Source organism: Butyrivibrio sp. WCE2006, from assembly GCF_000701985.1.
Classification (GTDB): Bacteria; Bacillota; Clostridia; order Lachnospirales; family Lachnospiraceae; genus Butyrivibrio.
The window spans coordinates 403,700-461,296 of sequence record NZ_JNKH01000001.1; the positions used below are offsets into that span (position 1 = coordinate 403,700).

General features: G+C 38.3%; 47 protein-coding genes and 1 tRNA gene. All 48 read right to left on the reverse strand.

Going from position 1 to position 57,597, the window contains the following annotated elements; genetic code table 11:
- Positions 1-37: 37 nt before the first annotated feature.
- The 48 genes from T501_RS01735 to T501_RS01965 all read right to left on the reverse strand — a co-directional run bounded on the left by T501_RS01735 (position 38) and on the right by T501_RS01965 (position 57,134).
- On the reverse strand, positions 38-934 hold the full coding sequence (locus tag T501_RS01735; RefSeq protein WP_050008058.1) for an alpha/beta hydrolase: 897 nt from the start codon (positions 932-934) through the stop codon (positions 38-40).
- 19 nt (positions 935-953) lie between these two features.
- Positions 954-3,410, reverse strand: a complete 2,457-nt coding sequence (locus T501_RS01740) for an AMP-binding protein (RefSeq protein WP_044912847.1) — start codon at positions 3,408-3,410, stop codon at positions 954-956.
- Between the two features lie 37 nt (positions 3,411-3,447).
- A complete protein-coding gene (locus T501_RS21180) occupies positions 3,448-3,615 on the reverse strand; it encodes a hypothetical protein (protein WP_155994763.1) in 168 nt (55 codons plus the stop codon).
- 21 nt (positions 3,616-3,636) lie between these two features.
- Positions 3,637-3,987: a hypothetical protein gene (locus T501_RS01745; protein ID WP_044912848.1), complete on the reverse strand. Its 351-nt coding sequence runs from the start codon at positions 3,985-3,987 to the stop codon at positions 3,637-3,639.
- 4 nt (positions 3,988-3,991) lie between these two features.
- A complete protein-coding gene (locus tag T501_RS19775) occupies positions 3,992-5,113 on the reverse strand; it encodes an alpha/beta hydrolase (RefSeq protein WP_050008059.1) in 1,122 nt (373 codons plus the stop codon).
- A 397-nt stretch (positions 5,114-5,510) separates the two neighbouring features.
- Positions 5,511-5,888 carry a NusG domain II-containing protein gene (locus T501_RS01755; protein WP_026510411.1) on the reverse strand — a complete coding sequence of 126 codons (378 nt, stop codon included), beginning with the start codon at positions 5,886-5,888 and terminating at the stop codon, positions 5,511-5,513.
- Positions 5,875-7,080, reverse strand: a complete 1,206-nt coding sequence (locus T501_RS01760) for an AI-2E family transporter (protein WP_044912849.1) — start codon at positions 7,078-7,080, stop codon at positions 5,875-5,877. The genes T501_RS01755 and T501_RS01760 overlap by 14 nt, the downstream gene beginning before the upstream one ends.
- A 110-nt stretch (positions 7,081-7,190) precedes the next feature.
- Positions 7,191-8,081 (reverse strand): mechanosensitive ion channel family protein, encoded by an 891-nt coding sequence (locus T501_RS01765; RefSeq protein ID WP_044912851.1) that lies wholly within the window; start codon positions 8,079-8,081, stop codon positions 7,191-7,193.
- 358 nt (positions 8,082-8,439) lie between these two features.
- Complete coding sequence (locus T501_RS01770) at positions 8,440-9,471, reverse strand: branched-chain amino acid aminotransferase (RefSeq protein WP_026510408.1); 1,032 nt, start codon at positions 9,469-9,471, stop codon at positions 8,440-8,442.
- Positions 9,472-9,697: 226 nt separating this feature from the next.
- On the reverse strand, positions 9,698-11,143 hold the full coding sequence (locus T501_RS01775) for an AI-2E family transporter (protein ID WP_044912853.1): 1,446 nt from the start codon (positions 11,141-11,143) through the stop codon (positions 9,698-9,700).
- Positions 11,144-11,264: 121 nt separating this feature from the next.
- Positions 11,265-12,083: an Mrp/NBP35 family ATP-binding protein gene (locus T501_RS01780; RefSeq protein WP_026510406.1), complete on the reverse strand. Its 819-nt coding sequence runs from the start codon at positions 12,081-12,083 to the stop codon at positions 11,265-11,267.
- A gap of 64 nt (positions 12,084-12,147) precedes the next feature.
- Complete coding sequence (locus T501_RS01785; RefSeq protein WP_044912854.1) at positions 12,148-13,143, reverse strand: glycosyltransferase family 2 protein; 996 nt, start codon at positions 13,141-13,143, stop codon at positions 12,148-12,150.
- Positions 13,133-13,621, reverse strand: a complete 489-nt coding sequence (leuD, locus tag T501_RS01790; RefSeq protein WP_044912856.1) for a 3-isopropylmalate dehydratase small subunit — start codon at positions 13,619-13,621, stop codon at positions 13,133-13,135. The genes T501_RS01785 and leuD overlap by 11 nt, the downstream gene beginning before the upstream one ends.
- A gap of 29 nt (positions 13,622-13,650) precedes the next feature.
- The gene (gene leuC, locus T501_RS01795; RefSeq protein ID WP_026510404.1) at positions 13,651-14,916 is read right to left on the reverse strand and encodes a 3-isopropylmalate dehydratase large subunit; all 1,266 of its coding nucleotides are present in this window, start codon (positions 14,914-14,916) and stop codon (positions 13,651-13,653) included.
- A gap of 68 nt (positions 14,917-14,984) precedes the next feature.
- Positions 14,985-17,435, reverse strand: coding sequence for a YfhO family protein (locus T501_RS19780; protein ID WP_050008060.1), 2,451 nt, complete (start codon positions 17,433-17,435; stop codon positions 14,985-14,987).
- 59 nt (positions 17,436-17,494) lie between these two features.
- Entirely contained in the window at positions 17,495-18,523 is a 1,029-nt protein-coding gene (ilvC, locus tag T501_RS01805) for a ketol-acid reductoisomerase (RefSeq protein ID WP_026510403.1), read from the reverse strand.
- A gap of 119 nt (positions 18,524-18,642) precedes the next feature.
- Positions 18,643-19,158: an acetolactate synthase small subunit gene (gene ilvN / locus T501_RS01810; protein ID WP_026510402.1), complete on the reverse strand. Its 516-nt coding sequence runs from the start codon at positions 19,156-19,158 to the stop codon at positions 18,643-18,645.
- A 198-nt stretch (positions 19,159-19,356) separates the two neighbouring features.
- Positions 19,357-19,845, reverse strand: coding sequence for an acetolactate synthase small subunit (gene ilvN / locus T501_RS01815; protein WP_026510401.1), 489 nt, complete (start codon positions 19,843-19,845; stop codon positions 19,357-19,359).
- Positions 19,846-19,862: 17 nt separating this feature from the next.
- Positions 19,863-21,497: a biosynthetic-type acetolactate synthase large subunit gene (gene ilvB, locus T501_RS01820; protein WP_026510400.1), complete on the reverse strand. Its 1,635-nt coding sequence runs from the start codon at positions 21,495-21,497 to the stop codon at positions 19,863-19,865.
- 43 nt (positions 21,498-21,540) lie between these two features.
- Positions 21,541-24,129 carry a homocysteine S-methyltransferase family protein gene (locus tag T501_RS01825; protein WP_044912857.1) on the reverse strand — a complete coding sequence of 863 codons (2,589 nt, stop codon included), beginning with the start codon at positions 24,127-24,129 and terminating at the stop codon, positions 21,541-21,543.
- 77 nt (positions 24,130-24,206) lie between these two features.
- A complete protein-coding gene (locus tag T501_RS01830; protein WP_044912858.1) occupies positions 24,207-25,286 on the reverse strand; it encodes an acyltransferase family protein in 1,080 nt (359 codons plus the stop codon).
- 22 nt (positions 25,287-25,308) lie between these two features.
- Positions 25,309-25,734, reverse strand: coding sequence for an ATP synthase F1 subunit epsilon (gene atpC / locus T501_RS01835; RefSeq protein WP_242832984.1), 426 nt, complete (start codon positions 25,732-25,734; stop codon positions 25,309-25,311).
- A 99-nt stretch (positions 25,735-25,833) separates the two neighbouring features.
- Complete coding sequence (gene atpD, locus T501_RS01840) at positions 25,834-27,237, reverse strand: F0F1 ATP synthase subunit beta (protein ID WP_255347397.1); 1,404 nt, start codon at positions 27,235-27,237, stop codon at positions 25,834-25,836.
- 26 nt (positions 27,238-27,263) lie between these two features.
- A complete protein-coding gene (gene atpG / locus T501_RS01845) occupies positions 27,264-28,199 on the reverse strand; it encodes an ATP synthase F1 subunit gamma (protein ID WP_044912860.1) in 936 nt (311 codons plus the stop codon).
- A gap of 11 nt (positions 28,200-28,210) precedes the next feature.
- Complete coding sequence (gene atpA / locus T501_RS01850; RefSeq protein ID WP_050008061.1) at positions 28,211-30,010, reverse strand: F0F1 ATP synthase subunit alpha; 1,800 nt, start codon at positions 30,008-30,010, stop codon at positions 28,211-28,213.
- A gap of 24 nt (positions 30,011-30,034) precedes the next feature.
- Positions 30,035-30,526 (reverse strand): ATP synthase F0 subunit B, encoded by a 492-nt coding sequence (locus T501_RS01855; RefSeq protein ID WP_081843000.1) that lies wholly within the window; start codon positions 30,524-30,526, stop codon positions 30,035-30,037.
- 22 nt (positions 30,527-30,548) lie between these two features.
- Positions 30,549-30,764, reverse strand: coding sequence for an ATP synthase F0 subunit C (gene atpE, locus T501_RS01860; RefSeq protein ID WP_026510393.1), 216 nt, complete (start codon positions 30,762-30,764; stop codon positions 30,549-30,551).
- A gap of 34 nt (positions 30,765-30,798) precedes the next feature.
- Positions 30,799-31,488: a F0F1 ATP synthase subunit A gene (locus T501_RS01865; RefSeq protein WP_026510392.1), complete on the reverse strand. Its 690-nt coding sequence runs from the start codon at positions 31,486-31,488 to the stop codon at positions 30,799-30,801.
- A gap of 114 nt (positions 31,489-31,602) precedes the next feature.
- Complete coding sequence (locus tag T501_RS01870) at positions 31,603-34,266, reverse strand: InlB B-repeat-containing protein (RefSeq protein ID WP_044912863.1); 2,664 nt, start codon at positions 34,264-34,266, stop codon at positions 31,603-31,605.
- A gap of 171 nt (positions 34,267-34,437) precedes the next feature.
- On the reverse strand, positions 34,438-35,319 hold the full coding sequence (locus T501_RS01875) for an HAD-IIA family hydrolase (RefSeq protein WP_044912865.1): 882 nt from the start codon (positions 35,317-35,319) through the stop codon (positions 34,438-34,440).
- Between the two features lie 283 nt (positions 35,320-35,602).
- On the reverse strand, positions 35,603-35,806 hold the full coding sequence (locus T501_RS01880) for a DUF6465 family protein (protein WP_049945756.1): 204 nt from the start codon (positions 35,804-35,806) through the stop codon (positions 35,603-35,605).
- An 82-nt stretch (positions 35,807-35,888) separates the two neighbouring features.
- Entirely contained in the window at positions 35,889-36,566 is a 678-nt protein-coding gene (locus tag T501_RS01885; protein WP_044912866.1) for an LbetaH domain-containing protein, read from the reverse strand.
- Positions 36,567-36,689: 123 nt separating this feature from the next.
- Entirely contained in the window at positions 36,690-38,765 is a 2,076-nt protein-coding gene (locus tag T501_RS01890; protein ID WP_044912868.1) for a DNA topoisomerase, read from the reverse strand.
- Entirely contained in the window at positions 38,758-40,137 is a 1,380-nt protein-coding gene (locus tag T501_RS01895; protein WP_044912870.1) for an ATP-binding protein, read from the reverse strand. The genes T501_RS01890 and T501_RS01895 overlap by 8 nt, the downstream gene beginning before the upstream one ends.
- A 37-nt stretch (positions 40,138-40,174) precedes the next feature.
- Positions 40,175-41,260 (reverse strand): aspartate-semialdehyde dehydrogenase, encoded by a 1,086-nt coding sequence (gene asd / locus T501_RS01900; RefSeq protein ID WP_026510386.1) that lies wholly within the window; start codon positions 41,258-41,260, stop codon positions 40,175-40,177.
- A gap of 67 nt (positions 41,261-41,327) precedes the next feature.
- Positions 41,328-42,746, reverse strand: a complete 1,419-nt coding sequence (gene argH, locus T501_RS01905) for an argininosuccinate lyase (protein WP_044912872.1) — start codon at positions 42,744-42,746, stop codon at positions 41,328-41,330.
- 150 nt (positions 42,747-42,896) lie between these two features.
- A tRNA-Thr gene (locus T501_RS01910) sits at positions 42,897-42,969 on the reverse strand.
- A gap of 109 nt (positions 42,970-43,078) precedes the next feature.
- A complete protein-coding gene (locus T501_RS01915; protein ID WP_044912874.1) occupies positions 43,079-43,984 on the reverse strand; it encodes a mechanosensitive ion channel family protein in 906 nt (301 codons plus the stop codon).
- A complete protein-coding gene (gene glgB, locus T501_RS01920) occupies positions 43,984-46,533 on the reverse strand; it encodes a 1,4-alpha-glucan branching protein GlgB (protein ID WP_050008062.1) in 2,550 nt (849 codons plus the stop codon). The genes T501_RS01915 and glgB overlap by 1 nt, the downstream gene beginning before the upstream one ends.
- Before the next feature lie 119 nt (positions 46,534-46,652).
- A complete protein-coding gene (gene dut / locus T501_RS01925; protein ID WP_026510384.1) occupies positions 46,653-47,090 on the reverse strand; it encodes a dUTP diphosphatase in 438 nt (145 codons plus the stop codon).
- 36 nt (positions 47,091-47,126) lie between these two features.
- Positions 47,127-47,603 carry a hypothetical protein gene (locus tag T501_RS01930; protein WP_044912876.1) on the reverse strand — a complete coding sequence of 159 codons (477 nt, stop codon included), beginning with the start codon at positions 47,601-47,603 and terminating at the stop codon, positions 47,127-47,129.
- Positions 47,604-47,700: 97 nt separating this feature from the next.
- Positions 47,701-48,660, reverse strand: coding sequence for an ROK family protein (locus tag T501_RS01935; RefSeq protein WP_026510382.1), 960 nt, complete (start codon positions 48,658-48,660; stop codon positions 47,701-47,703).
- A 26-nt stretch (positions 48,661-48,686) separates the two neighbouring features.
- Positions 48,687-51,803: a sensor domain-containing diguanylate cyclase gene (locus T501_RS01940; protein WP_044912878.1), complete on the reverse strand. Its 3,117-nt coding sequence runs from the start codon at positions 51,801-51,803 to the stop codon at positions 48,687-48,689.
- A 168-nt stretch (positions 51,804-51,971) separates the two neighbouring features.
- A complete protein-coding gene (gene fsa, locus T501_RS01945; RefSeq protein ID WP_044912969.1) occupies positions 51,972-52,625 on the reverse strand; it encodes a fructose-6-phosphate aldolase in 654 nt (217 codons plus the stop codon).
- Between the two features lie 126 nt (positions 52,626-52,751).
- A complete protein-coding gene (gene rnhA / locus T501_RS01950; RefSeq protein WP_044912879.1) occupies positions 52,752-53,240 on the reverse strand; it encodes a ribonuclease HI in 489 nt (162 codons plus the stop codon).
- Between the two features lie 11 nt (positions 53,241-53,251).
- Positions 53,252-54,940, reverse strand: a complete 1,689-nt coding sequence (locus tag T501_RS01955) for a MutS-related protein (protein ID WP_044912881.1) — start codon at positions 54,938-54,940, stop codon at positions 53,252-53,254.
- Positions 54,941-54,949: 9 nt separating this feature from the next.
- Complete coding sequence (locus T501_RS01960) at positions 54,950-56,260, reverse strand: amidohydrolase family protein (protein WP_044912883.1); 1,311 nt, start codon at positions 56,258-56,260, stop codon at positions 54,950-54,952.
- A gap of 49 nt (positions 56,261-56,309) precedes the next feature.
- Positions 56,310-57,134: a purine-nucleoside phosphorylase gene (locus T501_RS01965; protein ID WP_026510376.1), complete on the reverse strand. Its 825-nt coding sequence runs from the start codon at positions 57,132-57,134 to the stop codon at positions 56,310-56,312.
- Positions 57,135-57,597 lie beyond the last annotated feature (463 nt).

A 57,597-nucleotide genomic window follows, 5' to 3' on the forward strand; every position in this document is an offset into this window, starting at 1 on the left:
TTTTCATAAATTCTTATATCCATCTTCCCCTCATTCACTACTTTCTCAGATTCAAAGTCCACTTTTTTATTTTTGATAAAGTTTCTGCGCTTTCAGGTAAAAGTGGCAGCATTGAAATAAATGCATGCTTTAAATGATTAGCATTTTTGAAATAAACTAGCTCATGCATATGATTTTCACGTTTTAATTTTTTGGCGAATTTCAAAGAATAACGTTTTAGAAAATCCCCGCTGCTGGTGATAAGAAATATGGGCGGCAGTGCAGACATAATCTCTTCATTATTTGGGTTCATAAGCTTCATAAAGCTCTTATCTTTAACCCTTTTTCCGTATAAATCATCTTTGTACACCATTCCGATGGGATCATTAAGGGTTGTATAGAGCATTCCACTTATGCATATAAGCCCTTTAACCCTGCAGAACCTATCAGGTTTATAAATGATTCCTGAAAAAATATCAGAGTTTGCAACAACACTGGCATACAAAGAAAGGAAAGCTCCCGCGCTTTCACCTATCAAAAATACATTATTAATGTCACCACCAAATTCTTCAGCACAATCAGTAACAAATTTAATAGCTGAGCAGACATCCGATATTTCTCCGATTGCATCAGCTTCATCAATAAGTCGATAATCTATTGAAAAAACCAAATATCCTATTTTCGCTAAAATCTCACAGAATAATCGGTTGAATTTTCTGTTTCCAATAAAAAGTCCCCCACCATGAGCAAAAATAACTATTGGAAGCTCAGATATATACCGCCCTTTAGGGCGGTATATATCTGCAAACAGTTTATTACCATCAATTCCAAGATATTCACGGTCAAAAACTTCTTCAAGGTCGACAGGAATATTTACATTCTCATCAATAACATTCGAAACATGGCTAGAATGACTTCTTGCATTTTTCATCAAATGTGCAAGAACCGGATTCATAAATAAAATACCTCAAATATTAATCTTCATAGTATTTGTTAAAATCAGATGCATTAAATAACTTACTCAGAATATCAGTAATAGAAGGATTATTCATCATGCTTCCGCCATTATATCCACCAGCATTAGGATTTTGCTGATACCCCATATCAGACATCTGGTTATTAGCGCATCCCATGCCTTGCGGCATCATATTATTGGCGCATCCCATACCACCCTGTGGCATCATACTATTAGCACATCCCATACCACCCTGTGGCATCATATTATTGGCGCATCCCATACCACCTTGCGGCATACGATTATTTGTACACCCCGCACAATTACGTGGAATCTGAACACAACCCATATAAGGCTGAACAAATTCTCCTTGCGGCATAAAGTTATAGCCATTTCCTGGTTGTACCAAATTGCCTGATGAATACATTTGGTTAATAATATGCCCTTGCTGGATAGCCATGTTCTGAATAAGCTGTATCAGACGCTGAAGGTCAATTTCTCCCGGAATAAAATCACAAGGCATTCCCATTCCGGATGCACCCATACCGGGCATACCCATTCCCGGATGGTTATTCATGTTACTCATTTTCTTAAAGAACCTTTTAGCAGCCTTGGCATCATTTCTCAGTTCTTCAGGAACAGTATGAATATGTCCGAAACCAAACTCATATGGTCTTATTTTGAAATCAACTACTTTTCCGCCTCGTCTCACAGGCTTAATTACATATTCCTCGCCCTTGATATTATTTTGTATTATCTGATACACATCAACTTTTCCGGCATCATTTAAAGGAACATTGTCACATATTGAAAGAATTCCAGGAATGTTAGTATCCTCTAATAAATTCTTACTAATAAATACATCGATAAGCGCATCTATAATTGTTTCCTTTGCTTTCTCGCCACTATTTCCAGTCTTTACATATAGTACCGGAACTGTATCGTGAAGCAGCTTGTCATATTTAGGGACAAGTCCGCAGGCTTCAATTCCTTTTTCAGCGCTAAAAGCAGTTTCTATTAGTCCTGCATCAAATCTGATACCTTCATTATTAACAAAGAACTTATTCATTCTTCCGATGCAATTTAAACTACCGTCTTCGTTTACTCTTACAAGATCAAAAGTATTTAAATATTTATCACCATCTATCTCTTCAAGCTCAAAAAATTCTATCCCATTTAAAACACCATTACTTACAGATGGTGAGGCCAAATAAAGGACTCCTGTCCTTTGCCCATCTTCAAGGTTATAGAATTTTTCTTCTTTTTCATCAAATATCTTTACCTTTATTCCAGGCAAAGGATATCCCATGGAATCATCATTTCTTTCAGGAGAAGAAAGAATTGCCGCACCACCTATTTCAGTTGCACCATAGCCAATTGAAACTTTTGCGTCAGAACCACATTTCTTTAAAACTGAATTACACTTTTTCCTCTTTTCAGCAGAAAGATATGCGCCTCCAATAAAAACAAACTCAAGAGAAGACAAATCGATCTTAAATGGTAGTTTGTTAAGCAAATCAAACGCCATAGGTGCTGTAAACAGGACATTGATTTCATACTGCTTAATATATGTAAGTAGCTGTGGTCCTCTGGCACCATCAGCAAGCATGACAACACATCCGCCGAAAGAAAATGGTAAATGAACCATATCCATCAATCCATATGCCGCAGTAGGTTCCATCGAAAGAATTGTGGTAATAGGTTTTTTGAATTTTTGAAACCATTCACAGCGAAGAAGTCTTGCGGCAGATTCATTTATTCCTCTGTCAGATAAAGGAACAGGCTTATGTATACCATTAGTTGTTCCCGAAGTATGCATTACAAGCGCATCATCACGTAATGCGTCCTTCCCGTAATGGATAGGCATAGCCTCATATTTTTTTAGAAGATCAGGCATAAAAAGGACACCTTTTACCTGCTTCAGCATCCTGTATTCAATCTTATGCTGTTCTGCCATTTGATTTAGTCCATTTGTCTTCTTTTGGCTGGTATGAAGAACAATAATATTTCTTATTCCTAACCTCTTTTTTGAAGATACGACATCTTCCAACAGCTTTACATCAATCTTCCTGTCACATAATATAAGATCCGTTATGCCTTCTTTTTCAATCATCTTATCAAAGCGACCGGTTTCCAAAAAGTCAAGATAATGAAGCATTGATACTATAGCTCCGGTCATATTAAGAGCATAAAAGGAAAATATCGCTTCTGTAGAAAAGCCGGGCAGAATCCCTACACAGGAATTGTTTTCATCAGTCATGCCCAAAGCAGAAAAAACTTCTGCATACATATCAAAGCGCCTGAACATCTGTCTATATGAATAATTTCTATAATCATTTCTGATAGCCAGAGCATCGAGATGTTCATCATCAAATGAATTTAATTCCTTTATAAAACTCCATGCCTTTTGCTCAATGATCTTAGTACTATCGATTCTCTTTTTTATTTTCTCCGGAAACTTTAATTCATATGCCATTTTCTCTTCTCCATGTTTTTAGCCTAAAAGAGTTAATTTATAAACAACCCCTACCCTGAATAGGTCCCATAAGTGCATGGGGGCGTCTATTATGTCTATGAGGTCCCCCACGTCTTTTTACATGTCCGGCAAAAGGAATAGGCGCACAGCCTCTACCTGCCAGACCTATTGCATGTTTAAGTGCACGGTTTTTTCTTCCAAACATAATTATTTCTCCTTCCAAAAATCAATCATCATCATCGTCATCGTCGTCATCATCATCATTTGCCTGTGGCTGACTTCCAAATGGCATCATACCGCAGCCTCTTCCCTGTGCAGGTGCCTGAGACATGAAATTGCAGCCTCTTTGTTGCTGTGGCATCTGAGGTGGTATTCCACAACCTGCCTGTTGCTGTGGCATTTGAGGCAGCATTCCACAACCTCTCTGCTGCTGTGGCATTTGAGGCGGCATTCCACAACCTCTCTGCTGCATTGGCATCTGTGGCAACATTCCGCATCCTCTCTGCTGCATTGGCATCTGCGGCATCATGTTGCACCCCCTTCCGGGCATAAGTAAACTAAATATTCCTGGAATCATTGTTTTAAGCCTCCTTCTTATTTTTTGACCTATTTACGGTACTTGTTGTTCTCTTTCTTGGTATTCTGGATTTTGTTGCAGCTTTATTTGCCTCTTTCCTTTCGCCAGTCTTTGACTCTTCTTTCTTAGTTTTTTCAGTAATCTTTTGCTTCTTTGCATTTTCAGTCTCTTTTAGTTCATCTATTCTTTCTTTTGCTTTTTGCTCAAACCAATCAAGCATCTTATCGAGTGCATCTTTGCTCTTTTTCGATAATGGCTGCAGCATTACAAAAGCATGTCCCAGCTCTTCATCTCCATAGTAAATAAGCTTTGTTTTCTTGCCGGCTTTTTTTAATTTCTTATGGTACATTAATGTGTAATTATTGAGGAAATCACCCCTGCTGGTTACAAAAAATGCAGGCGGCAGATTATCAACTATTTCACTGTTCTCAGGATCCATATATTTCAAGAATTTCTTATCTGTAATTTTGTCACCATAGAATTGTTCAGATAAGAAAAAGCCTATAGGGTCAGGTCTGTTGGTATAGAACATTCCGGATACAAGTCCCAGTGCAGCAAATCGCATTCTTGTAGGTTCATATCCTATGGCGTCCTGAAGCTTTTTTGATTCTTTCATTGCTGCTACATAAATTGCAAGGTATGCACCTGCACTTTCTGCAGCTAAAAAGACTCTTCCAAAATCAACATCAAAATCAACAAGCTTTCTTCCTATAAGATCCATTCCGGCACAAACATCATCAAGCTGCTGTGCTGAATTTGCCCTTGGTGCCAGGCGATACTCTATAGAAAAAACCAGATAACCGTATCCCGCAAGAACTCTGCCAAAAACTCTGGACATTTTCCTGTCACCCAAAACCAACCCACCGCCATGAATGTAAACAATTACTGGCAGTTCCTGACCATCAGGTACTATAGGTTTAAAAATATCCATAGCTAAAGGAACTTCGCTTCTGTTCATGTAAGGATTATTCAATATCTCTTCAACTTCATATTTAGAATCGATATTCTCCACTTTTTGAGCTTTATCAATTGCTTTTTGCAATTGCCTTCCCTGTATGTTTTCAAGCGCCATTCTCAAAAATTCACGTTTTAAGCAGCCCAAAAAATCATTATTCGTTGTCTGCATAGTTGTATCCTCCAAAAACATATAGAAGCAAATACGATTCCCGTTTTTCTGAGGAAAAACAGGAATCTATGATATATCCTTATTCCACTAAATACATTGTACAAGAATAATTTGGCAAATATACACATTAACCAAATTGTTAATGTATATTTAATGGAATTTAGTAAATTTACATAAATTTTTCGTAATCCAACGGAATTTACTATATGATAAAAAAGCATGTTGCTTGCAAGATGCTCGCGCCTAGCGCGGTTGCATTTATGCAACAATTACCATGCGGGCGAGTGCGCATCCATAGCGGAGCTTTTTTATATATTAGGGAATTCTGAGGAATTTCCTAATATATAAAAAAGCTCCCTGCAATAAAGCAGGAAGCCTTTGGGATTTTTGACGAGTTCTATTTTGAAATTGTATCTACTTTGTTCTCATTTTCATTTATGACAGTTGCAACAACTCTATGTGGCAGGCAAATTATTGATTCTCCCGATTTTGATATCTTACCCTGTTTTATACAGAGCTTATCAGGACAATCAGCTTCATTAACATAGCAAAAACCATCCTGAATAATTATTGTATTTTGCCCACCATCATAACCATTAATTCTAAACGTGGTATTTTTAGAAAGAGGAAGTTTATTTACAACATTTCCGTTTACACTGATTTCCACATAATTGCCATTTTCCGAAGTGAAATAATTAAGTGCCATAACAAATAAAGCAGCAGTCAAAATAATTATCATAAGCAAGTATGTTCTGTGCCCTTTATTTATTTTCATTCCTATGGCCTCTTCGAATTTCGAGATTTTTTAAAAGCTTGTCAAACTGAATCTTTATAAATGCTGCAACAGGTACCGAAACAAGCATACCTATGAATCCGCCAATAGAGCCTCCAAAAAGTAAAGCTACAATGACAAGCACCGGATGGACATTTACGCTATTACTAAGGAGCTTGGGATTGACTATATTTCCATCAATGGTCTGGATAATAAATATTATGACTATACCTATAGCAAGCATTTTGAATTGTCCATTCATAGCACAGCTTACTATTGTCATTCCATAAGCTACAAAAGGCCCAACGTAAGGCACAAGATTACCGATACCGGTAGCAACACCAATCAGAGCTGCATAGGGAACACCTGCGATTCCAAAGGAAATACTAACAACAACGATCATGAATATTGCATCCGCAAGCTGTCCTCTGATGTAACCGGCAAAGCATTTATCCAAATCACCGACTATTTCAGCGCATACACCATAGACCTTTTCACCAAAAATGCTCTTGAAAGCATTTTTCCAGTATCCATAAATCTTGGAGTCATACATAAAGTATATGCTGAAAATAACACCAAAAAAGAAATTCACAACTGTATTCTTGACGATATTAACTGCACCAAGGAGTCCTGATCCAAAGGAAGTGAAATATCCAACACCACTTTTTGAATCAATATTTGAGATATTCTTTTTAGCTGCGTTTACCATGTTTTCAATCGAAGGAATAGCTATGTCAAATCTCGATAAAAGTGCTTTTCTCAGATTCTCATAAAAATTATATGCCTGGACTCCAATGTACTGAATCATTCCTGAAAGTTCATCAATAGTTACAAATTGAATTTTTGAAGTAAAGGTTGAAATGATTAATGATAATAATGCGAAAAGCAGAATAAAAATCATTGCAAAAGTAAGAAAAACTGAAATTCCTCGCCTAAAACCATCTTTCTTTGAAAAGAATTTGATTTTTCCAAGGAGCCTGTCAAAAAAGTCCATGATTGGCATAAGAAGATATGCAAATATCATACCAAGTATCATCGGAGCAATAACATTAAATATCCATACTATTCCTCCAAGCAAGCCTCTAAGGAAATTCCCTGCCTGACCAAGTATAAGTATTGCTACATAGCTAATTGCTATCGTAGCTATAGCAGCAACAGATATTTTGAAATATTTACTTTCCTTAAGATTCTTCATTATTTACTCTAAGACCTCCCAACAACACTAGTCATAAATTAATTCACGTAATTATCATTATAACATCAATTACAAGATATTTTGACGATTATGTAAAAAGTCTCAGCTCACTATTGTTTTAGCAAAACAGTCTCGTGAGGATAAGGCACCTCTATTCCTGCATTTTCGAGTGCTATAAATACTCTGGTGTTTATATCGTCCTTAAGAACTTCTGTCGGTGTGGCGTGGTCATAATATACCGTAACCATCATCATAAGTGCGCTATCTTCTAAAGAAATAAAATATACAGGCGAATATATTTTTTCACCATTCCTATTTCTCTTACCCGGAACTGAATATGAACTCTCTTCTACTGCATCTGCTATTATTTCCTTAGTCTTTTCAATGTCACTGTTATAATCCACCGGAAACTTAAACTGTGCTGATCTTGGAACATAATCATAACTATAATTTTTTAGTGCAGCACTATTCAGTTTGCTATTGGGGATTACAAGTCTGACTGTATCAACGAGTGTAACCACCACATGTCTCATGGTTATTCGCTCGACTATGCCTGATGTTCCGTCCTCAAGTTCAATCCTGTCCCCAAGGTCAAAGGGCTTGTAAATACTGATAAGAAGTCCTGATAGAACGTCCTGGATTATATCCTGTGCAGCAAAACCGACTATGGCCGCAATAACAGCAGCACTTCCGAAAATTGATTTTCGTATCTGATCACCTGCAAGAGGTATTACAATAAAAATAAAAATTATCGCAGCCTTGGTAATGTTCTCAGCAAACTGCAGGTGTATCTTCCTGCCGCGTTTTTTCTGTATAAACGCAAATATCTTTCTACTAATCTGAATGGATACCCATACAAAAAATACATACACAAGAACCATAAGCAAAATGATCAGAAATGTAATCGCTAATGTAATGATAAAACCTCCAAAATCCTTGCGTATCATTTCATCGATAGCATCTATATTTTGATCTAATATATCATCCAGAAGTGCAAGCATAATTCCCCCTCTTTTTACTTAAAATCTACTGAACGCGTTGTATTTATGATAGCACCTTTTAACATTAAACTATCTGATTTGAGAGTCCCACACTCCTTAAATTTTTATAAAATAAGAGTAAGATAAAAAAGCATGTTTCTTGCAACATGCTCGCGCCGAGCGCGGTTGCAGAATGCAACATATTCCTATCGCGCGAGTGCGCATCCACAGCGGAGCGTTTTTATGATATAGGAATTTTGGAGAAATTTCTATATCATAAAAAAGACGGACATACAACCATGTCCGCCTCTTACGTTTTCGAAATATTATATTCACTCCAGAATCTTGTACAAATACTCTGAGTTGTACAAATTATTCCTTATTTAATTACATGTACCCATCCTTCAGGAGCTTCAATTTCACCCATCTGAATTCCTGTCAGAGTGTCATAAAGTTTCTTGATAACAGGACCCATTTCATCCATACCTGATTCGAAGCAAATCTCTTTGCCATGATCGTTGATCTTACCGACAGGACTGATAACAGCAGCTGTTCCGCAAAGACCCATTTCCTTAAAGTTATGAACTTCATCAAGTCTTACAGGTCTCTCATCAACCTCAAGTCCAAGATAATCCTTTGCAACCTGTACGATTGATCTTCTTGTTATTGAAGGAAGGATAGAATCAGTAAATGACTTAGGAACTACAAGATTACCATTCTCATCTACAAATAAAATATTAGCTCCGCCTGTTTCCTCAATATAAGTTCTGCTCTGGGCATCAAGATATACGTTCTCAGCAAAGCCCTCTTCATGTGCGGTTACAATTGCATGAAGGCTCATAGCATAGTTTAAGCCGGCTTTGATATTTCCGGTACCATGCGGTGCTGCTCTGTCAAAATCACTTATTTTAACAACGATCGGTTTTGCGCCGCCCTTGAAGTAAGGTCCTACAGGTGTTACAAAAATTCTAAACTGATATTCATCTGCAGGCTTAACTCCGATAACATTACCGGTAGCAAACATTAAAGGTCTGATGTAAAGTGTTGCTCCGCTTCCAAAAGGAGGAACCCAGTCTTCATTTGCCTTTACAACTTCCTCAACAGCCTTGATAAATCTTTCAGCAGGGAATTCCGGCATCTCAAGACGTCTTGCAGAATCCATCATTCTTGTGGCATTAAGATCAGGTCTGAAACATACGATGTGACCATCCTCAGTCTCATAAGCCTTAAGTCCTTCAAATACCTCCTGCGCATAGTGAAGAACTCCGGCATCCTCACTGAGAACTATCTTTGCATCTGTTGTGATTTCTCCATCATCCCATTTTCCGTCCTTGTAGTTTGATACATAGCGATAATCCGCTACATGATAATTAAATCCAATGCTTGACCAATCCAAATCTTTCTTACTCATAAATTTACTCCTCCTAAAATTATCTTGATCAGTTCAGGGGATGATAGATACTCCTAAGCCGATTTAGTAAGCTAGTTATACTAATTCAACGCTTTAAAGTGCTAGCTTTTTAAAAATAATTATAATTACATTATATCAAGTGTCAAGGTGTGAATTTAAGCATTAAATTCACATGGCATACATTACAAAATTAATCTATTGTCATATTCTAACCAAAAAGAAAGCATCAGATTTCATCGTTTTTATCTTCATCAGAATTATTTTCATCCATCCTGAAATCATCCTGATTTTCACTGTTTATATCATTATTTGGTTTATTCGGCAGTACATGCTCGATATATTTTTTATTCTTTTTATACAGTTTAAAAATACGTCTCCAGGTAGACCCTTCATTATGGACATAATATTTTGTATTGTCCGCCTCTGATAAAGGTACTATTCCGTTCTCATCCATATATGCTGTCTCTATGTAAATTGAGGTATCTCTCGGAAGCCTTTTTGCCCTCAGTCTCTTCATGGTAATATGTCTGCAAAATGTATAAATACATGCAAATACAGGAACACCAATGATCCATCCGATTGGTCCCCATATACCGCCAAACACCATTATTGCAAAAATCACCCAGAATCCGGAAAGTCCGGTGGAATTTCCAAGAATAAGCGGCCCTAAAATATTACCGTCAATCTGCTGGAGAATTACTATTGTAACCAAAAACACCAAAGCCTTAACCGGATTGATCATTATAAGAAGTATAAATCCAAATCCGCCACCGATATATGGTCCGAAAAAAGGGATAAGATTTGTAATTCCCACACCGAATGCAAGTACGATGGGATAAGGTATATTCAGAAAACTGATCACAATAAAACATATAAGACCGACCAAAAGCGAATCCACTACCTTACCGATAAGAAAACTCGTAAAGGTATGATGCGCATACCTGAATGCGCCAATCACTTCATTTGCAAAATCCCTTCGAAGATACGCATAGCAGATTTTCTTACCCTGACCGATGAAATTCTCCTTTGAATTAAGAATATAGACTGCAACAACTATACCTACAATCAGATATAAGAATATCCTTATTATACTCATCATACTTTTGGATAAGGTTGTTATCATGGTTGATATGCTTGGAACAACAAAGTCTTTAAGCATATTATTGATATTTGTAGAGTATTGCTGCAAAACAGAGTCAACTACCCGTCTTACCGCAGGATTATCATTCAGATACTTGTCCATGATCCGTTGTAAATTATTAACATAGAACGGTAAATTACGGATAATATCACGTATACTTCTAATAAGCTGCGGCACCAAAATAAGAACCATAGCGTACACGATTGCCAAAAACAGAATAATGGTAATTGCTACACTAAATTTCCTTACCTGTCGTCTTTTCTTAAAATACTGCCGATCATTTAAATCTATTCCTCTTAGCCTGTAAAAAGAATAAATCCATTTTTTCTCAATAACATTTAAAAGTGGTGTTAAAATATAGCCGATAGCACAGCCTATGATAATAGGCGTAAGAATTGATAGAATGTTGTTGATTGTCCTGGCAAGTCTGGAACCGTTGAAAAGAATATAGTATATCAGCATAATTACAAGGCTGCATAAAATCACAGACACCATTATGCTTAACTGCTTTTTCCCCGGCTTCCATTTCATAGAACACTTCCCCCAAATCATGTCATAAGGAATTCTGAAATTGAACTCCTTATGACCTTTTTTCATATTTCTATTATAGCCTTACCTACAGAAATAGTAAAACACTAACACCTTCCGGTCATCATAAGTTTTCAAGTCTGTAAACAAGAGAATCCATAAAATCGGGTTCGTAGTCTTCTATTTTTCCATTGTCGCATTTTGATGCAAACTCAGGATCAAGCGGAATTCTTGCAAGAACATCAAGTCCGTTTGCAGCAGCATATGAATCAATTTTGCTCTCACCAAATACATAAACAGGCTCTCCGCAATGAGGACAATTCATATAGCTCATGTTCTCAACAAGACCGATAACCGGTACATTCATCATTTTTGCCATGTTGACTGCTTTTTCAACGATCATTGAAACCAGCTCCTGAGGAGTTGACACAACAATGATGCCATCAACAGGCAGAGACTGGAATACTGTGAGCGGCACATCTCCGGTTCCCGGAGGCATATCTACAAACATAAAATCAATATCGCCCCAGCTTACTTCACCCCAGAACTGTTTTACAACACCTGCAATTACAGGTCCTCTCCAAATAACGGGATCTGTATCGTTATCCATTAAAAGATTTATGGAAACAAGCTTAATTCCGTTTTCAGATTCTGAAGGAATCATATTACCATCATCATCTGCGTATTTTATCTGAGATGCTCCGAACATTTTAGGGATTGAAGGTCCGGTGATATCAGCATCAAGAACGGCTGTTTTATATCCTTTTTTATTCATGGCACAGGCTGATAAACCTGTAACAAGACTTTTTCCTACTCCGCCTTTACCACTGACAATGCCGATTACTTTTTTGACACTGCTTCCTTTAGCAAGGTTTACCTTAAAGCTTGCCTCACTCTCTTTTCTAAAATCTTCAGGAGTCTTTTTTTTCTTCTGTTCTGACATTTTAAAACCTCTCTAAAACTTATATTAATAACCGGAAAATGTATCAAATATATTATTCCGGATATTATTTCTTTATTTTGACATCAATAAGATCAACCACATCATCCTTATCACCAAGATATTCACTGATAATGTATCTTGGTCTGTTTTTGGTTTCAAGGTATATCTTACCAATATACTCGCCAATAACACCCAGGGAAATCATGGTAAGTCCGCCGATTGCCCATATGGACAAAACAGTTGTAGTCCATCCCTGAATCGTATTACCTGTAAAATGCCTTATAAGTGTATAAATAAGAATGATTACGCTTACTGAGAAAATAAATACTCCAAGCCCGGATATAAATCTTATGGGCTTAACACTAAGAGATGTAATACCCTCAAAGGCAAATGAAAGCATTTTCATAAGTGGATATTTACTTTCTCCGGCGAATCTTTCTGATCTTTCGTAATATACAATATCTGTTTTTAAGCCAATCATCGGAACTATGCCGCGAAGAAACAGATTGACTTCAGAGTATTCTGATAGCATCTCAAGCGCATCTCTACTCATCAGTCTGAAATCAGCATGATTATAAACTATGTCCGCACCCATTCTGTTCATGAGCTTGTAATAGCCCTGGGCTGTTCCGCGCTTAAAGAAGGTGTCTGTCTGTCTGCTGCTTCTTACTCCATAGACTATTTCAGCTCCCTCTTTATATTTTTGAAGCATCTCATCTATAGCATCAATGTCATCCTGAAGGTCAGCATCCATTGATATTGCCACATCACAAACACTTCTTACAGTCATAAGCCCTGCAAGAAGTGCATTCTGATGTCCTCTGTTCCTGGATAGCTTTACACCCTGAAAAAGAGGATTCTTCTTATGAAGTTCATCTATTAATTGCCAGGTAGTATCCTTTGATCCGTCATCAACAAGTACTACCCTGCTTGTATCTGAAATAACTCCCTTATTGATAAGACTATTTAATTTTGCTTCTAGTCTTTTTGATGTTTCAGGTAATACCTCCTGCTCATTGTAGCAGGGGATTACCATAAATAATCTGATATTACTTTGCATTGATGTAGTTAACCAGTCCTTCACAATCTATAATTTTCTGCATGAAAGGCGGAAATGCCTGTCCCTGATAAGACTTACCGGTTGTCTCATCAACAATAACACCTGTATCGAAATCAATCTTTACTATATCGCCGGCATTTATCTCTTTTGCTGCTTCTTCACATTCAACAATGGGTAAACCGATATTGATACTGTTTCTGTAAAAAATTCTTGCAAAAGTTTCAGCAATTACACAGGACACACCTGCAGCCTTAATGGCAATAGGTGCATGCTCTCTTGATGAACCGCAGCCAAAGTTTTTATTGGCAACGATTATGTCACCCTTCTTTACATTTTTAATAAATGATTTATCTATATCTTCCATACAATGAGCAGCAAGCTCTGCGTGGTCAGTTGTATTAAGATATCTTGCAGGAATGATAACGTCAGTATCTACATTATCACCAAATTTGAAAACAGTTCCTCTTGCTTCCTTCATAATCCCTATGCCTTTCTATAATATTGTCATTAAAGTTCGCTTGGCTGTGATAACTTACCGGTCACAGCACTTGCCGCAGCAACAGCAGGTGAAGCAAGATAGATCTCAGAATCAGTAGCTCCCATTCTGCCTACAAAATTTCTATTGGTTGTTGATACGCATCTCTCTCCTGATGCAAGAATTCCCATATATCCACCAAGGCATGGTCCACAGGTAGGCGTAGAAACGACTGCTCCCGCTTCAACGAAAGTCTTAAGAAGCCCTTCCTCCATAGCCTGCAGATAGATAGCCTGAGTTGCGGGAATGATGATACATCTTATGCCTTCAGCAACTTTTCTTCCCTTAAGGATTTTAGCTGCCATTCGGATATCGTCAATTCTTCCGTTAGTGCAGGAACCTATTACAACCTGATCGATCTTAATATCATCGATTTCATCAAAAGTGTGGGTATTTTCAGGAAGATGAGGGAATGCAACAGTTGACTTAAGTGTACTAAGATCAATCGTATATTCTTCATCATAAACCGCATCGGGATCAGCTTCAAAAATCTTATATTCTTTATTAGGAGCGTGCTCTTTTAAATATTCGATTGCTTTTTCATCAACAGGGAATATACCATTTTTGCCGCCTGCCTCGATAGCCATGTTGGCAATTGTAAATCTGTCATCCATTGAAAGCTCTTTTACGCCTTCACCGGTAAACTCCATTGATTTATAAAGAGCTCCGTCAACTCCGATCATACCTATTATGTGAAGAATGACATCCTTACCGCTTACATATTCATTAAGCTTCCCTGTCAGATTGAACTTTATGGCTGAAGGCACTTTAAACCATGCTTTACCTGTAGCCATACCGGCTGCCATATCAGTAGAACCTACGCCTGTACTGAAAGCTCCGAGAGCACCGTATGTACAGGTATGTGAATCAGCACCGATAATAAGGTCTCCTGGAACTGTCAGACCTTTTTCAGGCAGCAGTGCATGTTCTATACCCATCTGACCGACTTCGAAATAATTCGTGATAGAATTTCTCTTTGCAAATTCACGTACACATTTGCAGTTCTCTGCAGACTTTATATCCTTGTTCGGAACAAAGTGATCCGGAACCAGTGCTATTTTGTCTTTGTTAAAAACTCCCTTAGAGTTAAATTTTTCCATTTCCTTAATTGCCACAGGACTGGTTATATCATTTCCAAGTACCAGATCAAGATCAGCTTCAATAAGCTGTCCGGCCTTGACTTCTGATAAACCGGCGTGTGCTGCCAGAATTTTCTGGCTCATTGTCATACCTGCCATTTACAATCACTCCTCACCTTTCTATATCTATAATTTTTCCGAAAATATCTTGAATAAACATACCATATTTAGCGTTTTTTGTAAAAACGTACAAGCATAATATATGCACATAATATTACAATTCCGATGATGCTTATAACCGTTCCTTCTTTATACCCATAAGGTAAAAAATCAGCACGAATGTTATGAACACCCTCAGATAACTTTACCGCAATCATGCCATAGTCAGCATTTATTATCTCTGCCTCTTTCCCGTCTACTTTAATATCAAAGCCTTTCATATTTGGTACTGAGAAAAACATAAGCGTTTCTGACATAAAATTATTGGTCATGGCAGTAAAGCCCCTGGTATCCGGCTCAAATTTCTGGCATGAGCTCTGGACTCTGTCCAGACAGTTTTTGTTAAAAAGATCAAGCGGCATTTGTTCTTTGTAATAAGATTTAGGCAATTCTTTTATAATGCCACTGTATTTTTCAACATCATCATCGGATAAAATCATTGCAACCGATAAAATTCTGTCTTTTATAATCTGATCATCTATCATTTCATAATCAGATTCACTGATGCAATAATCATAAGTAAAACCCATCGGAATATAATTAGTGTTCCGGTAAATATCTATTCCATTTTCTGAGTTTAAATATATAAATCCATCTATTCCGCCATCAGTTTCAAATATGCCTTCATCATTTATCAGTGAATTTTCAAAGTAATACTTGTTTGATGATATTGCTCTAAGACCGATGTTTTCCTTGGGTATCCTTGTCTCAACATTTCTTGTTATATCACCTGCTCCCTTCAGGAAATTGATGGTTTCTGCAGGTATCGTACTTATAAAGCTGTGTAGTGAGCCATATCCCCAGAACATATCATAATTTGTGGCAGTATCATCTGTTTCAGTTCTGAAAAATTCATCATCCGAAATCGTTGGCTTAGAATAAAGCATCTGATTTTCCCATTGCTCTTTTCCAAAATCACTTATAAGTCCGCTTCCGTTTTTCAAAACTATAAACAATGAGATAATTGAAGATATTACTGTAAAGATCAGCATTATCTCTACTCTCATAATGGGCTTTTTTAAAACAAGGAATGCATCCTCCCTAAAAGAAATCCTTACTTTTCTTATACATTTAGGCACAGCAAAAACTGAAACAATCAGTAACAACAGAATTATTGCTGTTCCGATAACATCTCTCCAGAAAATCTTTTCATTGAATATCAGTTCGAAAAAGGTGATATCACCATACTGGTCATAGGATGGCAAAACTGATATCACAAGAATCAGCAGAAACAATAAGCAAGTAGCCAAGACGCCTTTCCTTAACTGATATGAGGAACCTCTCTCAATCACAATTGATGTTACAAGTGACATAATCAGTATTGGCATATAAAACCATCTGGCATAATAATTTTCATTCAACAATGAAAACATGGCATTTAATCCGGGTACAAAAGCAATAACAAGGCTTACTGCTAAAAGTTTTCTGTAACCACCTTTTTTATTTTTCTTTAACAAAAAGTATGCGATTACTCCTGATAATCCAAAAAAAGGAAGAAATACAGCCAGCGAAGCATTCTTTACAGGAGTTGTATAAAATACCGTTCCCTTCCCGATAATATCAGGAATCATTACCATACTCTTAAGGATATCCCATAGCATGTTCATACTTTCATAGGATACAAGATCATATCCAAGAGAAAGCTTTGATAATCTGTTGTTCCCTGCAACCCCCAATATGGCCTGGAGAAAATAAAATCCGCCTATGGCTACGCCAAGAAATCCTCCCAATAATGCTCTGAAGAACATTCTGAATATATGTTTTATCTTATTTCCGGACACATAACATGTGAAAAAATACAGAAGTAAAAAAATCACTTCTCCAAAAAAGAAATAATAATTTATAACAGCCATTAAGGTTGTCATAAGCGTAAAAAATATGAATTTTTTACCGCCTGGAACAAACAAAAGTCGATCATTATGATGATCAATTTCCATCAGCTTATCAAATGAATACAAATAAAGCGGAAAAAAGCATACTATATCAGTAAAATGATTAAATACAATATTACAGTCATTGAATCCGGAAAATGCATATAGAAGCGCTCCTATCATGGCAGCTTCATCACGGATTACTTTTCTCCTTATGAAAATATAAGCAGTTACTGCACATATTCCATATTTCATTGCCATCAAAAACGGCATTAAGTATGGAATTGCATTCTCAGGAAAAGGAATGGTAAGCCAGAAAAAAGGACTTCCCAAAAGATAGAAAGAGAAACTTCCTATCAGGGATCCTCCGAAATCCATATTCCACAGATAAAAGAAATCACCGTTTCTTATTGCTCTATGGGCAACAGTATAAAAAGGAATCTGCTGAACGTTATAATCGCCATAATAGAAAAACGGCAAGCCTCTTTTGATAAAGAATGGCAAAACCGCTACCATATACATTGTAAAGGAAAGCGCAAAAAGCTGCACTGCTCTATAGCCATTAGACCTGTTTCTGTAATATTCCATAATTGTCTAAAATGAGCTGCCGCTAAGCGGCAGCTCTTCCTTTAAAATTATTATTATTATCAGTTGTTGATAAGCTTGTCGTTTTCGTTGTTCCAGCTGTAAAGCTTTCTGATCTCAGCGCCAACCTTTTCAGCGGGATGCTCAGAAGCAAGCTTTCTCATAGCATTGAAGTGAACCTGTCCACCGGCCTCACTCATATCAAGCAGGAACTCTTTTGCAAATGTACCATCCTGGATATCTGAGAGAATCTTCTTCATAGCCTTCTTGGTATCCTCAGTAACGATCTTGGGACCTGTTACATAATCACCATATTCAGCAGTATTGGAGATTGAATATCTCATTCCTGCAAAACCTGACTGATAAATAAGGTCTACGATAAGCTTCATCTCGTGAACGCATTCGAAGTAAGCGTTTCTCGGATCATAACCTGCATCAACAAGTGTCTCAAAACCAGCCTGCATAAGTGCACATACACCGCCGCAAAGAACAGCCTGCTCACCGAAGAGGTCTGTCTCTGTCTCTGTTCTGAAGGTTGTCTCAAGGATACCGGCTCTTGCTCCACCGATTCCGGCGCCATATGCAAGTGCCTTATCAAGAGCCTTACCTGTAGCATCCTGATATACAGCAACAAGACAAGGTGTACCCTTACCAGCCTGATACTCACTTCTTACTGTGTGGCCGGGTGCCTTAGGAGCAATCATAGTAACATCAACATCCTTGGGCGGATTGATAAGACCAAAGTGAATATTGAAACCATGAGCGAACATAAGCATATTGCCTGCCTCAAGGTTGGGCTCGATGTCTTCCTTGTACATCTTAGCCTGCTTCTCATCGTTGATAAGAATCATAATCACGTCAGCCATCTTTGCTGCTTCTTTTGTGTTATAAACCTTAAGTCCCTGTGCCTCAGCCTTAGCCTTGCTCTTTGAACCTTCATAAAGACCTATAATGACATTGCATCCGGACTCCTTAAGGTTCAGTGCATGTGCATGGCCCTGAGAACCATAGCCGATAATTGCAATTGTCTTACCTTCTAAAAGTGAAAGATTGCAATCCTCCTGATAAAAAATACGTGCTTCCTGTGACATGTTTCTTACCTCCGTAAAAATTGTTTTTATATACTGACGAAAATCACTTAAGTCATAATTAAGCAGTTTTCGGAGTTAACAGTTTGACCATAAATAAATTCAAGGTACTATCTAAATACTTACATGTTTCGCAGCTCTTCAATTGGAATAACCTTATCTGTTCCTCTTCCAAGACCTGCAATACCGGTTCTTGCCAGCTCAAGAATCTCCTGTCCTTCAAGCATCTTAAGAAGTGCATCTACCTTTGACTGGTTACCTGTGATCTCGATAATCAGAGATTCAGGAGTAACGTCTATAATATTGGCTCTGAAAATATTAGCGATAGTCATAATATTTTCACGTTCCTTCTCACCTGCCCTGACCTTAACAAGAGCCAGTTCTCTGTATACACTCTCTTCAGGTTCAAGTTCATGAATGTCCCTGACGTCAACAAGTTTGGAAACCTGTTTCTCAATCTGGTCCAGTATGACATCATCACCGGATGTCACAATTGTAATTCTTGTAAAATTGGGATCTGCTGTAGTTCCTGCTGTTATACTCTCAATATTGTAGCCTCTTCTGGCAAACAGCGCTGATATCCTGGTAAGAACACCGGATGTATTATCTACAAGCAATTGAAAAACTTTTCTTTTCATACTTCTCCACTAAATTTAAATAATCTGATATAAAATACAAATTATCTAATATCTAAATATAAATAATCTAATATCTTCACATTTTATGCGCTTTTATTCTTAAAGTCAATAAAATACTTTTATTATTTAAAACTTTAACGTTGTAAATTGTTGATTTATTTTAATCAAATACTATTGATCAATATTAATCAGATACCGCTACTTCTCACTCTCACTGCATTTTGTGAGTGCTACAGTTCCGGTACGGGCCATTTCAACAATAGAAACTGTGCGCAACATTTCTATAAAAACTTCCACCCTTTCAGGTGTATCACATATCTGGATGATCATCATATTTTTACTCATGTCTACTATTTGTGCCTTCATGATGTCACAATTTTCCATGATATCTCGTCTGTTCTCGCGATTATAGCGCACCTTTATAAGAGTTAGCTCTCTGCAGATGCTCATGCTCTCCTTAAAGGTTTTTACTTTTATGACATCAAGCTTTTTATTAAGCTGCTTCTCAATCTGTTCAATTGTTCGCTCATCACCGCTGGAAACAATTGTCATACAGGAGACATCCTTGGAATTGGTCTCACCAACCACAAGTGAATCAATATTAAAATTCCTTCTTGAAAACAGTCCGGCAACCTTTGACAAAACACCGGCATGATTTTCAACCAAAACAGAATAAATTCGCTTCATTTTTTCTCCTCTAATCTTTATTTGGCCAGGTCCATAGGGTCTACTACAACTTCACACAAAATACTTTCGTCTGATACCATAAGCTCATCAATCAGCTTTGTTGCCTCAGCTTTTGATGAAGCCCTGAGATATTTCATGTCATAGGCCTCTGCGATTTTATCAAGCTTTGGTGTGTTGTGAAGCTCAACCATATTATATCTGTCATTAAGGGCATAATGCTGATACTCTCTTACCATGCCAAGATAACCGTTGCAGAAAACAATGATCCCTACATTCATGCCATACTGTCTCATGGTTGAAAGTTCCATCATGGACATCTGAAATGCACCATCTCCCATAACAGCAACAACCTTTTTATTCGGAGCGGCATATTTTGCACCAAAGGCAGCAGGTATTGAATATCCCATTGTTCCCATTCCGCCTGAAGTTAAAAATCTTCCTTCCCTGACAAGATGCCATCTGCAGGACCATATCTGGTTCTGACCAACATCTGCCACATAGATTGCATCAGCGGGAAGCTTTCTTGAAAGCTCATGAAGAAAATCCATGGGATCCACGTACTTGGTGGTATCTATTAGAGGACGCTTTTCAAGCATCTCTCCCTTGTATTGATTAAGAGTTTTTATCCATTCCTTTCTTTCATGGATAAGATCCTCTTCATCCTCAAAATCATTGATTTTCTTAAAGATGTGTTTTATATCGCCAACCAGAGGAATTGTAGGTCCAACGTTTTTACCGATCTCTGCAGGATCTACATCTATATGTATGAGAACCTTATTCTCAGTTATAAGGTCAGGTCTGTTCACGGCTCTGTCCGCAACTCTCGCTCCCACCATCAGTAACAGATCAGACTCATTGAGCGCTCTGTTGGCACAGGGTCTTCCATTATTGCCAACCATACCAAAGTAGTAAGGATCCTCTGATGCCATTACACCTATTCCCATCATGGTTGATACGACAGGAATACAATTTTCCTTAACAAACTTTCTGATCTCATTAGTAGCTCCGGAAAGATGAACGCCTCCTCCGACACAGATGATTGGTCTCTTTGCCTTTGCAACTTCCTTGACAACCTTTTTTATCTGTGCAGCATTTCCCTCAACAGTTGGCTTATAAGTTCTCATATTGACCTTTTCAGGATATGAAAACTTTGTAATAAGTTGCTGCTGAATATCAATCGGAATATCAATTAGTACGGGACCTTTTCTTCCAGTACTCGCGATATGAAAAGCCTCCTTGAATATTCTCGGAATGCTGTTCACATCCCTTATCAGATAACTGTATTTTACAAATGATTCAGCAGCTCCTGTAATGTCTGCCTCCTGAAATACATCACTTCCAATCAGCTCGCTGTTAACCTGCCCTGTAATGCATACCAGGGGTATACTGTCAGCATATGCAGTCGCTATTCCTGTAATAAGATTTGTAGCTCCGGGGCCGCTTGTTACAGCACAAACGCCCACTTTCCCACTTATTCTTGCATAACCGCTTGCACAATGTGCCGCATTTTGCTCGGTTCTGATCAATATCTGTTTAATATTTGTCTCCCCCAGGGCATCATAAAAAGGTGCGATTGCCACACCGGAGTATCCATACACTACATCAACATTCTCTGCCTGCAAGCATTTAACAATAGCCTGAGCACCGTTCATTGATATTCCTCCATATATTAATATTCAAAATTCATTTTAAATCTTAAGCATTATCAATAATTTTCTTTACAACTCTCACGCAATTGGCGGCATCTGATGAATAACCGTCTGCACCGATTTCCCATGCATAATCCTCTGTAACAACAGCACCACCAATGATTATTTTTGATGGGCAGGATTTTTCTTTTGCAAGCTTAACTACATTTTTCATTTCCTGCATAGTTGTCGTCATAAGTGCAGAAAGAGCAATTATTTTTGCATTAGATTCTATAGCTGTATCAACGATTTTTGCACTTGGAACATCCTTTCCAAGATCGATTACATTAAAGCCGTGATTCTTAAGCATAAGTGCCACAAGATTCTTGCCTATGTCATGAATGTCGCCATGAACCGTAGCAATAACAATGGTTTCCTTCTCTTTATCATTGTCGCCGCCTGCTTCTTTAAGTAGCGGCTCAAGCTTTGCAATGCTGAGTTTCATTGCTTCTGCACTGGCAATAAGCTGAGGAAGGAAATATTTTCCTTTATCAAAAAGTTCACCCACTTCATTGATTGCAGGCATGAGAACTTCATTTAAAATAAGCTTAGGCTCGCACCCTCCATCTACAGCTTCCAGAGTGTCTTTTTCAATATTTCGTTTATTACCCTTTAAGACATCATTCCTTACTTTTATATACAGATTCGCTGTAGCCTCATCTGTCCCAAAAGGATTTACCGCATTCTCTTTAGCGGTATCTGATTTATTATCAGCTTTCACATCTGCATTTGCCTGTGAAGCTGTTTCTGCAGTATCTTCACTTTTAGCAACAAGCTTTTGTCCCTTTGGAACGCAAGCCACCTGCACATTCATGCCATCATAGCGGTCCATTCTTTCGATATAGCGAAGGTCAGCTTCTTCTTTATTTCGTAATAAATCTGACGCAAAAGCGCTGTTGACCAAAAGCTCCTGAGATGGATTGCAAATTGCCATGGTAAGACCATTTGCGATAGCCATGGTTAAAAATGCAGTGTTAATGAAAGCTCTCTGAGGAAGTCCAAATGAAATATTTGAAAGTCCGCATATAGTTGCAAGTCCGTTCTCCTTGCAATAACTAATAGTAGAAAGAGTCTCCAATGCAGCATTCTTATTGGCGCCAATTGTTGCAACCAGTCCGTCAACAACAATATCCTCTTTCCTAAGTCCAAGCTCGTAAGCTTTCTCGCAAAGAGTGTCTATAAATTCGTGCTTCTCATCAAGGCTACCCGGTAACCCTTTAGGACCAACAGGAAGCGCAATAAACATTGCACCATATTTCTTAGCCAGAGGAAGGAAACGCTCAGCCTTATCCTTCTCCAGGGATATAGAGTTCATCAAAGCTCGTCCCGGATATTTTCTAAGCGCCATTTCCATTGTGGCTTCATCACTTGTATCGATACAGAGCGGAAGTGAAGTCAAAGGAATAATCTCATCGAGAACATCACTCATCATCTGCTTTTCATCAATACCGCTCATTCCTACATTGACATCAAGAATTGCAGCGCCGTCCTCTTCCTGCTTGGATACAAAATCACAGACCATATCAAGCCTGCCTTCTCTAAGCTCAGCCTGAAGTTTCTTCTTTCCGGTGGGATTTATTCTCTCTCCAACAATCATGAATGGATCATCCAGTTTAAATGCCACATGCATTCTCTCACTGGTAAGGAAACGGATACCGTCCTGTTTTCTTGTAAAAGGCGTTCCATCGGGATATTCAAGGCTATCCTCTGTTACAGGATAATCCTTGTATTTTTCATGGATCCCTTTAATATACTCAGGCGATGTTCCGCAGCAACCTCCAATGATAGTTGCACCTGCCTTTATAAGCTTTTCCATCTCAGGAACAAATACACTGCACTCCATGTCATAGGCAGTTGATCCATCAGGTGTAACAACAGGTAGTCCTGCATTAGGCTTTGCTATGATCGGAATTGAAGTAACAGATGCCATATCAGCGATGATTTCCGCCATATTATCGGGACCCGTACCGCAATTGGCACCTACAGCAGCTGCGCCCAAAGACTCCATAACAATTGCCGCAGTTTTTGCATCCGTGCCAAAGAGTGTCCTTCCGTCTGCTTCAAAGGTAAGAGTAACCATTACTGCTATATCAGAAACTTCCTTTGCAGCAATAATTGCAGCCCTGCATTCCTGAAGGCTCATCATAGTCTCCACAACAAGAACATCACAGCCAGCCTTCACCAGAATTTTTATCTGTTCCTTATAGACATCTATGAGTTCTTCAAAATCAAGATCTCCCATTGGCTTAAGCTGTCTCCCGGTCATGGTAAGATCACCAGCTATCAGCGCCTTTGTACCTGCACTTTCCTTTGCTATGGCAACAAGCCTTGAGTTAATCTCTTCTATTCTGTCTTCCAGCCCAAAATTCTTAAGCTTTATTCTGTTACCGGTAAATGTAGGAGCATATAAGATATCACTTCCGGATTCTACATAACTCTTTTGAAGCTTCTTAATAATATCGGGATTATCCAGTATCCATTCCTCTGTACATGCACCTGCTGGTAATCCTTCTTTCATAAGGTTTGTGCCTGTTGCACCATCCAGAAACATCAATCCCTTGCTCTTAACTAATTCCCAAAAACTTTCTCTAGTCATACCTTAAACCTTCCAGCAATTATCAAATATAATTTATCAATAAATACATCATACTTTTAATATAAACAATATGCCAACTATTTTCTCAGATTCTTATCGTTTTTAATAGTGATAAATTTCACCTTATATATAAAAATCGAGATTAATATTGTAATGATAATTACTATTACAGGTCTTAAATACATAAAAATTGCACTTCCATAGAGTTCAGCATTCACCCTGTCAATGCACCATCCCAAAAGAGAGATTACAAGAACATGATAAAAATAGATATTTGAAGATAACTCCCTTCCAACAAATGCAAGACTTCTATGAACTATTGAAACTTCCTTATCAGAATCCTTTTTATCAGTATTACTGCAAGCTGCTATTAAAAGTCCTGTGACAATAAGAAGCGATCCAAAGTACACCTCAACGGATCCCCATTTTTTAAATTCCATGAGTGTAGAAAAAATACCGGTAATCGTAAGTACACTTCCTACGGTTAAAGGCTGCTTGAGCATTAAAGAAACATTATTGTTTTTTATATAATATCCAAGAAGTGTAAAAGGTATGCCTACAAAAAGCCAGTTTCTGATCGTATACCATACTGATACACTTATTCCAAAAGGTCTTATAGGATAATAAATCTGAAGGAATTCTCCGAAATATAAAAATCCAATCAATACTACACTTATTGGAAGTGCCCCTTTTTTCAAAAGCGGAGCAAAGATATAGCACAAACCGTAGACATATATAAGTGCAAATAAATACCACATATGATCAAATGCATACGTGAAGTCATATATAAATTTTCCGGAATTAAAAAGAATAAGTCTTGAAAACTCGAACAAGTTGAACTTCTCGTTAAACCACTCTAAAGCTCCGTACTTCACAGTCATGGCATATATAAATGAATAAACGGTATAAATAAGCCATACCTTGAACGTGATTGATACGGTTTTCTTTAGTTTTCTTAACAGATTACTTCTGATTGATCTTATATCAGAATCTTCATTTTTTACCAGGTAAACACCCGCGATAGCAAAAAACATCGGCACGCCGAAACGTGCCAATGCTTCACACAAGTCCCCAAAAACAGAGGGAAATTTACAATGTATAAGAATAATCAGTATACAGGCTATAGCTTTTAACTTATCAAAGGTTTGATTTCTCATCTGTTTTCCTTAAAAGTTATTTTTAATCTATTCCATAATCAGCAGAATGCTTTAATCTGCTTAAGGCCCTGGCCATAGCTGCCTGAGCTGTATAATATTCCTTAATTGAATTATTCTGGCGCATTTCTTCTTCAGCTCTCTCCAGCGCCCTTTGAGCTCTGTTACGGTCAATATCTTCCGGTCTCTCAACAGTATCAACAAGGACTATAACCCTGTTATTAGCAATCTGAGCAGAGCCAATACCAACTATTGCCTCTATTTTATCGCCTATCTCATCTCTAATGATCATTTTACCGTTATATATAGCAAGGACCATCTCCTCATGATCTGCAAGAATGGCAAACTCACCATCAACACAGGGTAAAATTATCTCTGATGCTCTATTGTCATAAAAGATACCGTTTATAGACATTACCTGTAAACGAAAAGTTTTCCTATCACCCTTCAATTCAATACTCCTCTATAAACGTCAGTTTATATCAAACTTATTCCTGTAGGATGCGAATACCATAAGCGCCCTAAAGACGTGCGCTTTGGTAACCATTTCTTACTCAGTATCACCTTCAAGCTTCTTTGCTTTCTGAATAACATCATCAATAGTACCGACGTTAAAGAAAGCGGCTTCAGGATAATTATCCATCTGTCCTTCGATAATCATTTTGAATCCTTTTATTGTTTCATTTAAAGGAACATATACTCCCTTAACGCCTGTGAAATTCTCAGCAACATGGAAAGGCTGTGAAAGGAATCTCTGTATTTTACGGGCACGATAAACTGTAAGCTTATCCTCTTCTCCAAGTTCATCCATACCAAGAATCGCAATGATATCCTGCAGCTCCTTATACTTCTGCAACATCTCCTGAACCTTGGTAGCTACATAATAGTGCTCTTCACCTACAACATCAGCCTCAAGGATTCGGCTTGATGATTCAAGGGGATCAACTGCAGGGTAAATACCCTGTTCAACAATCTTTCTTGAAAGAACGGTGGTTGCATCCAGATGCGCGAATGTAGTTGCAGGCGCAGGGTCAGTCAAATCATCTGCAGGTACATATACAGCCTGAACTGAAGTTACTGAACCTGTCTTGGTTGATGCAATTCTCTCCTGAAGCTGACCAAGATCAGTTGCCAGTGTCGGCTGATAACCTACGGCTGACGGCATACGTCCAAGAAGTGATGAAACCTCAGAACCTGCCTGGACAAATCTGAAAATATTATCAATAAACAAAAGCACATCCTGACGCTCTCTGTCACGGAAATACTCTGCCATTGTAAGTCCGGTCTCAGCAACTCTCATACGTGCTCCCGGAGGCTCATTCATCTGTCCGAACACAAGTGCAGTTTTCTCAATAACACCGGACTCTTTCATTTCTGTCCAAAGATCATTACCTTCTCTGGAACGCTCTCCTACACCTGTAAAAATAGAATATCCGCCATGCTCTGTAGCAATATTCTGAATAAGCTCCTGAATAAGTACAGTCTTTCCAACACCTGCACCGCCAAAAAGACCAATCTTACCGCCCTTTGCATAGGGAGCAAGAAGATCGATAACCTTTATTCCGGTCTCAAGTATTTCAGCAACAGGGCTCATATCCTCAAGCTTGGGAGGTTCTCTATGGATTGACCAGTGCTTCTCACCTTCAAGACTTGGCCCACCATCAATGGTATCGCCAAGTACATTGAACAGTCTTCCCAGATTTTTCCTTCCAACAGGCACACTAATAGGTCCGCCGGTCTGATACACCGGCATATCCTTGGCAAGGCCTTCGCTTGCAGTAAGCATAATGCATCTGACAACATTGTCGCCAATATGCTGAGCGACTTCCATTACGCCTTTCTTTTCGCCTATCTTTACTTTTAAGGAATCACTTATGTATGGCAGATTGCCGTTTTCAAATAAGACATCCACTACAGGTCCCATAACCTGTAAGATTTTACCTTCATTACTCACTTATCTGTCCTCTTATCATCAATTGATTACTTACCCGCCTGTTTCTTTTGTTTTGCAGCCTTGGCGCGTCTAAGTGCTTTTGCTCCACTTGCTACTTCAGTTATCTCCTGAGTTATTGCAGCCTGCCTCTGCCTGTTAAACTGCTTGGTAAGCTCACCTATCATGGAAGTAGCATTTTTATTAGCATTGTCCATGGCCATCATTCTCGAATTTTGTTCAGAACAAAAGGTTTCAACTAATGCACCGTAAATAAATCCGTTTATAAAATTCGGAACGATGTTATCCAAAATCGCTTTAGGACTCGGTTCAAAAATGAACTCCTCATTATAAGCATCTATAACACGATATCTGTTTCTGGCATTCTCAATAATATCGAGAGGAAGAATCTTCTCCATCTTAACTTCACTGGTAAGAGAATTCTTCATAGAAGTATAGACTACATATACCTCATCAATATTGCCGCTTGTATAGTCATCAAGAATAATGGTTGCAATGTCTCTGGATCTGTCCAGATTAGGATTCTGAGCAGTATATCTGAAATTCTCTTCAATTTTCAGTCCAAGACTTGTAAAATAATGCCTTCCGAATTCTCCAACGACATATAACTTATAATTCTGTAGATTATTATTATTTCTGATATGTTCCTCAGCAGTTTTTACAACATTGTGGTTAAATGCACCTGCCAGACCTTTATCTGAAGTGAGTACCAGATACCCTTTAGCTCTTGCATTAAAAGGTATATCATCAGTAGTTTTCAGGAAAATATCATCTACATCATCGGGAATATGTCTCGATACTCTGGCTATCATAGCCTGCAATGCATAGAAATAAGGCTCCGTATCAATCAGCTGCTTTTTAGCTTTTCGAAGCTTATTTGATGAGATCATATACATCGCATTTGTAATTTTCATCGTGTCGCGAATACTATTAATTCTGTCGCGAATCTCTTTTATATTTGCCACTGAAAATCACCTTAATCCAAAGTCAGTTTCTTTCTCTTTTTCTTTAGTTCATCTTTGAGTTTGTCATTATTAAGCTTCTCAAATTCATCAGCTGCGTCAAGGATTGCCTTCCTGGTACTATCAGAAAGATCCTGAGATTTAGTCAGATCCTCGATTATATCTTTTTTATTCTCTGCAAAATAATTAAGAAGCTTATCCTTATACTCTTTAACCTGTTTTACAGGTACATAATCAAGCTTGTTTCCGTTAGCACATACAAGAAGTATTACCTGCTCATACATAGCATAGGGTCTTCCGAGAGGCTGCTTAAGCAGTTCCATAAGTACACTTCCATGACGAAGCTGATTCTTTGTAGTTTCATCAAGATCTGAAGCAAACTGTGTGAACACAGCCATCTCTCTATACTGTGCAAGATCGATACGTATACTTCCTGCAGCTTTTTTCATTGCTTTAGTCTGCGCAGCGCTACCAACACGGGATACGGAAAGTCCTACATTTACTGCAGGTCTCATACCCTCAAAGAACAGATCAGACTCAAGGAAAATCTGTCCATCCGTAATTGATATAACATTTGTCGGGATGTACGCAGAAACATCACCTGCCTGGGTCTCGATAATAGGAAGCGCTGTTATTGAGCCACCTCCTAAATCACTTGAAAGCTTACTTGATCTTTCAAGAAGTCTTGAATGCAGATAGAAAACATCTCCGGGATATGCCTCACGTCCGGGAGATCTTTCAAGAAGTAGTGACAGTGCTCTGTATGCTACTGCATGCTTTGACAAATCATCATAAATGATAAGTACATCCTTACCCATCAACATGAAATACTCAGCCATTGCAGTTCCTGCGTATGGCGCAATATATTGAAGAGGTGCACTGTCTGAAGCCGTGGAAGCAACAATTATTGAATACTCCATTGCCCCTGCTTCCTTAAGTGTATTAATGAGCTTGGCAATTGTACTTGCCTTCTGACCGATGGCTACATAGATACAGATAACATCCTTGCCCTTTTGATTAAGAATCGCATCCATAGCAATAGATGTTTTTCCGGTCTGTCTGTCACCAATGATAAGTTCACGCTGTCCACGACCAATCGGGAACATCGTATCTATAGACAATATGCCTGTCTCCATGGGTTCATTTACAGAGCGTCTCTCAACGATTCCGGGAGCCGGTTCTTCAACAGGTCTGTAAACATCTGTCTTTATTTCTTCTCTGCCATCTACAGGATTACCGAGTGCATCTACAACTCTTCCTATAAATGCTTCACCTACAGGGATTCCTGCCTGTTTATAGGTTCTTACACAGCGGCTTCCCTGACGGATTCCTTCATCACTGCCAAACAGGATAATACCAATATGGTCTTCTCTGATATCCTGCACCATGCCCTTGGTTCCATCTTCAAATCGAACAATCTCACCATAAAATGCATGGTCAATACCAACTACATTGGCAATACCATCTCCGACCCAGATTGTCCTTCCGACTTCTTTACCTTCAGCCTTAAGGTCAAAATTATTCACCCTGTCTCTGATAATAGATACAAGGTTCTCGGCACTGGTATTTTGTCTCTTCTTTGTTAACTCAATGAGCTCTTTGAGCTGTCTGGTACGACCTTCATCACTCCAATCGTACTCAAAATTACCATAGTTAACAATAAATCCGCCACTTACCTTCGGATCATGGATAATCTCAAGCTCAAGGCCCGGATTGTTAAACTTCTTTGCAAGAGCTTCCTTAATCTGCGCAGCCTGCCCTTCTGAAGGAGCAACTGATGAGTAACGAAGTCTTGCCTTATTCTCGTTTATCATAAATATCCAATCCTTTGATATAATTTATTCGCTCTTCTCAATAGCCTCGAAGATGAACTTATTATAAAGTTCTTTATCAGACTCTTCGTCATGCTTGGAAACGGCAATCTTGTTTGCTGCATGCACAACAAGATCGGTAAGCTCAGAAACATAAGCATCCTTCTCACGCTGAGCTTCAATCTGAGCATTATGCTTAGCTTCTGTTATAATCTGTTCAGCTTTCTGCTTTGCATCAGTTATAATGCGATCATATTCGTCATATCCATCCTTTTTGGACTGAGCTATAAGATCTTCACATTCTTTTCCTGCATCATTAAGCTTTTGAACATAACTTTCCTTTAATGATTCAGCTTCCTTCTCCTTGCGGTGAGCCTCATCAGTCGCATGATCGATCTCTTCTCTTCTTAACTGAAGAATCGCATCAACTCTTTTAAATAAAAATAATCTGAATACCACATACAGAATCAATAAGTTGATCACTGTCCATACGACATTCATAAATGTGACACTTAACACGGTACTTCTCCTCCCAAAAATATCACGTAAACAGAATCATGATTGCTACAACGAAACCGTAAATAGCTGTTGCCTCTGCCAAAGCGCAACCAAGAAGCAGGAGCTTCATAATCTTACCATCAGCCTCAGGCTGACGCGCAACCGCATCAACTGCCTTAGCTGTAGCGACACCAATTCCGATACCTGCTCCAAGTCCTGTGAAAGCTGCAATTCCTGCACCAAGTGCTGTTAAACTCATAAAAAAACCTCCGTTTCATGTTATTATTTTCAATTTATTCAATCGCCTCTTTTATATAGAGGGATGTAAGAAACACAAATACATATGCCTGAATAAGGCCGTCAAAAATATCAAAATATAAGCTGAATGCAGCGGGTACAACAACCGGAACTACCATTTTAAGAAGCTCCATAATTACTGTAGCGCCTATAACATTACCAAAAAGTCGCATACAAAGAGATAACGGTCTGATGGCAAGCTCCAATATATTCATAGGTGTTACTATAGCCATGGGCTGTGAAAAGCCTTTAAGCCACTTGCCAAAGCCCTTCTGTATTATACCGGCTGCTTCTACCAGTACAATACTGGTAATTGCGAGTCCTGCCGTGACATTTAAATCCATAGTCGCAGGAGTAAGACCGAACAGTCCAACCAGATTCGATGCTCCTATAAATACAAGGACTACTGCCATAAAGTCTCTGTACATATAGCCCTCTTCACCAAGCATTCCTCCGGTGATGCCTCGAAGTCCGTCAACAATCGTCTCCGCTATAAGCTGCCTTGTTCCTATATCATGAACCTTCATATTGCTGGTCAAAAACAATATGACTACTGCCAGAACAGCTATAACCCCCCAGGTTACTACAACCGACTTATTAATATCAAAAAAGCCGTTCATAAAGTCAAAGTGTATAAGCACCTTATCCTCTAATAACAGCTCTTTTAACAATCCTCCAATGTCCATAATCAATACCGTCCCAAAAATCTTAATTTATTAAACAGTTTTATTATACTTCCGGCAAGGAATTTTCACAATGAGAAAATCCCCTGCCAAATAATATAATCTCATATAAAAAATCTACTTAAAGCAAGACCTGTTAAGCTTTTTAAATTTAAACTCTGCTTTAGAAGCTCCCGCTTTTTTAAACATTTTTCTTGCTTTGTTAAAAGTTTTTTTATCTTTACATATGATGGTGAATTTTGCATTAGCTTTTATGCCTTTAAAACTGTTTTTAGCTACTGTTCTTAGATTGTCTGCATAAACTGTTATCTTAGACAGATTTTTACATCCGGAAAAAGATGCCTTTCCAATCTTTGATATGTTTCTTCCTAGTTTTACAGACTTAAGCTTTTTGCAGTTTTTGTAAGCTTTACTGCCTATCTCTGTTATCCTGAAATTGCTTTTTCCAAATAAAAGTTCATCACCAATAATCAGATTCTTAACTTTCTTGTTAGTACACTGGAAAACGATAGCATTGTTCTCTGAAGAGATAAACATACTCTCATTTTTCTCGAAAACAAGTCTGTCCTTTGGAAGCTCCTCAACAGCTTCCATTATCTGATCAGATGAAATCACTTTATCTGCTACAACAGACTCTGTTGTTACACTTTCCCGGCTATTAGACGCGTCACCATCTGTATCTTGTTTATCAGCATTTATAGTCTGTCCATTCTCGGTGACTACTGAATTATCCGAAATTCTGTGTTCATCATTTTCTGTAATGTCAGAATTCTCAGTATTAGAGTAAGGCCCTCCACCTATATCATTTATTCCGGTATCTTCGTTATTTTCCGGTATATCTACTTCCTCTGACTCATCATTAATATTTCCTGACTCATTCTCTGATGGCATCGGATTTTTTTCTGGTATCTCAGGATTTCCGGGTTGTTCAGGATTCTTTGTTGGTATCGGCTCCCCGGGTGGTTTCGGATTCTCTGAAGGCACAGTGGTTTCTGTATTACCCGGATTTTCTGAGGGCTTAGGGTTCTCTGTGTGTTCAGGATTTTCTTCTGTTGGATCAGGCTTTTCTGGTGTATCCTGATTCACCGCAGGTTCAGGGGCTTCTTCCGTTGGATCAGGCTTTTCTGGCGGATCCGGATTAACCACTGGTTCAGGGTCTTCTTCTGAAGGATCAGGGTTCTCTGGCGGATCCGGTTTTTCAATTGGCTCCGAATCATCTTCAGGCGCTTTAGTTTTTTCGTTCCAGTGTGCATAGAGGATTACATCATCATCATAAAAAATATAAGTGTCTTCTGTTATCTCCTGTCCTTCAGTCTGATCAGTAAACCATCCTGCAAATTCATATCCTTCTCTGACTACATCATTTGGCAAAACACCGTACTTATCACCGGTATTTCTTGTTATTGCTCCCACCTCTCCTGTTCCGCCATTTAGATCAAAGCTGACATTACATTCTCTAACAGGATTATCTATGATGCATTCCGCATATATACCGCCTTCCATAGATGCAGTGATTTTTGCCTTTCCAAATCCCACAACTTTATAGCTGCAGCCTTCCTCACCAAGGTCTTCTATCGATACTATCTGATTATCAGAGCTGAACCAGGATACATTTTTATCATTTGCATCAGAAGGTATGATTTTATAACCGATTTTGCCTGACTGACCGTATTTTGCACTTATAGATGTATCCGAAAGCTCAATACCAGTCACAGGAATAACCTCCGGCTGCATGCTTTCTTTCAGGATTTTCTTTACATTTGCAAAGGAATACTGCGTCCCCGTTGCCTTGGGCATATCCGCAAAGGTAACCCTTCTTATCCTCATTGTATCGGCTTTTATCGTTTTATTATCAACCACGTATTGCTTTTTATAATTTCTGAATTCGTCAGTGGTCAGGTTGTAGTATAAATGGTGTATTTCAAACAGAAGTGTTTCAGAATAATTTGCTTTTATAGTCGGATCATTCCAGGTCGGATCAACCTCATACCATTCTCCATCGATGCAAACGATATTCCAGGCATGATTTCCCTGATTACCTGATTTCGTGTAACCGGCTATTATCATTGTATCGATATTTAGTTTTTTCAAAAGATATGACAGAGCGCCGGCGTATCCGTCACAAACAGATGTCTTGTTTATAAGGCTCCCATATGCTGTATGAGACAAATGGTAAGTGGTATTGTCTACTTCACTTGAATAATCATACTCGATTTCATCTATAAGCTTATCATGTACAGCGAGTTCCTTCAGCACATCGCTTTTAGCATTTTGTATCTCGGGATCTGACAAAAATACGTCACATGCCTGCTCGAATTCTTTTTCCATCATATTGAATCTGGCCTGGTTATATCCCTTAACCATAGACTTTAACGCTATATAAAAATCGTATCCGGTTCTTCCGCTTTTTTCATTTTTATTTTCCAGATAAAAAACATTTACACTGCATAAAGTAAGCTGAACAAGCTCCGGATGATCAAATCGCACGGCTCTTGTTACAACCTGAAACTGACTATTGTTAAAGGGCATAGATGGTGAATCCATATCCTCAGCAAACAAATGAAAGTAAGGCAATGAAAAGCCCGGCACAGCTTCAAAGTCATAAACATGCGTACTGGCCTGAAGTATTGCCCTATACATACTCTGTTCCATATCGCTCAGATATCTATAATGAGGTCCTGTTGAAAGCTCAGGAGTAACAGCAAACAAGCCGTAAGGAGGTTCAGCATCTGCTTCAGGGAGTTCTGCTTTAATAAGCTCAGGAAAAGGAACATCCGGCATATCATCTGTCGGATAACGGATATCAAGCGTACTGTTTGTGGCAGCTTTTACCGGAACTCCTGCATAAACACCGGTATAAGTAAAAAAATTGATACAGCAAAAATAGCTGGCATCAATTTTTTTAATAATCCCCTCACATATTTAATCATGTAATTTCCCCTTCACAAGTATTTAACGTACCAGTTTCATTATACTTGTGAGGCCCCCTATATCGTCAAGAGTATAATCCGGTTTAGTTTCCATTTCCGAAATCATTTGTTCATCAGCTTCACCGGTAAGAACACATACAGAAACAGCTCCGGAATTCTGCGCTACAGCAATGTCAGTATATAATCTGTCACCGACACAGCATATCTTTTCATTAGCTACTCCTGTCATTCTCGAAATAATATCAACCATGTTTCTATTAGGTTTACCAATGTACACAGGTTCTTTTCCTGAAGAAGCAGTAAGTAGAGCGCATATGCTTCCACAGTCAGGCAAAACCTCACCCTTTGGCATAGGGCATACCCAATCCGGATTAGCAGCGATAAATGCAGCATCTCTTCTTAAAAAATGAACAGCAAGATCTAAGTCACGATACACAAGTTCAGTATCAAAACCTACACAAACTACCGGTATATTATTTTCATCATCAAGCTTTTCACGGAGCTCTTCAAAATCAGTTCCGTCATAGTCTGAAGTATTAAATGCTTTCAGACCGGCTGATTTTATCTCATTATAAAAAGTTCTGGTCCCGACAACATAAATATATCTGTCCTTATAATATTGATTAAGATACTCAGCAGTTGCCATTCCGGAAGTATATACATGCTCCGTATCGCACGGGAAACCAAGTCCCCTTAACCTGTCTACGTAATCAGTACCAGCTCTTGAAGAATTATTTGTCAGATAGATATATCGTTTTCCATTTTCTTCAAGAAAGTTAATAAATTCTAATGCACAGGGAAAAACATTATCCCCAAGATAGAGAGTTCCATCCATATCAAGTAGGAACAATTCACAGTTTTGCAGTTTATTATAGTTCTGTTCGAGTGATAATTCTTTTTTCATTTTCCATCCCTAAAATATTTTTTTATTTTACTCCCCCAAATCAATCGAAATTGAAAATACAAGTCTTTATATTATATCATCGCTGCTTATGTTTAAAACCATCAATCATTACTGCCAAGATGATAATAAGCCCCAGGAAAACGAACTGCAGGTTGGTATCAACACCAAGAACCGTCAGCGCATATGACAAAAAATAAGAACAATAAGCATTTCCCTTAACAGAAGCTTCTTGAAAAAAAGACCTCAGGATTATAATCCTAAGGTCTTAAAAGTACAAAAAACATTAAAGATCGATGCTTCCGGTCATCTTGTTGTTTACAACATAGTAAGCCTTGTTCTCTTCAGGCTTAACGTAAAGCTCAAGATTCTTAGCACCCTTAACTCCATAATCAGCTTCATATGCTGCCTTAGCTCTTTCTACAAGGTCTTCTTGAGAAATTGACTTGTCACCATACTGAAGCTCAATCTTAGTCTTGATAGCTGCCATAATATTCCCTCCTCGTATAAAAAATTTATAAACTTTTTAGATTATAATACCTATATACAGGGCAAGTCAATTAAAGTGGGCATTAATCGTCTATTTTCTCAACTATATTTTCACTATCTTTATAAATATGTCTCGCAGGAACGCATCCTCTTACTGATGACAGAGGATAAATATTACTTTTTCTTCCTACCACTGTTCCGGGATTAAGAATGCTGCCACAGCCCACTTCAACGTTATCTCCAAGCATGGCGCCTACCTTTTTAAGTCCGGTCTCTATCTGATCATCCTGGCCATTCTTTATAACTACAAGCTTTTTATCTGATTTTACATTTGAAGTAATTGATCCAGCTCCCATATGAGCTTTATATCCAAGTATAGAATCGCCGACATAATTATAATGAGGAACCTGAACTTTATTGAAAAGAATAACATTCTTAAGTTCAGTAGAATTACCTACAACAGCTCCTTTTCCAACAATTACATTCCCTCTGATAAAGGCACCCGGTCTAATTTCAGCCTCCTCATCAATTATGCATGGACCTGCAATATAAACATTGTCTGAAAGAAACTTAGCGCTTTTAGCTACCCAGATATTCTCTCCTCTTTTTTCAAATTTCTCAGGAGATAATGTATTCCCCAGTTCTACTATAAAATCCTTGATTTTCGGAAGGACTTCCCAGGGATAGGTAACTCCCTTGAAGATGTCTGCCGCAATTGTTTCATTCAAGTCATACATATTCTCAATCTTATAGCTTTCCATAATGTCCCCTTTCTAAACTACGTAAATTCAATAAGGCTATTATTCTGATTACTTATGAGTGAGACAACTCACTATCGTATCAAATATACACACTCATAAATCAAATACTGCAACTGTATTATCTTACTTCGCCTTTTTGGACCTTGGCTTCCTGGTCTTGGCAGGCGCCTTTTTATAGTACTGCGATGATTGCATGAAAAATCTTTGCATATGAGATCTCATATCATTCTCTTTGACGTAATTGGTTCGTCTTGCAATAAAGTCAGAGAGTTTTTTCATATATTCATCTTCAGAAATCTCGCCCTGCTCAACCTGAGTAAGTCCCTTTTCCCAGCTGGCTGTGAGTGAAGGATTTAGCATAGGCTTCATAGAAACAAATACCGTATCATATATCATTTCACCCATTTGAGTAGGAGTAATTATCTGAGTCTTTTTATTAAGGTCAAGGTAGCCGTTTTTAACAAGCTTATCAAGAATACCGGCTCTTGTAGCACTGGTTCCGATTCCTGAACCCTTAATCTGAGAACGAAGCTCCTCATCCTCAATAAACTGTCCGGCATTTTCCATTGTAAGAATCAATGTTCCGGAATTATACCTTTTGGGAGGCGTTGTTTCTCCCTCCTTAATCGCAGCATTTGTAAGTTCTATCTCATCACCTTTTTTAAGCTTTGACAGGACTTCAAATAAACCTTCATCTGCGGCAGCATCATCCAGATCATTATCATTTTTGTTTTCCTCAGCATCCTTCTCATCCTTTTTCTTAAAAAAGGAATAATCCATAACATGAAGATAACCCTTGGAGCTTAGCAGCTTAAAGCCTGCAAAGAAGCCTTCGGTAAATTCTGGATTAACAGTAGGAACCGTAATCTCCAATTTTATTTTTGAGTATTGTGCAGGAGGATAAAAAACTGCAAGAAATCGTCTTACTATTATCTCATACACCTTGGCAGATGTAGCACTTAGAGAGCTCAACGCGGAAAGTCCCTGTCCTGTAGGAATGATCGCATAGTGATCTGTTATTGCTTTATCATTAACATATCTGGTCTTTGCAATATTTTTATAGGATTCATGCTGCATTATTGCTTTGGCATAAATACCTGCAGGCTCATACGACATCAGACCTTTGATATTCTTATCAATCTCTTTTGCTATGGCACTACTCAGCACTCTGGCATCGGTTCTGGGATATGTAGTAAGCTTCTTTTCATACAATTCCTGAGCGATAGCCAGTGTCTGGTTAGGATCGATTTTAAAGAACTTAGAGCAATCATTCTGAAGTTCTGCCAGATTATATAAAAGTGGCGGATTTTTAGTTTCCTTTTTCTTCTCAAGAAGAGCTATGTTTCCTTTAACAGGAAGCTGTCCAAAGGATTCTATAAGTGACTTTGCAGACTTTTCTTCTTTAAAACCCTTTTCACTATAAAGCTCAAATGATCCTTTATATCTGCTTTTATCAGTAACTCTCCACTCCGCAGAAATAGTTTTTTCACCGAGAGAAAAATCGCCCATAACACGGTAAAACGGTGTCTTTACAAAGTTTCGGATTTCTCTTTCCCTGTCAACGACTATTCCAAGAACGCAGGTCATCACACGACCAACTGCAACCACACATCTGTCTATTCCAAGAAATGTTTTAATAGAATAACCATATCTAAGCGTTAAAGCTCTTGAGAAGTTAATACCCATCAGATAGTCTTCTTTAGCCCTTAGATATGCGGCAGCACCAATGTTATCATATTCGCTGTCATCTTTTGCTTCACGAATACCTCTCAGAATCTCTTCCTCTGTCTGAGAATCTATCCATACTCTTTTCTTCAGCTTACCTGAGACATTTGCTTCCTGATCAACCAGTCTGTAAATATACTCACCCTCGCGTCCCGAGTCGGTACATATATATATGGTATCCACGTCCTGCCTGGTCAGTAGTCCCTTGACAATATTAAACTGCTTGGCATTCTGTGGAATAATTTCGTACTTAAATTTAGACGGAATAAATGGAATTGTGTCCAATGACCATTTGGCCATTTTCTCATCATACACCTCAGGATAACTCATCGTCACCAAGTGCCCATAACACCAGGTAACGATGGCCTCTTCGGATTCCATATATCCGTCTTTATTAGAAAACTTATATTTTAATGCAGCGCCGAAAGCCTTGGCAACGCTAGGCTTTTCAGCAATAAAAACGCTTTTAGGCATCCATCATTTCTTCCAATCCAACTAGTTTTATGGACTCTTCTTTCTCTGCGAGCTTGATGAGACCTTCATCAAAACCTTCTGCAGAAAACAGGTAATAATAATCCGGATTAAGTCTTGCTCTCTTGCAGCAGCTTCTGACCGAATCAATTGTATTTACATCCATCTTGGATTCCCAGTTACATACTCCAACAAGAGTATCACCGGATTCGCTCTGCGCAACGACATCAAGTGAATCAATTTTACCAACCCACTCGCCTTCCTCATCAATCTTGAAAGGAAGTCTGTCATATTCTGAGAGCTTATCAATATACTCTCTGCAAACAAGCTTATAAGCATCCTTTACAAAAGCACCAAGGTCACTCTCTATATAAGAATCGTAATACTCCTCAGCATTCATTCTTATTATCTGAGTAACATTAGCATAGAAAAATCTGTAAAAGAAGTGTGCAAGTGGATCACATATTCTGTAAACACCCTTCTGTACATTCTCATGCCCTGTCGTAGCAAAGGAATAAACTTTTTCTACCATTCCAAGCTCAATAAGGCTCTTTAAGTAAACCATTATCTTAGCCCTTGAGAAGCCTGTGGCATGATGTATATCATTTAATTTATTCTTACCATTTGCAAGTCCATATAGGATTGTATTATAAACTGCAGTTTCACGCAAATTTTCTTCGAGAACCTTGAAAGTCTCGCGAAGAAGCACACTGTTCTCAGCATCAAGGAACTTCTCGATAACATTTTGCCTGAAAGTCTTATTAGGATCAAAGTAAGACCATAATCTTGCATTACCACCAAAAATAGAATAAGCAGAGATTACATCCTTATCACTCATATTTTCAAATTTTTTTCTCATTTCCTGGAATGAATAGGGCTTTATCTTTAAAAATCCGGAAATATATGTTGCCTGAGCGCCAATCTTTCCAACCATATTATTCTCAATCCATGCCGCATTTGATCCCATAAGAATAAGGATAATCTGTGGGTGGGAATCATCGAATATAATAGGACTTATCTCCTCTAAGAATGAAGGAGATGCCTTTATTATATCCTCGAAATTCTCCACTAAGACACACATGGAATCTCCATGTTCAACAGAAATCTTAGCTATACCTTCAAAGATCTCACGATAGGTTGGATACTCCGGAAGCTCCAATCCTCTTGTTCTGAGCCTTTCTCCAATCAGATATCTCTGTAGTCTCTCAGAAGCAGCAACCGCACAATAATACATATAATCCTTGTCTTTAATAAAAGTGGATATGACCGATGTGCTCCCCGTGCGTATATGGCCATAAACAATGACAATCTGATTATTACCGGTCTCGTAATAGCTGTTTAATTCTTCCAATTCCTGTAACTTAGTTTTTTCCATGTATTTTTCCTCACCCCAGATTAAAAATTATGTCTTATTATTTTTTGGTAATATATCCTAGTGCTTTGAGGAGTTCAGCACACTCAACCGCACCGCCTGCAGCTCCTCTAAGAGTGTTATGAGAAAGTCCGACGAACTTCCAGTCATAAACTGTGTCTTCACGAAGTCTTCCAATGCTTACGCCCATTCCACCTTCGTAGTTAACATCAAGTGAAACCTGAGGACGATTATCTTCTTCCAAATACTGAATAAACTGCTTTGGTGCACTGGGAAGATTCAGCTCCTGTGGCTTACCACTAAAATTCACGAGACAATTAATAAGTTCATCTTTTGTAGCTTTCTTCTTAAATTTTACAAAAGCTGCGGCCGTATGTCCATACAAAACTGGAACTCTTATACATTGACATGTAATTATTGGACTTTTAGCAGGTACAATCACGCCATTTTCTATTGTTCCCCAGATTCTTAAAGGCTCTTTTTCGCTTTTCTCTTCTTCTCCTGAAATAAAAGGAATAATATTGCCTTCCATTTCAGGCCACTCTTTAAAGTTCTTACCTGCACCGGAAATAGCCTGATATGTTGTTGCTACAACCTCATAGGGCTCAAATTCTCTCCATGCAGAAAGTGCAGGAGCATAACTCTGAATAGAACAGTTAGGCTTAACAGCAATAAATCCTTTAGTAGTACCAAGTCTCTTCTTCTGGAATTCTATAACATCAGCATGCTGGGGGTTAACCTCCGGAATGATCATGGGAACATCAGGAGTCCATCTGTGAGCACTGTTGTTGGAAACAACAGGAGTCTCGGTCTTTGCATACTCTTCTTCAATAGCCTTGATCTCATCCTTTGACATATTTACTGCTGAAAGTACAAAATCAACGTCCTTTGTAACTTCTTCTACATTTGTTACGTCCTTGATGACAAGCTTTTTAACGCCCTCAGGCATGGGAACTTCCATCTTCCATCTGTCACCTACAGATTCCTCATAGGTCTGTCCGGCACTTCTGGGACTTGCTGCAACAACAGCAACCTCAAACCAGGGATGGTTATCAAGAATAGTAATAAATCTCTGACCTACCATACCGGTTGCACCTAAAATCGCCACTCTCAATTTCTCGCTCATTTTTTCACTCTCCTCTTAAAATATATAATAATTTATTTCCTAAACAGAACTTATGATATTCAGGAAATCATAGAACATCCAATATTTCGAAAACTTCAGAATGCGTCCAAAATTCATCCAGAAGTTTCTGATTTATTTTAATTGATCCGGACATAGCTTCAGGTCCCGGAGCTCCTACTGTAAGTCTCTTCTCAACACATGTCTTAAGACTTATGGCTTCATATACATCATTATCGAACTCAGGAGCGAATTTTTTTAGTTCTTCAATCGAAAGATCTGAAATTCCTATTGATCTATCTATACAATGTAAAACAATTCTTCCAATAATACCATGTGCATCTCTGAAAGGTACACCCTTATTTACGAGATAATCAGCGGCATCGGTTGCATCAGTAAATCCTCGTATAGCACTTTTCTCCATCTGATCCTTATTGAACTTCATTGTTTTTAACATGTCTGTAAAAAGAATAATACAGTTTTTTGTGGTGTCAATAGCATCAAAGCTTACTTCTTTATCCTCCTGCATGTCTTTGTCATAAGCCAGGGGAATTCCTTTCATGGTTACAAGAAGTGAATTAAGCGCTCCGTATACTCTTCCCGTTTTACCTCTTACAAGCTCTGCAATGTCAGGATTTTTCTTCTGTGGCATTATACTGCTTCCGGTAGAATATGCATCATCTATGGTCACAAAATTGTATTCATTTGAATTCCAAATAATAACTTCTTCCGAAAAACGTGATAAATGCATCATTATAATTGATAAAGCTGATAAAAATTCAATGAGATAATCCCTGTCGGATACGGAATCCATACTGTTATTAGTAGGTCCGTTAAACTTAAGAAGTTGTGCTGTATATTCTCTGTCCAGCGGATAAGTTGTTCCTGCAAGGGCACCTGCTCCCAAAGGACAATAGTTCATCCTGGAATAAATGTCCTTAAGCCTTGTGGCATCTCTGTAAAACATCTCAAAATATGCTCCAAGATGATGCGCAAGTGTAACCGGCTGAGCCTTCTGAAGATGAGTAAAACCAGGCATGTAAGTGTAGAGATTATCATTCATAATAGAATCAAGAGTAGTCAGCATGCCATATAAAGCTTCAGCTGTATTCTTAACCTCTTCACGAACAAAAAGTCGCATATCCAGGGCTACCTGATCATTACGGGATCTGCCTGTATGCATTTTCTTACCTGCATCACCGATTCTCTCTATCAGATTAGCTTCAAGAAAACTATGAACATCCTCATACTTATCTGTAATCTGAAGCTTTCCCTCATTTACATCTTTAAGAATTTCATCAAGCCCGTTCTTTATCTGCTCACATTCTTCATCTGTAATTATCCCCTGTTTTGCAAGCATACTAACATGAGCTTTACTACCAACAGCATCTGCATTTATAAGTCTTTTGTCAAAATAAATGGATGCATTAAACTTCCAGGCAAGTTCACTAATCTCGCCCTGAAATCTTCCTCCCCACAGCTGCGCCATATATTACTCCTTTTGAAATATTCTGATTTTTGAACTAACATTTAATAAAACAATTATACTTTAACTTATCATAGTGTTAAAGTGAATACAAGCATTCTGAATATAAAAAAACTCGTGGATTTTGCCACGAGTTTAGTTAATTTTCATAAAAGCTGGAAAAGGGACTTGAACCCTCGACCTACTGATTACGAATCAGTTGCGCTACCAACTGCGCTATTCCAGCAAAATTTTAGATTCCTGTCTGTATGAACGGGAATCTAAAACTTAAAAGCACAAATATCATTATATAGATGATATCATTCTTTGACAAGCTTTTTAAAGAAAAAATAAATTTATCTCATATGTACATCAATCTGAGGAAAGGGAATCTCAACGCCTTCTTTATCAAAGGCTTTCTTTACTGCTTCATTCATTGACCATTTTGCCTTCAGATAGTTCTCAGGCTTTACCCAACCTCTTATTCTGAGATTAACACTGCTGTCTGCAAGTGCATCAACATATACAGACTTTTCATATTTATCTGAAATGTACTCGTTGGCATCCATTACCTTCTCCGCTACAGCTCTTGCTTTATCAATATCAGCGCCATAGGAAATGCCAACCATTGTATCCAGAATTCTCATTGTATTTCCGTTGTTGTTTGTAATTGTTGCAGAAGCAAGTGAGCCGTTTGGTATAACAACTCTTCTGAAATCAGCTGTCAGCATTCTCGTATTGATAAGTGATATTTCTGTTACAGTTCCTTCTACTCCGGTACTTCCGACAATTATATAATCTCCAACCCTGAAGGGTCTTGATAGAAGTATCAGTATTCCTCCTGCAAAATCTGAAAGAGTGCCCTGTATAGCAAGACCTATCGCAACACCTGCAGAACCAAGCAGTGCAACTATGCTGGCTGTATCCATTCCAAAAGCTGCAGCCAGTGAAAATACCAAAAGTATCTCGAGTGATACTCTTACGACCTTAGCAAGGAATTTTGCAGTTGCATCTTCAATCTTGGTTTTTAAAAGAGATTTTTCAACAATATTTGCAATGACCTTAATTACTTGCCACATAATCACAAGGATTATTATGGCAAGTACTGCCTGAACCAGCAGTGCAAAGGCCTTATCCGGGAGTTCTTTTAAATATTTTTCTATAACTCCCGGTTTTAAATTATCATTACCTGTTACCTCAGCTATAGTCTCGATGGCAGTTTCAGCTGTAGTAGTAGCAGTCAGGGGTAACATTCTAAGCATTATTCGTTATCTTCTTTCTTGTCCGTATTTTCTGCTTTTGATGAAGAAGTTTTCTTTGTTGAAGTCTTTCTTGTCTTCTTTGCAGCTGTCTTTGTTTCTGTCTTGGCAGTTGTCTTCTTTGCTGAAGTCTTCTTTGTCTGCGTTTTCTTAGTGCCGGAAACTGCCTTAAATGCTGCTTCTGAAACAATACTTGAAATTCGTTCTTCTTCTATCTGCTCGTACTTCTTTTCAATAGCTTCTTCCTGAGCTGCAAGCTCTCTCTCATAACGCTCATGAAGCTCCTTCAAAAGCTCTGCCTCTTCCTTCTCCTGACGATTCTTGAGTTCCCTTAAGGTTCTCTCACGTTCCTGCATCTTATTGTTTGCTTCTTCCTCACGGATTTTTCTGATCTTCTTTTCCTGAGTTGTATAAGCAGTATAAGAGAATATTGCAAGTGAAGATGATGCAAGCTTAACAGGAATTGAATATGGTCTTCCATCAGCCTCGCTGAAGTTTGCTTCGATTCTGCCGGGATTCACAATTCCGCTTCCGCCATAGCAGGTATCATCGGAGTTGAAGATCTCGTAATACTTACCGTCAGCAGGCACGCCAACTTCAAATGTTCTGTCTACACCTGCCATATTAACTACAACAATCAGCATATCTGCATCAGACTGTCCTTTTCTTATAAAGGACATCATGCATTCCTCAGCTGCCATGCTATTGATCCACTCAAAGCCGCTGTCATTAACATCAATCTGATGAAGAGCCGGTCTTGAATAATAAATCTCATTAAGAGAATGTATCAGGTTCTCTAAAAATACTGCATTATCAATGCTTAACTCATTGGGATCCATGTAAAGCATTTTCTTTCCCGGATGAGTCATAAGGTATGATATTGCAAGACGAACCCCTGCCATCTTCTGAGCGGAGTCGCCGGGCATAAGATCATAGAGACCTTCAAGTCCTTTCCCAATCTCTTCATGAGTAAATGCCAGCACAAATCTCTCTGTATAGCAATAAACAAGTGAGAATGTCAGCTCATTATGATTGCCTGATCTGAAAAGAGGATCATTTTGGATATAATCAAGGAAATCCTTAGTCCATCCATTATTCCACTTATAATCAAATCCAAGACCACCGTCGTCCAGCTCACCTGTTACTCTCGGCCAGCAGGAAGTCTCCTTTGTAAGTGTAAGTATGCCGGGGTGCTTAGTCTTCAGCACTGAGTTGAAGTTACACAAAAAGTCCTTGGCTTCAAGATTCTCATTGCCGCCATATATATTAGGAATCCACTGACCGGGCTTTCTGTCATAATCAAGGTAAAGAATCTTGGCAATATCAGCAACTCTTAGACCGTCGAGATGATAATTTTCAACCCAGTAAAGTGCACATGAAAGCAGAAAGTTAGTCACCTGTTTTCTTCCAAAATCAAATATCAGATCACCGGTTCTGGGATGCACACCCATTCTCGGATCCGGATATTCATAAAGAGCCTGTCCGTCAAACGCATTAAGGCCACATTGAAGCTTGGGGAAAAATGTTGTAACGAAATCCATTATTACCCTTATTCCAGCTCCATGCATGATATTTACAAACTTCTTAAAGCCATCAGGTGATCCATATCTCTTCTGAACAGAGAAAAATCCGTTGATATGGAAAGGATGTCCCGGAATATGTTCCATAATAGGCTTTAATTCGATGGTATTAAAACCATGGTCCTTGACATATTCAAGAATCTCTCCTGCAAGCTCCTCATAATCGGGAATATGATTCTGATGCTTTGCAGCAAAGGTATCAAGAGAAAGCTCACAAATTGACAGCGGATCAGTATCCCTGTCAAATTTGGTTCTGTTTTTTATAAATGTAGCATCATTCCAGTCGATGTCCTTTATTTCAACGACCTGTGAAATCACATTATCCCTGTCTTTATAAGCATATCCATAAGGGTCAGGTCTTTTGAATATCACACCGCCCTTGGTCTTTATCTCATACTGATAGCCATCACCGTCTTTGGCATCCGGAATGAAAATCTCGAATATTCCGGCATGATCAACACGCTGCATCTGATTGACTCTTCCATCCCATTCGTTAAAGTCACCTATTACACTGACTCTTGCAGCATCCGGTGCCCATACGGCAAAAGAACAGCCCTTTACACCGTCGATCTCGATAACATGAGCTCCAAGCTTTTCATAGATGTTATAGTGAATTCCGCTGTTGAATTTGATAAAATCCTCGCGGTCCATTCTCGGTGCAAAATTATATGGATCTGTTATTTCCCTGATATCCCCGTTCTCAAGTTTGATCCTGTATTTATATTTGAATTTTTCCTTATAGGGAACAAGCGCAGCATAGAAACCTGCTTCATCAGCAAGCTCCATCTTATATGTTTTTGTACCCGTAGCCGGAACTACTTCAATTTCTACTGCCATGGGGTAAAAGGTCTGAATAAGAAGATTTGAACCTACCTTGTGAGCTCCTAAGATTCTGTGAGGATCATCACCATCTGAATAAATAATCTCTTCAATCTCAGGCCAGTTCATAAGTTTATATAGCTTATTGTTCATAGTTTCCCTCCGCATATGTATGCTTTAAAAATAAATTCTAAAGGTTTGCACAAAAGAACTATGCAATCACCTCTAATTATATCACATTCAAAATTACAAAAGTTTTAACTATGTAAAAATCATTTCTTCCCTGTAGAGCCAAATCCACCGGCACCTCTCTCTGATTCCGCAAGCTCATCAGCCTCTTCAAATTCAACTGATAGATAGGGCTGAATAATAATCTGAGCAACTCTCTCACCAGGTGTAATTGTTCTGACTTCATCAGAATCATTATGAACCGCAACTATGATCTCACCTCTGTAATCAGAATCAACAACACCTACGCAGTTTGCAGGTCTGAGGCCTTCCTTTGTTGCAATTCCGCTTCTGGCATAGATTCCGCCAAAGTAACCATCAGGTATTTCCATTGCAAGCCCCGTACCTATCTTAGCTGTGGTATGCGGCTTAATATCTGTGTTTTCCCTGACATCTGCATAAAGATCATAGCCTGCTGCTGCTGCACTTCCTCTTGTGGGATTGGTTGCAGTGTCAGACAATTTTTTAATATTTACTTTCATTCTATTACTCCTCCATTACTGGTAATTTATATTCGATCAGTTTCCTATTTTTTTATTAGGACTATGATAACCTTCGGCTGAAGCAGCCTTAAGAAACTCATCATATTTTTTATTATTCTTAATATATACTCTATATTTCTCAGGACCTTCAAGAACGACTCTGAGCATATTGTTTCCAACATCGGATATTTCAAGATTCCAGTCATCTTCATCATGTTTAAAGTCAAAGCTTATGCTGTCAACAGGTTCAGGATTACTTAAGGTAAACTGCCCTCTGGTTGATGCCATCAGTGAATTTAATGCCGCAAGATTATCCTGACTCATCTTGAATTTACCTTCTTTTCCGTTTACGACACATATATTTGATTCGTTACACAGAACAAAAAGATTCACTTTGAATTTTCTAAGATCATTTGATGTTTTGAGCATGGAAATTATCAGAAAAAGTGATGCGAGCAGAACTGTTATAAAAACAATCGCAAAAATCTTCCCCTTATCAATTACTTTTTTCATTAGACTTTATTCTCCCCTATTATTTCCCACTTAAAGCTGAATGACTTCATAGATAAAAAACCTGTTGCAGGAAAAGCCCACAACAGGTTTTATTATCTTATAAATCTTCAATCATGGCAAGTGCACCGTAAATATTTGAATCATCTCCCAGTGCTGCTTTTTTAAGTTCAACAGTGCTTCTTATGGATGGCATACAATAGCGGTCTACCTCAGCAAGTATCTTCTCCATAAAGATGTCTCCCACAGCTTCCATTACACCACCACCGTAAACAACTATATCAGGACTTATGGTATTTATCATATTACCGGTAGCTATTGCAAGATAGTGACATGCCCTGTCAACAGCTTCTATTGTTACGGTATCCTTCGCAGCTAAAGCCTTTTTGAGGTTCTTGCTCTTGAAAACACCGTTTTCTATGGTCTCTGCGAGCATATTTTTTCTTCCTCTGGAAGTCTGCTGCATTATATAAGCGCTCATTCCTTTTTTACTTGAAAATGCTTCAAGGCATCCTCTCTGACCGCATCCGCAGAGCGGGCCTTCAGGATCAAGAATCATGTGTCCGTATTCCGCAGCCTTATATTTATTACCTGTAAACATTTTTCCGTCAAGGATAAGACCGCCACCCATTCCGGTTCCGACAAAGAACCCTACTACATTATTATAGCCCTTGGCAACTCCGTATTTCCATTCACCAAGTACGCCTACATTTACATCATTTCCTATATAAAATGGAATATCGAATTTCTTCTCAATAGATGATTTGATATCATAATTGGTCCAGGGAAGATTAGGTGACGTAAGTATTATTCCCGCACCCTGGTCAATAACCCCCGGCGCTCCTGCAGCAATCGCCTTAATATCTTTCTTTTTAATGTCGGATTCATTAATCATATCCTCAACAACGCTTATGATCATTTTCTCAACATTGTCTGCGTCATCACCGGCTTCTTTGGTCTTTTTCTTAAGCCTGTAAACTATTTCCTTCTTTTCATTAAAAATAGCACCAAGAATCTTCGTTCCTCCGATATCCAGACAGATATTATACTTACCAGCCATCTTCCACCTCCGCTTATTAGTCTAAATCACCCTTTGTACTTTGCATAATTGTTTTTGCCATTTTCTTTTACGTAATACAAAGCCTTATCGGCGTTTTTATATAATTCATTATACGCTTTTCCGTCATCCGGGTATACAGAATATCCTATAGACATGGAATATTTTACCTGTTCGCCGTTGTATTCTATAGATTTTTTGTCCTCTGAAAACTTTTTCAAAAGTTCATCCATCTGCGAATAAGACTGGTTGCGCATGATAACAAGGAACTCGTCGCCGCCGATTCTAGAAGGATAACAGTCATCACCAAGATTATTTTGCATTCTTAGCGCAGCATCTTTAATAACCATGTCTCCGCAATCATGACCGTAATTATCATTTATCTGCTTGAAGTGATCGAGATCTAATAAAACCATGGCAAGTGAATGGGTATTTTCATCTGCCTTTAGTTCTTCATATACCTTACCGATAGTCATTCGGTTAAAGAGTCCTGTAAGAGTATCTCTTTCAGCAAGATTTCTTATAGTCTCATTTGTTCTCTTAAACTGATCGATATCATATTTCAAAATATAGATATGGACCATATCATCCTGTCTGTCTTTTCTCATGTGATAGCAGGCATTCTGGTATCTTGGCTGTTCATTTGTTCCGGTTCTCTCTAAATAAACCATTCTTCCGGATATTCTGCCGTTGTAGTACTCCCTTAAGAGTCTTTCTCTATTGTAGAATTCATACATTTTTTCCTGATCTTCATCCGTTACCTGTGAGAAAACCATTCCCTTTGTCACTTCATTAAACGGCAGCTCAATGTAGCCGGTTTCTCCGAAATCAGAAATAAGACCGCTTTGTCCCAAATGCATATAAACAGTTTTATCCTGTGTAAGATTAGCCTCAAGATAAAATGTATTTCTAAGGAACTGTTCAAAAGAACCGTATCCAAGTGTATCGGTAAAGGCATCACTGGCAAGAAGCAGGAATGTTGGATCGCTTGGCATATCATAATACTCAGATCCGCTCTGACTTATATCAGGAAGCTTTCTCATTCTCTCTGAGTCAATGCTTCGTGAACCCATGATAAACATGGTTGATCCTTCTGAAACAATCGGGATTATCAGATACATCAGCCAGTTATAGTTGCCTTTTGTATCAATAGTTCTAAAGTAATCCGTAAGGTGATCAATGTTATATTCATTGATTCTGTCCTCAAGGTTACTAAGGTCATAGAATGCCATAAAGCCTTCCCGGTCCTCATTATAAATAGCTTCATTGGCAAATTTCTCAATAGCCCTGGTAAAGGATCCCTTCACCATACTCTGATTGAATTTAGCGTGATTTTCATATACAGTCTCAAAGCTGTCTTCATTTATATTAACTATATCCACGCGGTTATAGATCATGTACAGGAACTTCAGGTGAGAGTTCATCTGAACGGCTCTTGCCCCGGGATCATCTTCTGACATAGCCTCAGCCGTTGCAAGAATCGCAGTTTTATTTAAATCAGAAGAACCTGTTATTTTTCTAAGCATGAGCCTGTTATAGCCCTTACTTGTTACAAATTCCATTGTATGGATGGCATCGTTATCAATACACTGCTCCGCAAGGGATCTCATATTTCTTGCAAAGGAGTGCCTGCCTGAATTGAAAAGTTCATTTATAAACCTGATATCTCCTGCAAAAAGAGGTTCAAATATATCATTAAAATCCTTACTGTACATAAGAACCTTAAATAAAGAACCGTCAAATTCAAGTATTGCAAGCGGAAGCTGATTTAAGAATATTGCCTCATTGATGTCGAGCTGCTTCTCTGCTATCGGGGTTTGTGACAGAATATTCACTTTTCCTATTTCATTATAAAATCGTCTCTCTTCCTCGCTTTCATATTCGAAAGGATAACCGCCCTCAGGATAATACCACATGGGAACAGCCTCACTGTAAAGATGTCCCTGGGTTCTTTCACAGCCTGCCTGCTTCAAGAACTCAAGTATTTCTTCATCCTCAACACTTCCCATGGTAGTATGTATGCCAAGTTCTTTAGCCATATTAATAATGTTTTTCATCATTATTCTCGGCTTTTTATCGTAGTTATACCCTTCAAGGAAACTACTGTTAATTTTCACAGCATCAAAAGGCATATCATTCAGAATATGTAAAGAAGAATACTCGCTTCCAAAGTCATCAAATATAATTGTAAAACCTGCATCCCTGAATCTTTCGAGCTCCTTCTTGATGCCTTTTCTGTCTGTTGTAATCTCTGCTTCACTAATTTCTATCTGAATAAGGCTTCTGGAAATATTATTTTTCTCAACTTCTTTAATTATGAAGCTGAGCATATCTGTCAGTTCAAAATCGAGTCTTGTAAGATTAATGGAAATAGGCACAGGTTCAAGACCTGTAAGTCCTTTGACACTGCTAAGATCCTTGCACACCTGCTGCACAACAAAGCAATCCAGTTTATTTATCTTCTTTGAATGTTCGAGAACAGGAACAAAATCACTGGGCATAAGCGCTCCATATTCAGGATTATTCCACCTTGCAAGAGCTTCATGACCACATACTTTACCTGAATAGGTATGGAAAATAGGCTGATAGTAAACAGAAAGCTCCCCGTTTTTGATTGCATCCTCAAGATGATGTACAACATAGTGCTGCATGAGAATCCTATTGTCTATATTTTCTCTGGCAAAGACGGAAATTCCATCCTCTTTTTCTTCACCGTTAGTGCAGGCTATATTTGCTTTTTCAATGATTGAAAGTGCATCCTTATCGTTTTCACTTATAGGATATATACCTGCATGAAGTGACATTCCGGTGTGGATATAGACTTCATCAAAGTCCTTCTGAATTCTTTTGATGAAAGTTTCTACATCATCAATATCCGTAATTACAGCGAATTCCGCATCCTCCATTTTGCCTGATATATCAACCGGGAAAGCATTCTGAATTTTGGTTCTGATAAACCAGATTACCTGGTATCCTTCGTCGAAACCATAATACATATAATATTGCCTGAAATTTTCTATGATAAAATAAACACAGCAAAAAGAAGGAGATAACTCTCCTTTCTCTGCCTTTGAATTAACCAATTCTATAAATTCTTCTTTTGGATACAACTTGGTAAGAACCTTAGTGTCCTCAGCATTTATCATAATTATTTCATCTTTCCTTAAAAAAAATTCACACAATTAATGTTAGCAAATGAACGTAACTAAAACTATAAATCATCTATAAAAAATTGGTTAAAAATATAAATGGAATTCCCTAAAAGACAAAAAGGAGTATCACAAACGTGATACTCCCGTAAAAGAATTTTGAAATTATTCACCAAATACAGCCTTGTAATCCTTCTGGAACTTCTCAATACCAGCTGTTGTAAGAGGATGATTAACCATCTGTGCAATTACGCTGTAAGGAACCGTCGCGATATGAGCACCTGCAAGTGCACAATCTGTAACGTGCATAGGATGACGAACAGATGCAGCAATGATCTCTGTATCGATACCGTGAATGTCAAAAATCTGAGCAACTTCAGAGATAAGGTCTGTACCTCTTGTGCTGATATCATCAAGTCTACCAAGGAAAGGACTTACGAATGCAGCGCCTGCTCTTGCAGCAAGAAGAGCCTGGTTAGCTGTGAAGATAAGTGTCATGTTAACCTTGATACCTTCTGATGCAAGTGTATGGCAAGCCTTAAGGCCTTCAACTGTCATAGGGATCTTAACTACCATGTTCTTGTGAATCTTAGCAATCTCACGGCCTTCGCTGATCATTCCCTCAGCATCAACTGTTGTAGCCTTAACCTCACCACTGATAGGTCCATCTACGATAGAAGCGATCTCAGCGACAACCTGATTAAAATCTCTTCCTTCCTTTGCAATAAGAGAAGGGTTTGTTGTAACGCCGCAGATAACGCCCATGTCATTTGCTTTTTTAATGTCTTCAACATTAGCTGTGTCTAAGAAGAATTTCATAATAAACTCCTTTCGCTTAAGCAATGATAGCTCAAGCATAAATTACATTTTTTCACACCTCTAATATAATAACATATCTAAAATAATTTACATATCATTAAATGCTATTTTTATTTCAAAAATTGCTCATCGCAAATCGCCGCCATCATCATGGAGTAATAAATCCTTCGAACTGTCTGCAGCTGAGGTAGCAAGACTATCGCATCTCTCATTTTCAGGGTGTCCATCGTGTCCTTTCACCCAATTCCATGAAACCCTGTGTCTACCTGCCGCTTCCAATAATCTTTTCCAGAGTTCAACATTCTTCACAGGCTTTCCATCTGATTTCTTCCAGTTTTTCTTAAGCCATCCATTTATCCAGTTCTCATTAAAAGCACTGATGACATATTTTGAATCAGAATACAATTCCACCTCACATGGTCTGTTCAATGCTTCAAGTCCTACTATTGCACCCATAAGCTCCATCCTGTTGTTGGTAGTCTTATCATATCCTGCACTGAGCTCTTTTTCGTGAAGAACTCCTTTAGCATCAACAAACTGTATTACAGTCCCGTAGCCACCGGGACCATCCGGATTCCCTCTGGCTGAACCGTCAGAATATATCGTTACTTTCATCAATTCACCTCTCACAATGACCACACACCGTTCTTTTCAAATCTGATTGCCATCTCCTCTGCATCCTCAACTATTCTTTCTTTATAACCAATGGTTCTCAGAAGATTGATAGCATTCCTCTTAGTTGCGGGTCCTTTTTTTAGTTTAAAATCAAAGCAGACATCATTATCATTCAGTTCACCTTCAAAATGGTAAACCTCATAATAATTCTTCAGAACATTCGAAAGCTCACCATCATGAGTAGCTGCAAAGCACATGATTTTCCGAGCATCATTTGCAAAAAACTCAAGTATTTTAGATGAAGCTGCTATTCTTTCTATTGTATTAGTTCCTCTTAAGACCTCATCAATAAAGCAAAGGACAGGTGCACTATTGTCATCTACTGCATCCAGTATTCTTTTAAGTGACTTTATTTCTACCATATAGTAGCTGTCGCCCAGCTTTAGATCATCCTTTAACGCCATTGAGCTAAACACTCTGAACGCCGGTGCTTTATAACTTTTCGCAAGGCAGGTGTGTATGCTCTGTGCAAATATGGTATTTATGGCGCACATTTTCAGGAATGTAGATTTGCCGGAAGCATTTGATCCTGTAATAAGGAAGCCCTTTTCTGCTTTAAACGAATTAGGTACAGGCTCCTTCATTAATGGATGACGACCTTCCTCTATCTCATAAGTTCCTTTATTTTCAAAATCAGGTTTACAATACCCATTTTCCAATGACGCCCTGTAGTAACATATGGACAAAACTGAATCTATATATCCTATATTCTCTGTCAGCTTATGGACATATTGAATCTCGTTTTTAAGCTTCCTGTGCATTAAATTAAATTTTATTAGATCTATGTGAGTGAGCATCCTTACGTAATCCATGAAAATATCAAGCGGATTACCACTTCCCATGACTTTGCTTCCTGACATAAGGATAAAGGATCCTCTTGTAAATCCCTTTAGCCTTCCTATGCTCTCCATAATTTCGGAAATTTCTGAAGAAAAAACGCTATCTTTATGATCAGACAGCTCTTTGGCTCCCCGAACAAGTCGCAAAACATATGAAAATGTCACAAGATAAGGATCAAGACCGGCTTTAATTTTAAAATAACTCACCAGATTATAAGCCATAGAAATTATCAGTATTAAAAATCCCGGCATAAAATTAAAGCACATAACCACAAGTCCTATAACCATAACTAACAGGACAAGTATATGCATAAGATTTGAACCGGGATTCACCTCATCAATAAGAGGCAGATAATCATAAATCGAATACTTCCCGGTCTTACCAATTCTGTGCAGACTCTCTTTTATTCTGATTCTCATATTCTGATCATCAGATAATCCGGAAAGCTCTTTTTCCAATTGATCAAAAGAATCAAGCCCCTTTGTTCTGGGCGCTCTTAACATGTAATATAAATATTCTACGCCTGAAGATGTCTCACAATAATTTATCCTGTCATAGACAAAATCCATTCCCAGGTCATTCCAAGTAATATCATCTATTACAAAGCCATCATTGTGAGCTTTCAAGTATCCGCTTAAATCATCACGTTGTTTCTTAAGACGCACTGAAGGCGCAGAGCCAAATTCCTCTGCGCACTTCTCTCTAAATAGTCTCTCTTCAATTTTATTATTTCTGTATCCAAGAAGAAATGCAGCAATAATTATTGCTACAACAATCCCCACAATATAAGTTCCTGTCATACTTTATAATTATTGCATCTCCTTGTTTATTCTGCCTTTTATCTGTTCAGCCTTCGCATATATTTCTTCAGGTGAAACGCCAATATTATAATTACCGTCTTCGTATCTGATGATACCACCTATCATAGTCAGCTTTACATTGGAATTGCTGCCACTGTAAACGATATTTTTTGCAATATTGTTTAAAGGCTGCATGTTGGGCTGATTAAGATCAATAACAATAAGGTCTGCCGTCTTGCCTGCTTCAAGTACATCACAGTTGTTAAGTCCCATTGCGTGAGCACCGTTTACGGTTGCCATCTTGAGAACTTCATAGGCATTGACACTTGAAGCATCATTATCACGAAGCTTGGCAAGTCCGGTTACAAGGAACATCTCTCTGAACATATTGAGGCAGTTATTACTTGCAGGTCCGTCAGTACCGATTGCAATTGGAATACCCATCTTCATGTAATCGCTTATTGGTGCTATTCCACTTGCAAGTTTGGTGTTTGATCCCGGATTAGTGACAACATACATGCCTCGTTTTTTAAGTATTTCCATATCCTCTTTAGTAGTATGAACCAAATGATAGCCACCGCCACCATATTCAAACATACCAAGACTGTCAAGAAACTGAACCGGAGTCATGCCATAACGTTCTTTACAACCTTCAACCTCATCAGCAGTCTCTGATATGTGAGTAAATACAGGAGCTTTATACTTATGAGCAAGTCCGGCAATTCTTTCAAGAAGTTCCTTTGATGTAGTGTACTCAGCATGAAAACCTAAAATATATGAATTATACTCATCACGTCCGTTTAATTTGTTGTAACACTCTTCAACCAGTTCTACAGACTGACTGAAATTATTCACAGCTCCAACCTGAACACATCTCATCCCAGCATCCCTGCAGGCATCCGCAATGGATTCCGGAGTTAAATACATATCGAACATCGAGGTTATACCACCATCAAGATATTCAAGTATAGCGAGCTTCGTAAGATAGTAAATATCCTCGGCTGTAAGCTTCGCTTCAACAGGAAATATCTGATTATTCAACCAATCCGCAAGAGGAAGGTCATCAGCTCTTGAGCGCAGAAGTGTCATTGCTGAATGTGTATGGGCATTCTTAAAACCGGGCATTATAAGGTTACCCTTACAGTCAATTTCCCTGTCAAAAACCAGCATAGTCTCTGGGTTATCTTTATAATATGCGTCAATCTGACTTGTGGTATCACAATAAATGATCTTATCGTTATTGGTCCACAGCTCACCTTCAAAAATTTCCTGCCCATCAACCATTGATAGTATTCTTGCATTGTAAAATCTGATTCTCATCTTTTCCTTCTCCTATCCTCTTAGCCTACATTGTGTTCATGTGATGTTATTAAAATTTTTTAACACATTCTGTTACAAGCTTCTCAAAAAGAGGACCTGTTTTATCTGCAGCCTTCTGAACATCTTCATGTGAAAGAGGCTCATTAAGCATTCCTGCAGCAAGATTACTTATGCAAGAGATACCGCAGACTCTCATGCCCATATGTCTTGCCGCGATAGCTTCTACAACTGTACTCATTCCAACAGCATCAGCTCCCATAGTTCTAAGCATACGGATCTCTGCAGGAGACTCAAATGAAGGTCCGGTAAGCTGAGCATATACTCCCTGCTTAAGAGGAATCTTATTCTTAAGTGCAGTTTTTATGATAATCTCACGAAGCTCCTTATCATAAACACAGCTCATATCAGGGAATCTTAAACCAAATTCATCAATATTCTGACCAATCAGAGGATTTCTTACAAATACTGAAATCTGATCAGTTATAAGCATCAGATCACCGCAATCAAAATTATAATTAATTCCACCTGCAGCATTTGTAAGGAACAGTATATCAGCTCCCAAAAGTCTCATAACTCTGGCAGGAAGTACAACATCGCTGATATCATATCCTTCGTAAAAATGTACACGACCTTTCATACATACAACAGGAACATCACCAACATATCCAAAAATGAATTTCCCTGCATGTCCAGGAACTGTGGATACAGGAAATCCGGGTATATCAGAATATGAAATCTCACACTCAACCTTGATCTGTTCTGCGTAATTACCAAGGCCTGAGCCCAGTGTCAGAGCAACTCTTGGCTTAAAGTCCGTTACCTTTCTGATTGCTTTAACACATTTATTTACCTTCTCGTATATTTCATTTGACATTTAGCCATCCTCCATTATTACATCTTCATCTGACACCGAATCTTCAACATTTTCAATATCAGAATCATTTTTATACTCTACATCATACCCTACATCGGCATCTTTGTCATGTATAGTACCGTGAAGGACCGCGTAAATTTACTGTAGGATTTAATAGGTTAAAGAAACCTTGATATGCCTAAGCATCAGCTGGCATCTATAGATACGGAAATTCTTTATCCGCTCCATTTAAGCTAACATTGATAGATATGTATGTCAAGGACAAGCCAACGGTGCATCCATGCATCCTTGACATACATATCTATCAATGCACTTATGTTATCATGCGGATAAAGGATTCCCTTGGCTTTTCAAGCCGTTACAAAGTCCATATCCCACTATTAAAATACAACTGCTCCTTTGTCTGGAGACTCAGTTTATGATTCATGGCTTCATAGTATTTTCCAACGTTTCCATGTGTATT

Bases quoted from the DNA above. Each gene is read 5' to 3' on its own strand.
- T501_RS01890 (WP_044912868.1), bottom strand. From the start codon at position 38,765: ATGCCTAAAAGCGTTTTTATTGCTGAAAAGCCTAGCGTTGCCAAGGCT.
- T501_RS01755 (WP_026510411.1), bottom strand. From the start codon at position 5,888: ATGAAAATAAATAAAGGGCACAGAACATACTTGCTTATGATAATTATT.
- ilvN (WP_026510402.1), bottom strand. From the start codon at position 19,158: ATGAAAAGAAAAGTTTTTCAATTGCTTGTAGATAATACATCCGGTGTT.
- T501_RS01865 (WP_026510392.1), bottom strand. From the start codon at position 31,488: ATGGACATTGGAGGATTGTTAAAAGAGCTGTTATTAGAGGATAAGGTG.
- glgB (WP_050008062.1), bottom strand. From the start codon at position 46,533: ATGAACAATAAGCTATATAAACTTATGAACTGGCCTGAGATTGAAGAG.
- T501_RS01870 (WP_044912863.1), bottom strand. From the start codon at position 34,266: ATGCCGGATGTTCCTTTTCCTGAGCTTATTAAAGCAGAACTCCCTGAA.
- T501_RS01895 (WP_044912870.1), bottom strand. From the start codon at position 40,137: ATGGAAAAAACTAAGTTACAGGAATTGGAAGAATTAAACAGCTATTAC.
- T501_RS01735 (WP_050008058.1), bottom strand. From the start codon at position 934: ATGAATCCGGTTCTTGCACATTTGATGAAAAATGCAAGAAGTCATTCT.
- leuD (WP_044912856.1), bottom strand. From the start codon at position 13,621: ATGAAGGAAGCAAGAGGAACTGTTTTCAAATTTGGTGATAATGTAGAT.
- T501_RS01930 (WP_044912876.1), bottom strand. From the start codon at position 47,603: ATGAAAAAAGTAATTGATAAGGGGAAGATTTTTGCGATTGTTTTTATA.
- T501_RS01785 (WP_044912854.1), bottom strand. From the start codon at position 13,143: ATGCAAAGTAATATCAGATTATTTATGGTAATCCCCTGCTACAATGAG.
- ilvN (WP_026510401.1), bottom strand. From the start codon at position 19,845: ATGAAGCGAATTTATTCTGTTTTGGTTGAAAATCATGCCGGTGTTTTG.
- ilvC (WP_026510403.1), bottom strand. From the start codon at position 18,523: ATGTCACAGGAAGCACGTATTTTTTATCAGGAGGATTGCAATCTTTCA.
- T501_RS19780 (WP_050008060.1), bottom strand. From the start codon at position 17,435: ATGGAATATTACAGAAACAGGTCTAATGGCTATAGAGCAGTGCAGCTT.
- fsa (WP_044912969.1), bottom strand. From the start codon at position 52,625: ATGAAATTCTTCTTAGACACAGCTAATGTTGAAGACATTAAAAAAGCA.
- T501_RS01880 (WP_049945756.1), bottom strand. From the start codon at position 35,806: ATGGCAGCTATCAAGACTAAGATTGAGCTTCAGTATGGTGACAAGTCA.
- ilvB (WP_026510400.1), bottom strand. From the start codon at position 21,497: ATGAACGGTGCTCAGGCTATTGTTAAATGCTTGCAGGCAGAGAATGTT.
- T501_RS01740 (WP_044912847.1), bottom strand. From the start codon at position 3,410: ATGGCATATGAATTAAAGTTTCCGGAGAAAATAAAAAAGAGAATCGAT.
- rnhA (WP_044912879.1), bottom strand. From the start codon at position 53,240: ATGAAAGTAACGATATATTCTGACGGTTCAGCCAGAGGGAATCCGGAT.
- T501_RS01940 (WP_044912878.1), bottom strand. From the start codon at position 51,803: ATGATAAATGCTGAGGACACTAAGGTTCTTACCAAGTTGTATCCAAAA.
- atpA (WP_050008061.1), bottom strand. From the start codon at position 30,010: ATGATAAACGAGAATAAGGCAAGACTTCGTTACTCATCAGTTGCTCCT.
- T501_RS01775 (WP_044912853.1), bottom strand. From the start codon at position 11,143: ATGAAATGGAAGCCGGGGAAAAAGCAGTTAAGCATAATGGTGTCTGTG.
- T501_RS01830 (WP_044912858.1), bottom strand. From the start codon at position 25,286: ATGAGAAATCAAACCTTTGATAAGTTAAAAGCTATAGCCTGTATACTG.
- T501_RS01825 (WP_044912857.1), bottom strand. From the start codon at position 24,129: ATGACTAGAGAAAGTTTTTGGGAATTAGTTAAGAGCAAGGGATTGATG.
- T501_RS19775 (WP_050008059.1), bottom strand. From the start codon at position 5,113: ATGCAGACAACGAATAATGATTTTTTGGGCTGCTTAAAACGTGAATTT.
- asd (WP_026510386.1), bottom strand. From the start codon at position 41,260: ATGAGCGAGAAATTGAGAGTGGCGATTTTAGGTGCAACCGGTATGGTA.
- T501_RS01965 (WP_026510376.1), bottom strand. From the start codon at position 57,134: ATGTCAAATGAAATATACGAGAAGGTAAATAAATGTGTTAAAGCAATC.
- T501_RS01955 (WP_044912881.1), bottom strand. From the start codon at position 54,940: ATGACAGGAACTTATATTGTGGGGATTGTTGTAGCAATAATTATTGCT.
- T501_RS01780 (WP_026510406.1), bottom strand. From the start codon at position 12,083: ATGTCAGAACAGAAGAAAAAAAAGACTCCTGAAGATTTTAGAAAAGAG.
- T501_RS01770 (WP_026510408.1), bottom strand. From the start codon at position 9,471: ATGAGTAAGAAAGATTTGGATTGGTCAAGCATTGGATTTAATTATCAT.
- T501_RS01760 (WP_044912849.1), bottom strand. From the start codon at position 7,080: ATGAAGAATCTTAAGGAAAGTAAATATTTCAAAATATCTGTTGCTGCT.
- T501_RS01765 (WP_044912851.1), bottom strand. From the start codon at position 8,081: ATGCTTGCACTTCTGGATGATATATTAGATCAAAATATAGATGCTATC.
- leuC (WP_026510404.1), bottom strand. From the start codon at position 14,916: ATGGCAGGTATGACAATGAGCCAGAAAATTCTGGCAGCACACGCCGGT.
- T501_RS21180 (WP_155994763.1), bottom strand. From the start codon at position 3,615: ATGTTTGGAAGAAAAAACCGTGCACTTAAACATGCAATAGGTCTGGCA.
- atpE (WP_026510393.1), bottom strand. From the start codon at position 30,764: ATGAGTTTAACAGCACTTGGTGCAGGAATTGCAGCTTTCACAGGACTT.
- T501_RS01875 (WP_044912865.1), bottom strand. From the start codon at position 35,319: ATGAAAAAAGAATTATCACTCGAACAGAACTATAATAAACTGCAAAAC.
- T501_RS01885 (WP_044912866.1), bottom strand. From the start codon at position 36,566: ATGGAAAGCTATAAGATTGAGAATATGTATGACTTGAATGAAACAATT.
- dut (WP_026510384.1), bottom strand. From the start codon at position 47,090: ATGAAAGTAAATATTAAAAAATTGTCTGACACTGCAACCAATCCCACA.
- T501_RS01915 (WP_044912874.1), bottom strand. From the start codon at position 43,984: ATGCTTAGAATGTTACCCCTGACTGCTACTACTACAGCTGAAACTGCC.
- argH (WP_044912872.1), bottom strand. From the start codon at position 42,746: ATGGCGCAGCTGTGGGGAGGAAGATTTCAGGGCGAGATTAGTGAACTT.
- T501_RS01960 (WP_044912883.1), bottom strand. From the start codon at position 56,260: ATGAGAATCAGATTTTACAATGCAAGAATACTATCAATGGTTGATGGG.
- T501_RS01745 (WP_044912848.1), bottom strand. From the start codon at position 3,987: ATGATTCCAGGAATATTTAGTTTACTTATGCCCGGAAGGGGGTGCAAC.
- T501_RS01935 (WP_026510382.1), bottom strand. From the start codon at position 48,660: ATGGCTGGTAAGTATAATATCTGTCTGGATATCGGAGGAACGAAGATT.